This is a genomic window from Dehalococcoidales bacterium, from assembly GCA_028716225.1.
Taxonomy (GTDB): domain Bacteria; phylum Chloroflexota; class Dehalococcoidia; order Dehalococcoidales; family UBA5760; genus UBA5760.
In genome coordinates this window covers 1-45,502 of sequence record JAQUQE010000013.1, presented here as the reverse complement: position 1 = coordinate 45,502, position 45,502 = coordinate 1, and the positions used below count along the sequence as shown (strand labels likewise).

At 47.6% G+C, this 45,502-nt stretch carries 87 protein-coding genes; 56 read left to right on the top strand and 31 right to left on the bottom strand.

Going from position 1 to position 45,502, the window contains the following annotated elements; genetic code table 11:
* Positions 1-69: 69 nt before the first annotated feature.
* The 16 genes from PHI12_08590 to PHI12_08515 form a co-directional block, all read right to left on the bottom strand.
* Positions 70-309, bottom strand: coding sequence for a hypothetical protein (locus tag PHI12_08590; GenBank protein MDD5510854.1), 240 nt, complete (start codon positions 307-309; stop codon positions 70-72).
* Positions 309-1,313 (bottom strand): hypothetical protein, encoded by a 1,005-nt coding sequence (locus tag PHI12_08585; GenBank protein MDD5510853.1) that lies wholly within the window; start codon positions 1,311-1,313, stop codon positions 309-311. Before PHI12_08585 ends, PHI12_08590 begins: the two co-directional genes overlap by 1 nt.
* Positions 1,314-1,325: 12 nt before the next feature.
* Positions 1,326-1,874, bottom strand: coding sequence for a hypothetical protein (locus PHI12_08580; protein ID MDD5510852.1), 549 nt, complete (start codon positions 1,872-1,874; stop codon positions 1,326-1,328).
* A gap of 13 nt (positions 1,875-1,887) precedes the next feature.
* A complete protein-coding gene (locus PHI12_08575; GenBank protein ID MDD5510851.1) occupies positions 1,888-2,271 on the bottom strand; it encodes a hypothetical protein in 384 nt (127 codons plus the stop codon).
* 32 nt (positions 2,272-2,303) lie between these two features.
* Entirely contained in the window at positions 2,304-2,927 is a 624-nt protein-coding gene (locus PHI12_08570; GenBank protein MDD5510850.1) for a hypothetical protein, read from the bottom strand.
* A 119-nt stretch (positions 2,928-3,046) separates the two neighbouring features.
* The gene (locus tag PHI12_08565) at positions 3,047-3,505 is read right to left on the bottom strand and encodes a hypothetical protein (GenBank protein MDD5510849.1); all 459 of its coding nucleotides are present in this window, start codon (positions 3,503-3,505) and stop codon (positions 3,047-3,049) included.
* A gap of 104 nt (positions 3,506-3,609) precedes the next feature.
* Positions 3,610-4,263 carry a hypothetical protein gene (locus PHI12_08560; protein MDD5510848.1) on the bottom strand — a complete coding sequence of 218 codons (654 nt, stop codon included), beginning with the start codon at positions 4,261-4,263 and terminating at the stop codon, positions 3,610-3,612.
* A 43-nt stretch (positions 4,264-4,306) separates the two neighbouring features.
* Positions 4,307-4,687 carry a hypothetical protein gene (locus PHI12_08555; GenBank protein MDD5510847.1) on the bottom strand — a complete coding sequence of 127 codons (381 nt, stop codon included), beginning with the start codon at positions 4,685-4,687 and terminating at the stop codon, positions 4,307-4,309.
* Positions 4,688-4,840: 153 nt separating this feature from the next.
* Positions 4,841-5,536: a hypothetical protein gene (locus PHI12_08550; protein ID MDD5510846.1), complete on the bottom strand. Its 696-nt coding sequence runs from the start codon at positions 5,534-5,536 to the stop codon at positions 4,841-4,843.
* A gap of 11 nt (positions 5,537-5,547) precedes the next feature.
* Entirely contained in the window at positions 5,548-6,054 is a 507-nt protein-coding gene (locus tag PHI12_08545; protein ID MDD5510845.1) for a hypothetical protein, read from the bottom strand.
* On the bottom strand, positions 6,054-6,467 hold the full coding sequence (locus PHI12_08540) for a hypothetical protein (GenBank protein MDD5510844.1): 414 nt from the start codon (positions 6,465-6,467) through the stop codon (positions 6,054-6,056). Before PHI12_08540 ends, PHI12_08545 begins: the two co-directional genes overlap by 1 nt.
* 8 nt (positions 6,468-6,475) lie before the next feature.
* Positions 6,476-6,817: a hypothetical protein gene (locus tag PHI12_08535; protein ID MDD5510843.1), complete on the bottom strand. Its 342-nt coding sequence runs from the start codon at positions 6,815-6,817 to the stop codon at positions 6,476-6,478.
* Positions 6,802-7,473 carry a transglutaminase family protein gene (locus PHI12_08530; GenBank protein ID MDD5510842.1) on the bottom strand — a complete coding sequence of 224 codons (672 nt, stop codon included), beginning with the start codon at positions 7,471-7,473 and terminating at the stop codon, positions 6,802-6,804. The genes PHI12_08535 and PHI12_08530 overlap by 16 nt, the downstream gene beginning before the upstream one ends.
* The gene (locus PHI12_08525) at positions 7,446-7,802 is read right to left on the bottom strand and encodes a hypothetical protein (GenBank protein ID MDD5510841.1); all 357 of its coding nucleotides are present in this window, start codon (positions 7,800-7,802) and stop codon (positions 7,446-7,448) included. The genes PHI12_08530 and PHI12_08525 overlap by 28 nt, the downstream gene beginning before the upstream one ends.
* 231 nt (positions 7,803-8,033) lie before the next feature.
* Complete coding sequence (locus PHI12_08520; GenBank protein MDD5510840.1) at positions 8,034-8,894, bottom strand: hypothetical protein; 861 nt, start codon at positions 8,892-8,894, stop codon at positions 8,034-8,036.
* A 13-nt stretch (positions 8,895-8,907) separates the two neighbouring features.
* Positions 8,908-9,630 (bottom strand): hypothetical protein, encoded by a 723-nt coding sequence (locus PHI12_08515; protein ID MDD5510839.1) that lies wholly within the window; start codon positions 9,628-9,630, stop codon positions 8,908-8,910.
* Between the two features lie 70 nt (positions 9,631-9,700).
* Here PHI12_08515 and PHI12_08510 point away from each other — a divergent pair, with 70 nt between their 5' ends.
* The 56 genes from PHI12_08510 (at position 9,701) to PHI12_08235 (ending at position 37,795) form a co-directional block, all read left to right on the top strand.
* Positions 9,701-11,395 (top strand): LAGLIDADG family homing endonuclease, encoded by a 1,695-nt coding sequence (locus PHI12_08510; GenBank protein MDD5510838.1) that lies wholly within the window; start codon positions 9,701-9,703, stop codon positions 11,393-11,395.
* A 92-nt stretch (positions 11,396-11,487) separates the two neighbouring features.
* The gene (locus PHI12_08505) at positions 11,488-11,814 is read left to right on the top strand and encodes a hypothetical protein (GenBank protein ID MDD5510837.1); all 327 of its coding nucleotides are present in this window, start codon (positions 11,488-11,490) and stop codon (positions 11,812-11,814) included.
* Entirely contained in the window at positions 11,804-12,157 is a 354-nt protein-coding gene (locus PHI12_08500; GenBank protein MDD5510836.1) for a hypothetical protein, read from the top strand. Before PHI12_08505 ends, PHI12_08500 begins: the two co-directional genes overlap by 11 nt.
* Positions 12,158-12,164: 7 nt before the next feature.
* On the top strand, positions 12,165-12,356 hold the full coding sequence (locus PHI12_08495) for a hypothetical protein (protein MDD5510835.1): 192 nt from the start codon (positions 12,165-12,167) through the stop codon (positions 12,354-12,356).
* Positions 12,357-12,466: 110 nt separating this feature from the next.
* Positions 12,467-12,709 (top strand): hypothetical protein, encoded by a 243-nt coding sequence (locus tag PHI12_08490; protein MDD5510834.1) that lies wholly within the window; start codon positions 12,467-12,469, stop codon positions 12,707-12,709.
* A gap of 114 nt (positions 12,710-12,823) precedes the next feature.
* Positions 12,824-13,024 (top strand): hypothetical protein, encoded by a 201-nt coding sequence (locus PHI12_08485; protein MDD5510833.1) that lies wholly within the window; start codon positions 12,824-12,826, stop codon positions 13,022-13,024.
* Positions 13,021-13,284: a hypothetical protein gene (locus tag PHI12_08480; protein MDD5510832.1), complete on the top strand. Its 264-nt coding sequence runs from the start codon at positions 13,021-13,023 to the stop codon at positions 13,282-13,284. The genes PHI12_08485 and PHI12_08480 overlap by 4 nt, the downstream gene beginning before the upstream one ends.
* A 276-nt stretch (positions 13,285-13,560) precedes the next feature.
* The gene (locus tag PHI12_08475; GenBank protein MDD5510831.1) at positions 13,561-13,758 is read left to right on the top strand and encodes a hypothetical protein; all 198 of its coding nucleotides are present in this window, start codon (positions 13,561-13,563) and stop codon (positions 13,756-13,758) included.
* Entirely contained in the window at positions 13,751-14,260 is a 510-nt protein-coding gene (locus tag PHI12_08470; protein MDD5510830.1) for a hypothetical protein, read from the top strand. Before PHI12_08475 ends, PHI12_08470 begins: the two co-directional genes overlap by 8 nt.
* Positions 14,244-15,110 carry a tyrosine-type recombinase/integrase gene (locus PHI12_08465; GenBank protein ID MDD5510829.1) on the top strand — a complete coding sequence of 289 codons (867 nt, stop codon included), beginning with the start codon at positions 14,244-14,246 and terminating at the stop codon, positions 15,108-15,110. The genes PHI12_08470 and PHI12_08465 overlap by 17 nt, the downstream gene beginning before the upstream one ends.
* 184 nt (positions 15,111-15,294) lie before the next feature.
* Entirely contained in the window at positions 15,295-15,885 is a 591-nt protein-coding gene (locus tag PHI12_08460; protein MDD5510828.1) for a hypothetical protein, read from the top strand.
* Between the two features lie 30 nt (positions 15,886-15,915).
* Complete coding sequence (locus PHI12_08455) at positions 15,916-16,260, top strand: hypothetical protein (GenBank protein ID MDD5510827.1); 345 nt, start codon at positions 15,916-15,918, stop codon at positions 16,258-16,260.
* Positions 16,257-16,451 (top strand): hypothetical protein, encoded by a 195-nt coding sequence (locus tag PHI12_08450; protein ID MDD5510826.1) that lies wholly within the window; start codon positions 16,257-16,259, stop codon positions 16,449-16,451. The genes PHI12_08455 and PHI12_08450 overlap by 4 nt, the downstream gene beginning before the upstream one ends.
* On the top strand, positions 16,451-17,083 hold the full coding sequence (locus PHI12_08445) for a hypothetical protein (protein ID MDD5510825.1): 633 nt from the start codon (positions 16,451-16,453) through the stop codon (positions 17,081-17,083). The genes PHI12_08450 and PHI12_08445 overlap by 1 nt, the downstream gene beginning before the upstream one ends.
* A complete protein-coding gene (locus PHI12_08440; GenBank protein MDD5510824.1) occupies positions 17,070-17,267 on the top strand; it encodes a hypothetical protein in 198 nt (65 codons plus the stop codon). The genes PHI12_08445 and PHI12_08440 overlap by 14 nt, the downstream gene beginning before the upstream one ends.
* 286 nt (positions 17,268-17,553) lie before the next feature.
* Positions 17,554-18,168 (top strand): hypothetical protein, encoded by a 615-nt coding sequence (locus PHI12_08435; GenBank protein MDD5510823.1) that lies wholly within the window; start codon positions 17,554-17,556, stop codon positions 18,166-18,168.
* Between the two features lie 1,472 nt (positions 18,169-19,640).
* Positions 19,641-20,054 carry a hypothetical protein gene (locus PHI12_08430; protein ID MDD5510822.1) on the top strand — a complete coding sequence of 138 codons (414 nt, stop codon included), beginning with the start codon at positions 19,641-19,643 and terminating at the stop codon, positions 20,052-20,054.
* Positions 20,029-20,226, top strand: a complete 198-nt coding sequence (locus PHI12_08425; protein MDD5510821.1) for a hypothetical protein — start codon at positions 20,029-20,031, stop codon at positions 20,224-20,226. The genes PHI12_08430 and PHI12_08425 overlap by 26 nt, the downstream gene beginning before the upstream one ends.
* Before the next feature lie 251 nt (positions 20,227-20,477).
* The gene (locus tag PHI12_08420) at positions 20,478-20,774 is read left to right on the top strand and encodes a hypothetical protein (GenBank protein MDD5510820.1); all 297 of its coding nucleotides are present in this window, start codon (positions 20,478-20,480) and stop codon (positions 20,772-20,774) included.
* A gap of 12 nt (positions 20,775-20,786) precedes the next feature.
* The gene (locus PHI12_08415) at positions 20,787-20,927 is read left to right on the top strand and encodes a hypothetical protein (protein MDD5510819.1); all 141 of its coding nucleotides are present in this window, start codon (positions 20,787-20,789) and stop codon (positions 20,925-20,927) included.
* Positions 20,893-21,180: a hypothetical protein gene (locus PHI12_08410; GenBank protein ID MDD5510818.1), complete on the top strand. Its 288-nt coding sequence runs from the start codon at positions 20,893-20,895 to the stop codon at positions 21,178-21,180. Before PHI12_08415 ends, PHI12_08410 begins: the two co-directional genes overlap by 35 nt.
* A complete protein-coding gene (locus tag PHI12_08405) occupies positions 21,165-21,482 on the top strand; it encodes a hypothetical protein (GenBank protein ID MDD5510817.1) in 318 nt (105 codons plus the stop codon). The genes PHI12_08410 and PHI12_08405 overlap by 16 nt, the downstream gene beginning before the upstream one ends.
* A complete protein-coding gene (locus PHI12_08400) occupies positions 21,439-21,759 on the top strand; it encodes a hypothetical protein (GenBank protein MDD5510816.1) in 321 nt (106 codons plus the stop codon). The genes PHI12_08405 and PHI12_08400 overlap by 44 nt, the downstream gene beginning before the upstream one ends.
* Positions 21,756-21,974, top strand: coding sequence for a hypothetical protein (locus PHI12_08395; GenBank protein MDD5510815.1), 219 nt, complete (start codon positions 21,756-21,758; stop codon positions 21,972-21,974). Before PHI12_08400 ends, PHI12_08395 begins: the two co-directional genes overlap by 4 nt.
* The gene (locus PHI12_08390) at positions 21,971-22,201 is read left to right on the top strand and encodes a hypothetical protein (protein MDD5510814.1); all 231 of its coding nucleotides are present in this window, start codon (positions 21,971-21,973) and stop codon (positions 22,199-22,201) included. The genes PHI12_08395 and PHI12_08390 overlap by 4 nt, the downstream gene beginning before the upstream one ends.
* The gene (locus PHI12_08385) at positions 22,189-22,449 is read left to right on the top strand and encodes a hypothetical protein (protein ID MDD5510813.1); all 261 of its coding nucleotides are present in this window, start codon (positions 22,189-22,191) and stop codon (positions 22,447-22,449) included. The genes PHI12_08390 and PHI12_08385 overlap by 13 nt, the downstream gene beginning before the upstream one ends.
* A complete protein-coding gene (locus PHI12_08380) occupies positions 22,436-22,660 on the top strand; it encodes a hypothetical protein (GenBank protein ID MDD5510812.1) in 225 nt (74 codons plus the stop codon). Before PHI12_08385 ends, PHI12_08380 begins: the two co-directional genes overlap by 14 nt.
* Positions 22,661-22,671: 11 nt before the next feature.
* A complete protein-coding gene (locus tag PHI12_08375; protein MDD5510811.1) occupies positions 22,672-22,959 on the top strand; it encodes a hypothetical protein in 288 nt (95 codons plus the stop codon).
* Positions 22,937-23,155: a hypothetical protein gene (locus PHI12_08370; protein ID MDD5510810.1), complete on the top strand. Its 219-nt coding sequence runs from the start codon at positions 22,937-22,939 to the stop codon at positions 23,153-23,155. Before PHI12_08375 ends, PHI12_08370 begins: the two co-directional genes overlap by 23 nt.
* Before the next feature lie 105 nt (positions 23,156-23,260).
* On the top strand, positions 23,261-23,593 hold the full coding sequence (locus PHI12_08365; GenBank protein ID MDD5510809.1) for a molybdenum ABC transporter ATP-binding protein: 333 nt from the start codon (positions 23,261-23,263) through the stop codon (positions 23,591-23,593).
* Between the two features lie 51 nt (positions 23,594-23,644).
* Positions 23,645-23,776 carry a hypothetical protein gene (locus tag PHI12_08360; protein MDD5510808.1) on the top strand — a complete coding sequence of 44 codons (132 nt, stop codon included), beginning with the start codon at positions 23,645-23,647 and terminating at the stop codon, positions 23,774-23,776.
* A 14-nt stretch (positions 23,777-23,790) separates the two neighbouring features.
* A complete protein-coding gene (locus tag PHI12_08355) occupies positions 23,791-24,462 on the top strand; it encodes an AAA family ATPase (protein ID MDD5510807.1) in 672 nt (223 codons plus the stop codon).
* Positions 24,463-24,631: 169 nt separating this feature from the next.
* Positions 24,632-24,832 (top strand): hypothetical protein, encoded by a 201-nt coding sequence (locus tag PHI12_08350; GenBank protein MDD5510806.1) that lies wholly within the window; start codon positions 24,632-24,634, stop codon positions 24,830-24,832.
* Positions 24,833-24,834: 2 nt separating this feature from the next.
* Positions 24,835-25,140, top strand: coding sequence for a hypothetical protein (locus tag PHI12_08345; GenBank protein ID MDD5510805.1), 306 nt, complete (start codon positions 24,835-24,837; stop codon positions 25,138-25,140).
* A gap of 57 nt (positions 25,141-25,197) precedes the next feature.
* Positions 25,198-25,542, top strand: coding sequence for a hypothetical protein (locus tag PHI12_08340; GenBank protein MDD5510804.1), 345 nt, complete (start codon positions 25,198-25,200; stop codon positions 25,540-25,542).
* Between the two features lie 256 nt (positions 25,543-25,798).
* Positions 25,799-26,110, top strand: a complete 312-nt coding sequence (locus PHI12_08335; GenBank protein MDD5510803.1) for a hypothetical protein — start codon at positions 25,799-25,801, stop codon at positions 26,108-26,110.
* A complete protein-coding gene (locus PHI12_08330; GenBank protein MDD5510802.1) occupies positions 26,110-26,376 on the top strand; it encodes a hypothetical protein in 267 nt (88 codons plus the stop codon). Before PHI12_08335 ends, PHI12_08330 begins: the two co-directional genes overlap by 1 nt.
* 9 nt (positions 26,377-26,385) lie before the next feature.
* Positions 26,386-28,008 (top strand): ATP-binding protein, encoded by a 1,623-nt coding sequence (locus PHI12_08325; protein ID MDD5510801.1) that lies wholly within the window; start codon positions 26,386-26,388, stop codon positions 28,006-28,008.
* The gene (locus PHI12_08320; GenBank protein MDD5510800.1) at positions 28,001-28,264 is read left to right on the top strand and encodes a hypothetical protein; all 264 of its coding nucleotides are present in this window, start codon (positions 28,001-28,003) and stop codon (positions 28,262-28,264) included. The genes PHI12_08325 and PHI12_08320 overlap by 8 nt, the downstream gene beginning before the upstream one ends.
* Positions 28,265-28,266: 2 nt before the next feature.
* A complete protein-coding gene (locus tag PHI12_08315; GenBank protein ID MDD5510799.1) occupies positions 28,267-29,508 on the top strand; it encodes a hypothetical protein in 1,242 nt (413 codons plus the stop codon).
* 197 nt (positions 29,509-29,705) lie between these two features.
* Positions 29,706-29,984: a DUF5658 family protein gene (locus PHI12_08310; protein ID MDD5510798.1), complete on the top strand. Its 279-nt coding sequence runs from the start codon at positions 29,706-29,708 to the stop codon at positions 29,982-29,984.
* Between the two features lie 12 nt (positions 29,985-29,996).
* The gene (locus PHI12_08305) at positions 29,997-30,338 is read left to right on the top strand and encodes a hypothetical protein (protein ID MDD5510797.1); all 342 of its coding nucleotides are present in this window, start codon (positions 29,997-29,999) and stop codon (positions 30,336-30,338) included.
* Between the two features lie 50 nt (positions 30,339-30,388).
* Positions 30,389-30,601, top strand: a complete 213-nt coding sequence (locus PHI12_08300) for a helix-turn-helix domain-containing protein (protein ID MDD5510796.1) — start codon at positions 30,389-30,391, stop codon at positions 30,599-30,601.
* A gap of 225 nt (positions 30,602-30,826) precedes the next feature.
* A complete protein-coding gene (locus PHI12_08295; GenBank protein MDD5510795.1) occupies positions 30,827-31,078 on the top strand; it encodes a hypothetical protein in 252 nt (83 codons plus the stop codon).
* A 13-nt stretch (positions 31,079-31,091) separates the two neighbouring features.
* Complete coding sequence (locus tag PHI12_08290; protein MDD5510794.1) at positions 31,092-31,361, top strand: hypothetical protein; 270 nt, start codon at positions 31,092-31,094, stop codon at positions 31,359-31,361.
* 16 nt (positions 31,362-31,377) lie between these two features.
* A complete protein-coding gene (locus PHI12_08285; GenBank protein MDD5510793.1) occupies positions 31,378-31,746 on the top strand; it encodes a hypothetical protein in 369 nt (122 codons plus the stop codon).
* A 20-nt stretch (positions 31,747-31,766) separates the two neighbouring features.
* Entirely contained in the window at positions 31,767-32,549 is a 783-nt protein-coding gene (locus tag PHI12_08280) for a hypothetical protein (GenBank protein MDD5510792.1), read from the top strand.
* A 162-nt stretch (positions 32,550-32,711) separates the two neighbouring features.
* Positions 32,712-33,692, top strand: a complete 981-nt coding sequence (locus PHI12_08275) for a hypothetical protein (protein ID MDD5510791.1) — start codon at positions 32,712-32,714, stop codon at positions 33,690-33,692.
* Complete coding sequence (locus PHI12_08270) at positions 33,664-34,392, top strand: DnaA/Hda family protein (protein MDD5510790.1); 729 nt, start codon at positions 33,664-33,666, stop codon at positions 34,390-34,392. The genes PHI12_08275 and PHI12_08270 overlap by 29 nt, the downstream gene beginning before the upstream one ends.
* 1 nt (position 34,393) lies before the next feature.
* Positions 34,394-35,005: a hypothetical protein gene (locus tag PHI12_08265; GenBank protein MDD5510789.1), complete on the top strand. Its 612-nt coding sequence runs from the start codon at positions 34,394-34,396 to the stop codon at positions 35,003-35,005.
* 78 nt (positions 35,006-35,083) lie between these two features.
* A complete protein-coding gene (locus PHI12_08260) occupies positions 35,084-35,515 on the top strand; it encodes a hypothetical protein (GenBank protein ID MDD5510788.1) in 432 nt (143 codons plus the stop codon).
* A complete protein-coding gene (locus PHI12_08255; protein MDD5510787.1) occupies positions 35,512-35,829 on the top strand; it encodes a hypothetical protein in 318 nt (105 codons plus the stop codon). Before PHI12_08260 ends, PHI12_08255 begins: the two co-directional genes overlap by 4 nt.
* A complete protein-coding gene (locus PHI12_08250; GenBank protein MDD5510786.1) occupies positions 35,830-35,985 on the top strand; it encodes a hypothetical protein in 156 nt (51 codons plus the stop codon). It abuts the gene before it with no gap.
* Between the two features lie 153 nt (positions 35,986-36,138).
* On the top strand, positions 36,139-36,693 hold the full coding sequence (locus PHI12_08245; protein MDD5510785.1) for a hypothetical protein: 555 nt from the start codon (positions 36,139-36,141) through the stop codon (positions 36,691-36,693).
* The gene (locus tag PHI12_08240) at positions 36,690-37,433 is read left to right on the top strand and encodes a DUF5131 family protein (protein ID MDD5510784.1); all 744 of its coding nucleotides are present in this window, start codon (positions 36,690-36,692) and stop codon (positions 37,431-37,433) included. The genes PHI12_08245 and PHI12_08240 overlap by 4 nt, the downstream gene beginning before the upstream one ends.
* Positions 37,421-37,795, top strand: coding sequence for a hypothetical protein (locus PHI12_08235; protein MDD5510783.1), 375 nt, complete (start codon positions 37,421-37,423; stop codon positions 37,793-37,795). Before PHI12_08240 ends, PHI12_08235 begins: the two co-directional genes overlap by 13 nt.
* Here the strand turns inward: PHI12_08235 and PHI12_08230 are convergent, their stop codons facing one another.
* The 15 genes from PHI12_08230 to PHI12_08160 all read right to left on the bottom strand — a co-directional run bounded on the left by PHI12_08230 (position 37,796) and on the right by PHI12_08160 (position 45,448).
* On the bottom strand, positions 37,796-38,017 hold the full coding sequence (locus PHI12_08230; GenBank protein MDD5510782.1) for a hypothetical protein: 222 nt from the start codon (positions 38,015-38,017) through the stop codon (positions 37,796-37,798).
* A complete protein-coding gene (locus PHI12_08225) occupies positions 37,995-38,183 on the bottom strand; it encodes a hypothetical protein (protein ID MDD5510781.1) in 189 nt (62 codons plus the stop codon). The genes PHI12_08230 and PHI12_08225 overlap by 23 nt, the downstream gene beginning before the upstream one ends.
* Positions 38,184-38,208: 25 nt before the next feature.
* Positions 38,209-38,748, bottom strand: coding sequence for a hypothetical protein (locus PHI12_08220; protein MDD5510780.1), 540 nt, complete (start codon positions 38,746-38,748; stop codon positions 38,209-38,211).
* Positions 38,749-38,880: 132 nt separating this feature from the next.
* Positions 38,881-39,336, bottom strand: coding sequence for a carboxypeptidase regulatory-like domain-containing protein (locus PHI12_08215; GenBank protein ID MDD5510779.1), 456 nt, complete (start codon positions 39,334-39,336; stop codon positions 38,881-38,883).
* Positions 39,337-39,345: 9 nt separating this feature from the next.
* Positions 39,346-40,152: an endo alpha-1,4 polygalactosaminidase gene (locus PHI12_08210; protein MDD5510778.1), complete on the bottom strand. Its 807-nt coding sequence runs from the start codon at positions 40,150-40,152 to the stop codon at positions 39,346-39,348.
* Between the two features lie 12 nt (positions 40,153-40,164).
* Entirely contained in the window at positions 40,165-40,452 is a 288-nt protein-coding gene (locus PHI12_08205; protein ID MDD5510777.1) for a carboxypeptidase regulatory-like domain-containing protein, read from the bottom strand.
* Positions 40,453-40,462: 10 nt separating this feature from the next.
* Positions 40,463-40,870: a hypothetical protein gene (locus PHI12_08200; protein MDD5510776.1), complete on the bottom strand. Its 408-nt coding sequence runs from the start codon at positions 40,868-40,870 to the stop codon at positions 40,463-40,465.
* Between the two features lies 1 nt (position 40,871).
* Complete coding sequence (locus PHI12_08195; protein MDD5510775.1) at positions 40,872-41,411, bottom strand: hypothetical protein; 540 nt, start codon at positions 41,409-41,411, stop codon at positions 40,872-40,874.
* Positions 41,404-41,826, bottom strand: a complete 423-nt coding sequence (locus PHI12_08190; GenBank protein ID MDD5510774.1) for a hypothetical protein — start codon at positions 41,824-41,826, stop codon at positions 41,404-41,406. Before PHI12_08190 ends, PHI12_08195 begins: the two co-directional genes overlap by 8 nt.
* An 8-nt stretch (positions 41,827-41,834) precedes the next feature.
* Complete coding sequence (locus PHI12_08185; protein MDD5510773.1) at positions 41,835-42,011, bottom strand: hypothetical protein; 177 nt, start codon at positions 42,009-42,011, stop codon at positions 41,835-41,837.
* Complete coding sequence (locus PHI12_08180; protein MDD5510772.1) at positions 42,008-42,379, bottom strand: hypothetical protein; 372 nt, start codon at positions 42,377-42,379, stop codon at positions 42,008-42,010. Before PHI12_08180 ends, PHI12_08185 begins: the two co-directional genes overlap by 4 nt.
* Positions 42,380-42,385: 6 nt before the next feature.
* Entirely contained in the window at positions 42,386-42,577 is a 192-nt protein-coding gene (locus PHI12_08175; protein MDD5510771.1) for a hypothetical protein, read from the bottom strand.
* A gap of 19 nt (positions 42,578-42,596) precedes the next feature.
* Positions 42,597-43,823, bottom strand: coding sequence for a hypothetical protein (locus PHI12_08170; protein MDD5510770.1), 1,227 nt, complete (start codon positions 43,821-43,823; stop codon positions 42,597-42,599).
* Positions 43,824-43,840: 17 nt separating this feature from the next.
* Positions 43,841-44,512 (bottom strand): hypothetical protein, encoded by a 672-nt coding sequence (locus PHI12_08165; GenBank protein MDD5510769.1) that lies wholly within the window; start codon positions 44,510-44,512, stop codon positions 43,841-43,843.
* Between the two features lie 9 nt (positions 44,513-44,521).
* Entirely contained in the window at positions 44,522-45,448 is a 927-nt protein-coding gene (locus tag PHI12_08160; protein ID MDD5510768.1) for a hypothetical protein, read from the bottom strand.
* Positions 45,449-45,502 lie beyond the last annotated feature (54 nt).

Genomic DNA, 45,502 nt, shown 5'->3' with positions numbered 1-45,502 from the left:
CCCAATCCTTGTCGGCATCGATGGTTAGCGCAGATAGGGTTGTTACTCCGCCGCCCTTCGTTTCTACACTCATGCTACGAACCCCCATATGGGTGGCCAGGTCGGACCTTTCGTTATAAGTTCAGAGTTTATAACGCCAGGAGTTATCTTGACTATTCTTGTGCCGTCATGGTAAATCATGTCACCTTCAGCCATGCCGGCAACTACCTCTTTAATATTAGAGATACCTTTAGCCGCCCAGCCTTTATCGGCGTCTATGGTTAACCCTGATATGGCGGTTACTCCGCCGCTCTTGATTTCAAGACTCATTACATGTGCTCCAACATATAGCTGTAGGCTATGGCTACACCGTTGTCACCAACAAGATTGCTTTGGCAGGTTACCCGGAGAATATCGAATATTCCAACAGGGCCGTTAATTGTCCATCGTCCGGGTCCATCGAGTGCAACAGTAAAAGCCTGGCTGTAGATTTGTCTTTGAACACCGGCTATAGCATGATACATACGGATAGTGAGTGTACCACCGATAGCATTCATGTCAATCATTAAGGTATTGACCTTGTTCCTGGTATTGGCTGCGCCGATGTTAACTAAGGTCTGCTCTGCAGCCTGCCAGTTAGCCACTAGGCTTCCGGTGGCCGGAGGCGTTCCGTACATGTTAAATATTCTGGCCAGCATGGGATGTATAATGAGAATCTCATCGCCAATACCAACTGGGACTGTAAAAGCGCCCGCGCTGAAGTTTCCGGTTAAGGTGGCATAACCTGTGATTGGCTGGAGCTCTCCCTCCGGAGGGGCACCAGTGCCGGCAGCGATTGTTTTAACAAAAGCGTAGTAGGGATTTATTCCACTGAGGTCTATAAATGAGTTACCCCCTTGACCGGCTAGGGTTGCAATGGTGAATTGGCCAGCTCCAGGAACCCCAGTAACTATGCCACGGTAGCAAAGACCTACACCGGCTGCTACGCCTCCGATAGCTGCCAGGACTGCGGCGATGCCGGCTGCCAATACTGTTGAGATATCCGGGTGCAGCATCAGTATCTCATCGCCTGGAGCGAGAACTGCGGTGAAGGCCGGGCATGTAACCAGGCCACTGTTACTGACAAAGGCAGTGGCTATTTGCTGCTCGCCCTGGGGGGCGGCACCGGTACCGGTGCCTTTACGCAGCACGTATACCATCCAGTTATTAAAAAAAGTATCCCCTCTGCCTACCAGCAATGGTACTGTAAACTGGGTGGCAGAGATTACATTAGAAACAATACCGTAAAAAGTAAGGCCGGGGGATACCGGGGTAACAGTAGTACCGCCTGCCATATTACACCTCCATTATGATTGCTCCGCTGTCACTGTAACATATTCTCCGACAACGGCCAGAGCTGTGCTCGTCACATATAGAATATTGGTATTCTGTATGTTGTAAAAAGTGGCTTCATTAGCCAGAAGCGTCTCGGCCTGGTTAGGGTCGATAGCTCCAGTTTTGCCTGGTCCGACGCGCACTATGCCGGCATTAGTTGGATATGCCTTGATTTTAACAGCGAAACCATCCGGTATGACAATATCTGGAAGCTGTACCGCTGTATTAACAGCCAGTATTTGCACCCTTGTTGTACTAAGTCTCGGTAGATTTGCGGGGTAACCTTTTAAGCCCCCAACTGCAGGATTCAATTCAGGATTCAATTGTTGAATGGCTACCAGAATGTCGGCAAGTTTAACCCTGTCAGCATCATTCAGGTCACTGGCCATTGCAGTCAAAAGCTGCATAAGCTCCGGCGGAAACTGGCTTGAGGCGGCTGCCGGACTTTTAGACCAGGCCAGAGCAGCCATAACGGCGGCCCCAGTTGCGGCTATAGCCGTATAATCTTGGCGGTCAGCCATAGTGGAGCCTCCTTTAGCCTATTTCTTCAACTTCTATTTGCACATCGAGTGTACCACCAGCGGCCAGGGCAGTAGGCCAAGCCGTCGCACTAGCGAAAAATTCCGCATTTCCCAGCTCTTCCGGACCAAACTCTTGATCCATGTTGTTTAAGGTCATTAGAGCGGGGATAGCAGCGACAAAAAGGCCCCCAACACCGGTGCCGATGTTTAAGAAGGTAGCGCCCGCCGCATTGTTACGGCAGATGACCTTTTTAATTCTGAAGCTCTTTGTGCCTATCTGCCCGGCAAAGTTGGAGCGGATAAATACCACTGCTGCTGTTCCAACTCCAGCCACCGCCAAATTTACTACTGGACCAGTAACCTTATATCCTCTATCAAGCTCAGTTAAAGCTGGCATAGAATTCCTCCTTTATTTAATAAACCTCGATTTTACGTTCTTGAAGGCTGCCCAATGAAGCCCTTGCAGATTACCGGTGTGCATGGAGTGTTGCCGTTCAACAGGTTTGTGTACAGTGGGTTGCCCACCTTGATCTGTGAAATATGATATCGATAGCCAAAGGCGACAATCCGAGCGGCATTCTGAACATATCCAGAGAAGTTGGTAGGCTGCATTGCCGGCCGCTGGTCTTCCCATGAGTAAAACTCTGTTGATACCAGTAGCGGATCGCGATAGACGATTGCCCTGTCAAGAGCGCCTTGAATATTCTTCAGCGACCATTTGGCAACACCGGAGGGCAGATATAATCCTACCTGGATATTATCGAGCGGGAACCAGCGCCACTGACCAAACTCGTCGTCGTCCAGGTCAAGATTGGTTACATTATATTTGCCTGGGCTGGTGGCTGCCGGCATGGGAGTGGCTACTGCCAGCGGTCCCCATGGAGGAACAGCGCAAAAGTCGATACACTGAAATGGGGGGATAGCTTCAAAGAAATCTACCTTGCCGAAATATTCCTGGCCGTTGGTAATGACCCGGACAAAATCATCGAGCAGGGCAACGGGTTCCATCGCGTCCGATGCTTTGTAGGCTCGGCGCATAAAATCTTGTGACATACTTCACACTCCTTTTTTCTCTCTTTTCTCAAAGAGTGATTAGATAGCCTTATTCAATATTCAATTACTTTAGTAAGGTACCATGCACCCGGATTATCCGGGTGCATGGTACGACTGAGCTATAAGTTGATTGCGTAGGCCAAACTGACGGCCATGCTTCTGGCGGCAGCACCGCCGGCGCAGTAGCAAACGCGAGTACCAGCTGGCTTATACACCGGGTAAGGCAACGGGAAGAAGCCATAGTCCAGTGTTACCAGGCTGGGGTCTACCCTGAATTGGAAGATAAAGGGGGTAGTTACAGGACCGGGGTTACCAGCGGCAGGACCAGTGCTGGCAACAATGAATTCCATTGCCTGAATAGCACCACCGCCTAGTGTCTGGATGAACAACCCAACACACCAGAACTCAGTAGCTATAGCACCAGCAGCCACGATATCCGCTACGTTACCCCAGGCACCGGCACCGGAAACTACCGCAACACCAGTCGCGGGGACACCGGTCGGAGCTGGCCATATTTGATAACTAGCACCTTGCTGACCCAAAAGTAACTGTTGTACTCTACGAGAATATTGACCCATCTGATTACCTCCAGTTTGAATAAAGTAAGAGGATTACGGCCTCTCCAGCACGCCCCATAAGTAGGGAAGGGGGGAATTACGCATCCCCCCGGTGCGTTATTCAACTAGACGTTAGTCTGTCCGGCAGGTTCAACAACGAAATTGCCAAGAACGACTTTGCACGCTGCATTAGTGAGAAGCATGCACATAGCGTTGATGGCGTAGGGGGTAGTCTTGTCCCATACCTGGGGCTCAGAGAAGTAACCATCGACTCTCTCACCACCGGAAACCTGCTCCAGGTCAAACTCTGCCTGGAGTAAACCAGTCGCCGTATTGCGGCGGAAGAGAAGCCGGTTCACCGGTAATGGGGTCGTGATTATCTGAATTTTGTACCAGACAACTATCTTATTGGTACGGCTGGCAGCGGGGGCAACACCAACAGCGCCAAGACAGCTGTATTCGGTGCCGACTGCAGCCAGGACAGGGGTATTCCAGAAGTCCGCAGCAGCACCAGCACCAGCATCAAGCGTGGGCTGGAATTCGCGGGCGTCCAGATTCTTGGGCCATCCACCCCTGGCTATGTAGTCAATAAGTTCACTCAGGTCAGGGGTATCGGCAAATTTGGAATCGTTTTTCAGGGGAAGGTCCTCTTTGTCCCAGGGTGCGATACCCTGGTTATATGCTCGCTGAACAGCGCCAGCGAGTGCAGCGGTTCTTAGCCGTTGCTGGTCGCTATAGGTCATGGAATCGGTTTCGATAAGAAATGCTTTAGAGCTCATCCGTGTATTCCTCCTTCAGAGCTAAATTTACTATTTATGCTTTTTACATTGCGTAGGCTTTTTTCAGTTCCGGCTCATAGGTGCGTCCTGCAGGTACCGGATTGGCAACCCTTCGCTGTACGTACTCACGCACTACAGGGGCTACCGAGGGCTTCTGCATGGCATTATAAATCGAGTGAATCAAGAGAGGAGTTGTTGACAGGGCTGCCGCCTCGCCAATAACTGCCACTTTCCCTTTGCCCAAGGCCCATGCAGCGTATCCGCCGATGGTGATTGCCAGTCGTGAGATATCAACAGCCCCTTTGAAGGGAGCGCCTCTGGTTGAGGCTGCATTAGCCGCGATGGCTTTCTCATCCCATTTGACCATGCCGATATCGACTGCGCCCTCTACTACCGAGGTAATGGTTTTGGTTACATCAATCATTTTTCTACCTCCTTTAGATAGTGGCAACCTCTCGACCTGAAGGTTGCAGAGGGGAAGCATCTTCAGATAAATCTGATCCCCTCTTTTAGAAAACCTTATTTTATTTAAGACATGCAGTAATTCTTTACCAGCAATAACATGGTTGTCAATAGGTTACTTGCGCTTGATTTTAGATACTACGCTCTTTATTTGCCCTTTGTGAGTGGCAGCAACAGCCGCAAGGGTAACTACGACACCGCCGGCTATGGCCACTGCCGGCCAGTTTATACCACCCTCACCATCCGGAGGGGGCGGCTCTACTCCCTTTCGAGCGATTGAAAATTGAGCTAAGGCTGAGTTGTACCAGCCAGATGAGGCTGCGCCGCGACTCACATTCAAGATGGCCACAGCGCTGTTATACCAGCCGCTAGAGGCTGCCATTCGAGTAACTGATAACTGGGCATAAGCTGAGTTGTACCAACCTAAGACGCCGACTATTCGAGCGATCGAAAACTGGGCATAGGCTGAGTTGTACCAGCCACTATAAGTTGCCGGGCGTCCTACAGAAAGTTGGGCTACCACTACATTCCACCAGCCGACTGCCTCTATATAAAAGGGGGCAGTAGCTTGAGCTATTAGTGAGCCGTATTCGTCTTCTTGCCAAGCCCTTAAAGTGTATGGACCTCCAGGAGCCTCTCCGATAGGTCCCATAACTGCATTAGATAAGTTACCAGTCGGAGCGTAGAAGGTGGCATAGCCGCCGCCTACCACTCCAACATAAATAGCATATCCTCCATAAAAGCCAGTGAGGCTAAAGGTAATGTTCCCGCCTTGGTTTATAATACTATCGGCAATCGTTAAAGTTGCCATGACACTCCTTATTAGGCTGTAAACGGGCCATTAGTGTTTGGAGGAGGCGATTGACCGGATATCCCATTGAGCCACAGATTTTGCGGCGGAGCTGAAGGGCTAACGTTGAAATCATCGTTAAGCCACAACCTGAGTGTTACCACCAGTGCTCCGGTGCCGGCAGGCATTATGGGTGAGCTGGGCTTATTTAACAATCGAGTGTCGGTTACATAGCTCTTTTGTATGGGGAAACCAACACTCTCATCCCAAAAACAAGCTACAGCGCCAGTGGGGTCAATTCCCGTTATGGCCAGATGCCAGGTATTGCCATTGATATTCTCGGCCTCAAATTGAACCCCGATATTGAAAGTACCGCCCACCACTACTTGATTTACGCGAGCGCTGTTCACTTCCACCCACGCATCGAGAATATGATTACGTGGGCCTGGGATTAGAGCCCCAGCCTCATAACTCGCCTCCATTGGCCTGAACGCTACCGGCCTCATATTGAGTCTACTGATTCTTGCATTTTCATTCATCAGGGTGCCCTCCCACTTTTTACTGCTTTATATACGACCACGCCGACAACGGCTAGAGCTGCTATTACTATGCCAATAAGTGCAAACGATTGTACCGGCGCTGGCACATCCTTGAACATTCGCCAGATAATGATAAGTGCTATAACTACTAGAGCTGCAATAATGACCGCAGCCCAGGCAAACCCCTTCCTCCAGGTTACATTTACTTGAGAACCGCTGCTCGAAACCTGTAAATCCTCCACCCCCGCAAATGTCAGAGTGTCACGTAAATTATCTATCTGCCAGGTCGGTACCGGCAGGGCAAATTCACACTGAAGCATTGCCCTCTGACCCTCAGCGACCTGATTATTCTCATAACTGACAACATCCATTATGTCAGTATTGCCACCTTCACCTATTTGTTCCCAAGCCATAATTCCTCCTAACGGAGATTACCTCCCAGCCTGGCATTAACAGCATTTACATTTATCAGTATCCAGCCTAAAGGTTTACTGGTTAGGCTATCCAGCGGCAGTGGGCCTATACCTTTCTCAAACTGTATGCGTAAAGTATTGGGCCATTTGCCATTACCTATATCAAGAGGGGAGGTAAGTTTCACTCCGCCTTTTAGCAAACTTTGCTGGATATCAGCAAGTATCTCGGCAGTCATGTCTCTCTGAACGCCCAGGTAAAGGTGCATCTTGGCACCGGGCTTGTACCAGGCTTCTAGCTGGTGCTGCAGCTCATTAAGAGTATTACCGGTTACAACTAAAGGCCGCGCCATCTTTCACTCCGTTGCTCACAGGGGCACCCCATGGCGACCTGGCACATTTCATGGCTATAGCACTCAAACTTGGCATCGTTAAACTTGGCTAAAGTTTCATAGTTGTTAGCAGCGTTCCTCGACTGCCATCCCCAGGGAGCCGAAGTTGATTCTAATAGGTACCAGTTACCATCGTTCCTTTTGGCTTCCACCCAGGCATGACCAAAATCACCTTTGCCGGTATCGAGATACCCTACCGCTTCATATACCCGGTCAGGGGATAATTTGGCTCTGAGAAGAGATGTCAGCAATGAGGCCGAAGCTACACAGTTACCGCTGCCGCTTTGAAGCACTGATATCGGATGATAGCAGCGGGTACATTCTACGCCGGAATTGATGAGAAAAATATCAGTGTTATAGCTGGAATAGCGCACTTTATTGTGGACATAATCCCATGCCGATAGAATGAAGTCATCCTCATCATTGGGCAGCTGTGTCGCTATTTCAGATACGGAGTCCGGGTCTACCAGATAATTAGTGGGGTATTTAACTGAAGCGCCTGATGGTTTTGAAGAAATCTGACTCAGGAATATGCCAACCCCAACTGCTACAGCTGCGGTGATAAGCAGTTTTTTACCTGTTTTGGGGTCTATTCGCCAAGAAATCCCTTCAGCCATTTTATTTGCCTACCCGCCCATTCTGTACCCTGATTACCACGGTTGTCAACAGTTTGAATAAACCAGGGCGGCAGTATCGAAATAAAGTCATCGTCGGTTAATTTCTCCAGTAAGAACGACCACTTCTTCCCTTCAGGGGCATATTTGGCTACCAGCTCCGGAGGTATAACATCACCGAAGTCCTTGTTAGCTAATATCATAGCATCGCATCGTTCAGGTCCCCACTTTTCCAGGAAGGGGTCGATCTTGCGTTTTATCTGTTTAAGTATAAGAGACTTGGCAAAAGTCACTCCATCGAATTTGTCTAAAATATCTTGTAGTTTACCCACTACTTTATGACCTCCAAATGTAACGGAAATGTAACGGAATGTAACGACTTGGCCCCGTTACATGACACTTTTTCTAGGCACGACCTTGTAACGACCTTTTCCGTTACAGCCTCAAACTCAGGCGTGGATGTAACGCCGTTACATAATCTTTATCTAACTCTAACTCTATATATATATCTTTAATCTTATGGGGGGTGTGGGGGGTTAAAGATTCTGCCGGATGTTTTCCCATTATTTTGGTCCAAAGTTGTATTTTTCGCCACAGGCACATACTACAGGCTGACTAGGATTATGGTCTTCGGGAACAACTATCTCTTTCTTGCATTCTTCGCAGATAATACTCTTGGGGAGCTTGTATTGTACCGGTGGTGTAGCCTGCGCCCCTGCCGCTACTCCTCGACGCCCGGCATCGAAAGCCTCAATTGCTGAACCAATCAAGTCTTGAGCCATGGTAGCAGCGCCTTCTCTCCCTTTGCTATCGCTGGAGAGTTTGTTTACTGCCATGTTATAATCGGCAGTCCATTTCTTGTCCTCTATCTCCCAGCGATGGTGGATATCGTCTCTCTCTGCCTGCCAGCGTCGAGCTGATTCCTCTCTGTCACCCTTTAGTTTCTCAATCTCCAGCATAAGATTTATGTTGTCGCCGGTACCGGCCACTGGAGCACCGATACCAAGATGCTGTTTCATCTGGTCAGTAAGGCTTTTCATTACCGCCATGTTATTAGCTATAGCCGCCAGTGGGTCGTTGCCACTCAGTTGTTCTTTCATGTCCCTGAGTTCACCCTTCATGTACTCAAAGAACGGGTCAACGTTATCTTTCTTTGCAGTGATAAGGGTCACCAGGTTAGTCATAAGGCTGTTAATCTGTTCAGACTGGGCCTTAATGACACCGGAGATATCGAGGGTAGTTTTATCAGCTTGTTTCTCTACAACGCCTTTAGTGCCGCCAATTCCCTCAACAATGCGTAGTTTGGCGGCATCATTCGCCAAGTCTAATGTTTCCTGGAATTTGTCCTTGTCAGTCTTACCTTCCCCACTTTGAGTTTTGGTATCACCGTACTTCTTGCCAAGCAATTCACCTATACTAGACATGATTCCTCCTTGTTCAAGCAATTCTTACTCTGGTTATTTGTTCCTGGGAAACTTCATGGTGTCCATTACCGTTATGCCGCGGCTCCATTGCTGGTAGCTCGGCTGCCAGCATCCGCCATGCCATGCCAAATGAATCAACCATGGCCTCCGAGAACGTACTGGTCAGTCCACAGCGGGTAACCATGTCTTTGTAGAGTTGGTAGCACTCTACCAGGCTTAATGGATCGACCTCTATCAAAAGAGCACCAAGCTGGAATTGAATGGCACCGGGCTTGGGAGCGGTAGCAGTAGCGATAATCCCCGGACCTGCTCTTAATTTCCGCTCGGTTTCTACTTTTAGTCTCTTTAGTCTCTCCACCTCTGCCTTTTCTTCCTCGGTCTTTCTTGGTGGAGGAGCCACTGCTTCAGTGTCCTTTTGAGTAACTGGCTCTTCTTCTATGGAGGTGACAGGAGGCTCTGTATTGGACTCTGGCTCTATGGCTTTTTCGATAGTGGTCTGTAAGGGTTTGTTTTTCTTTTCCTTTTTGGCCATACTTTTAATCTTTCGTGTTTCTGCTGATTTCTGTCGGGCAGCGTCAAGTTGCGTATTCATTTCCCTGGCATGGGCAGCCCACTTGTGCGCTGTCAGGGCAGCTCCTACGTTTTTATACTCACCAAGTAATATGGCTTTGTCGCAAAAAGGGCATTTACTAACAGGTTCATTTTCCGTTGTCGTCTGTGGCTTTTTGTCAGTCATTGCCTTTTATCATGTATCTCTTTCATCATGGTTGTCAAGAGGGGGTTGACTACCATGGTAAAGTGGTTATATGATAGCGAAACGGGAGGTGGTAGCTATGGACCTTGGTAATTTACCCATTGTCGGTCTTAAACTGCTGGTGAGCGTCATCGTTAAAGGGTTAAATACGCCGCCAGAAGTGAAATTTCCACCATACCCGGGCGAAGAAGTATTTCATATCCAACCCTCATCTACTCAAGTCATATCCGGCACTACTCCAGCCATAGTGACCAAGCCTAAACTGGCCAATACCCAGGAAACAATCGAAGAGCTCCGGCGCCGGCTGGGCAAAGAGCTCTACAAGATGGAGCTGGACCTTGCCGGGGGCGGGCGGATCGCCGGCAAACCCTGTGACTGTCAACCTGGTGACTCTTTAGTTTACGTAAATGGAGATATGCACCCTGTTATTACACTAGCTGAAGTTTACAAAAATCGAGCCAGGAGAATCTTCAGCCATAGAGGACAGGTGCAACGCATTACCGACCATATGGTGCGAAACCATACTGGCATAATGCGAAATATCGACCTAGTATATTTTGGCTCCCCGTTCCGGGCTACACCAGAACATCCAGTATTGGTAGCAAAAGATGGATGGCGCTGGAATTGGCGCACTCATGGAGGATTAAATGAATCCCAACTAGCTTGGGTACATGCTAGAGACATAACCGATGGGGACTTCATGGTTTTTCCTAGAATATTAGAAACCCGCGATATGGATATCATTACACCTGACCTCGCGGAGATACTTGGGTGGTATCTCGCAGAAGGTTGTAAGGTTGAAAATCGTATTACTATCAGCTTAGGATATCATGAGCTTAACCACATAGACAGAGTGATTCAATTATTTGTCAAAACCTTTGGAGTCGAGCCGAAAACATATCATAGAAGAACATGCTTACATCTCGCTTATACCCACAAAGAATTCTGCTTATTTTTTGAAGCCTTCGGCAGCAATGCCCTAGAAAAGCACTTGCCCCCATGGTTTATGTATCTTCCCTCAGAAAAACAAGGAAGGCTGCTAAAAGGTCTCTTCTCGGGAGATGGATGCATTACGAGTAATGAAATGCATTACGCTACCGTTTCAAAGGACCTTGCTTATCAAATTCATATGATGCTTTTTCGCTTGGGTATTCTGCATGGTTTCAGATGTAGTAAGACTCCAGATGGCATAATTGAGGGTAGATTAATAAAGACGGAAAGTAATACATATACCATTTCTATTGCGGGTGATGCGATGTCCCGTTTAAATGCTATTTGCGATTTTGGCTGGCGAGTGGTTCAATCACGGACACTCCGTAACAAAGGGTGGGCTGGTGAAGGTTATATGTTCCTGCCGGTACGCTGCGTAAAAGATGAAGAGTACAATGGACCAGTTTATAACGTCTGCGTAGCCGAGGATGAAAGTTATCTAACTCCACACGGTATTGCCCATAACTGTCTTGCTGATAAACACCACTTCGGCGTTGAGGCTACGGCTGAGGAAATCATGTCCTATGAGCACAAGCCGGTCTATGGCCAGATTATCGGCTGGTATAAATCCCATGTACCTGATTTTCAGCCCACAGAGATTATGAAACACGACCCTGAGTATTACCGGGGTCTTATCCCCCAGGTAAGAGCTTACAGGAAGGATGTTATGGGTACCGAAAAGGTGACATCACTTCTTACCCTGGAGCAACAGAAACAGTTACAAGGAGCCGGTAAACTAAGTGGACAGACCGGATAAGTGCAAAACTTGTCCGGGAAAAGATATGGGAGTCTGTGAGAAATGTACTTTGTTAAAATACTGGGAGACTGTGAAGAGTAAGGAGCAGCCCCATGGCTGATAAATACGTTTACCCCAAGATTATTCAATACCTCAAGAAGAGCGTCGATGAGGAAATAATGGCGCGGAAAGCGTACATCGATAGAGCTTTAGTAGCAAGGAGTGTGGGAGACTTGGATACAGCTAATTTATTTGAGCACATTGCCGGCGAGGAAGAACAGCATGCCATAGAGTTTAGCCAGAGGGTATTAGACCTGAAGCCGGAAGAATCTAAGCTGGCCGAGACAGCGGAGTGTCTCATATCTAAGAAGCCTGTTACCAAAGATGACTTCATAGCTGCTATAAAAGAGTGCACGAAGGGAAAAGAAGATGCCCCTTAAACTTGACGAGTATCGAAAATGCATGGTCCCGTTTATAACGGGTACAGGTAAGACTAAAGAGCAGCGCAAGTTGGACTTCTGTAGTGGTAGTAAATTATGTTCAGGGAAAGCTGGGACCCGAGAAGAGGCAGAAAAGATATGCCGGTCGCAGCCACCCAAGCCTCCTAAAGAGAGAAAGTCTCGCAGGGTTAAGGGTGTAGTGCCTTGTGAGCAGGAGGCTGCAGAGCTGGCCGGCTGCATGGTTAATATCGTCGATTACCCCCTGCCCAAAAACAGGCAGGAACTTCAGCAAAATATATTCAACGCTATTCACGAATGCCGGTGCCAGGGAAAAGGAGTATAAGATGGTTGTGAAAGAAACAACGGAAGTCATCCAGGATGTTTCAGGTAAAGTCCTTCTCAATAAAATGTGCGAGACACAACCTATGTACTGCTCTTCTTGCGGCCGCTTCTTGGGCAACCAGGCTATAATGCTGGGAGCTGTCGAGTTCCTCTGCCCTAAATGTAAGAAGTGGACCATCATCGAGGTCCTACCCGAATAACCCCCCCTTGACAACCGTGGTAACCAGGGTACACAATCAAAATGTCGATAAAGCCATGAAGGCCATTATTAGGCTACTAAAGGCTGGAACACTCGAAAGGGAGAACTTAAATGAGACTTAGTGGTGGTTCTACCTATATGAAGGGTGCACCGAAGCGCTACAAGGCGAAGGATGCCCCCTATGCTGTGGGTGGGAATGGCGGCATCATCGTTTCGATGAAACCGAAACCATATCCCAAGACTTCACAGCAAAAGAAAGTTGCTGCAGCTGCCAAGGACTGTGGCATCAAATCTGGCATCAGCAAATCAGAGCTGATGACCAAGATGAAGGACTGCATCCCCGGCAAATTCTAATCCATCGACAACTTTTAAAAAGGCCCTCGGGTTAGTGAGCATACAACACTTGCAGTCCGGGGGCCTGCTGTTTTTCTATTGACAACCATCCTCATTCCAAGTTATAACTAAGTCATGACAAAAAGCGGTGGGCATGGCGGTCTAATCGTACATCAAGCCCCTCGGGAGTATGAGCAGACACCCCAGCAAAAGCTATTCAAAGAAGCCGCTGAGCACTGTGGGATCAAGAAGGGTATCACTAAAGCTGAGTTACTGGATAAAATGAAGAACTGCATCCCTGAATTTTACCGGCAGCACAAGGATGTTACTAAATGATTAAGGTCTATGTATCCGAGCATTGCGGACCATGTAAGGAAATCAGAGAGAGAGTAGCGAAGCTCGGTAATGATGTGCAGATAGTGGACATTGAGACCGATGAGGGCTTCGCTGACTTTACCGCTGCAGTCCTTGCTAAGGGCGATGGTGCCGTTCCCTCAGCCTATAAAGAGGGCCAGAAATGTAAGATAATGGTTGAGGAAGGTACCCAGGATATCCAGATAGTTTGCCCCGGCGATGAGCCTGAGATATCCCAATAGTGGCATAATTTCAGTAAATAATATTTGTTGCCCCCCCTTGACTACCGTGGCAACAATGGTGTATATATAAGTTGCCCGCTTATATTCTTCATATATCCTCCTTAGTCAAGCCCCAGGCTTACTCCTCCTGGGGCTTTCTTTATTTGTGGACTTCTTGTTGTTGTTAAACGTCAAAAGCTAGTCCACTTAGCCTCAAAATCGCCTATTTTTTATAAGCATTGACTTTTGTGTATCTTTATGCGATAGTACATCTGTATCATCCATTAGGGAGGCCGAATGTTTAAATGGTACGATTCAGTCTGGTTAACCAACGGAGAGGTAGCCTGGGAGATTCCAGCGGATCGTGATATAGCCTCACGCTACGTGAAGAGGATATATTTACCCTATGATGGCTGGTCTATTATCATAGGCGGCCTGGGCAGAAATTGGAAGCAAGGTAAATTTGGAGAAATGAGACGAATCAAACATGAATAATAATGTAAAATCGCCCTGTGGGGCAGCAGACTTGTTAGCAGCAGTTTTCGGCGAGGACCCTGACATCATACGAGCCAAATACAACCTTCCCTTAAAATATCCAAAACTGCCAACGTGTCCTATCTGCGGTAAAAATATGACAAAGGCAGGCTGCAGGCATCGCCACTTAATCCCCGTTGCTTGTGATGAGTGCGGTAAGATAACTGAATGGAGTGAAAGAAAGGTTATTAACAAATTAACCCATGGCCAGAAAATTTTTTTCTGTAACAACACTTGCTTTGGTAGATGGGCTGGGAAACATTATGGTTTTGCAGTTCATCCAGAGAATACTAACGGCAGTTCCCGCCGTAAGCATGACTACAAGGCAATATGGGAGAAACATCTTGAAACCGGTTTCGGTCCGAGCCGTTTAAGTAGGATGTTAGGGATAGACATCGGGGTTATATCTTATATTCTCATAAAGATGAGAAAGGAGACGGTGAACATTGTCAAAGCAAAATAAACTACTAACAGTTTACGAGCTGTCACTGCCGGATAAGAGCCGCGCCGGGCAAACGGCGAGAGCCAGGGCTTTCCTCGATTGGCTTGGAGACAGAGAAATGTCCGCAGAGAATGTCCGTAAATGGATGGACCTGCTAAAACACAAGGGCTACGCCGATGGTAGCCTGGCTAAAGATTTCCGCATACTCCGGAGTCTTTTTATCCGGAATAAAATGGACTGGCCGTTCCGGAGAAATGATGCTCCGGTAATCAGAGAGAGACACGTATGGGCTCCCACACTGGCACCAACGTCGATTCATACCATGGTCGATGTCATGCGTAATGCAAGGGTAGCTACTCCTTATCAGAAGGCCCTCCTGGCGCTGTCAACAGTGTACGGACTACGGCAGGGGGAGCTGCAGAGTATCACAGCGGAGTCCCTTGATTTTACCCATAAACTTATATTCATCGAGACAGAGAAACATGGCAGGGAGCGGTATCACATGATTCCTGAATCTATATTACCCTACCTGAAAGAATGGGGCTTCGACAGACGCTTCAGTTCTTCGATGATTAACCTTATCTTCCACCAGATATTAGAGATGGCCGAGGTAAAGGTGGGGGGAGATGTTGGCTGGCACGCGATTAGAAGAGCATGTATTATGGTGGCCCGCCAGGCTCATATCGCGGACAACACTATTGAGGCTTTCTACAGGTGGAAGCGGTCCGGCAGCAACATGACTTCTCGCTACAGCACAGCCTTCCAGATTGTGGGCGGCGACGAAGACTCGTATGCTGTCATGGAGGGTGCTGACGAGATAGTTGACCAGGAGATATTCAAGAATCATCCTTTTTTGAGGTTTTGGGAATGAAGACTGCAAAAACGAGAAAAGGTAGGCGGTGCCCCCGGTGCAAGGGAGACGGCAAGATTTATCATCCTGGCATTCCGACGTGGTGGAACATATCAAAGACTGACCCATGGACCAGTAGATGTGACCTGTGTGGCGGTACTGGTCGGATAGAAAGGTAAAATAGAAAGATAAAGGAGTAAATAAATTGTCTACGAGTTATTTGATACCCAAGCATTTAATGATGAATGGTCAAGCGAATCAGTATCGCTTAGACACCATTAAGCAAATAGTTGACGAGGCAAAACGGTTACGTATAGTAGATGACCCTAAACATCTTGATATTACTGGTTTGACATATGAGGACTTAGGATTATCTTCATGGAGAACACCGAATCTCAGCTATGAGACAACGGCGTGGTTTACTAAAGAAATACCCCCCGGGTATATCTATGCCATCACGGAGGTAATGCTTTTATCCATAGAGCCTATAACTTCCATAATCCAATTCCGTAGCGGTTGTAGCTTTGGGCCTATGCGTGGTTTTTACAGCCTTGATGGATTGAAAGTTATTCTGCCCGTAATAAGAAGGGCAAAGGGAGATAGGCCGTTTCAAAACTTACTTCTAAAGAATGCCCGGAGGCTCTGTCTGGTAGGCTTGCTCTCCGAGCCGATAATTTACAGATATGGTCAGATTATGTCAGTTACACTTAAAGCTGATGGTGGAATTCTCCTCGGGAGCGACCAAATAGCAATTGGCGGTTTCGTAGCTAGCCCCGCAGGGGCATATATCGCTTAATATAGAAAACTACAAGGGAAGGATAACTAAATGCCAAAAGAACCGCGTAGCCAACGACTCAAACAAAAGACCACTGAAGCAACCAGGCCCGTTGTCACTAAGGCCCCGAGTAAATACTGGTCGGAGATAAGAGAGGTTGTGTGCCCTTGTTGTGGAATATCGCATGGCTCCAAATATTGGGAGCGCGCCGCTGCTTACCCGCCCCAGCAACGATTTGGTACTATCAAGGAGGCCAGCGGCAGGGGGAGTCTCGCAGTTATTGGCGAGCTCACCCCTGACACCGAGCCAGAAGTGGCAGAGATAGTCAAACAGCGTCTACTCACTGCTATACAGACCTTTATCGATAAAGGATGGATGAAAAAGGAGGAGTTATGAACAAATTTCAAGTAGGAGTCATGGGGGATAAGATTACCTTTTCCTGCCCGTTGCCGCCAACAATATCGAAGGATGATGCCTTCAACCTGGCAACCTGGCTAATAGTTACGGCCTGTGTAATAGGACCAGGTATTTATACCGACCCCAAGAAAAAAATTGAGCAGCTTTTAGACGAGGCGCTTGAATCATAATGAACAGCGACGAGATAAAGGCCAATATTGCCCAGTATTACCGCTATAACAAACAGTGCCCGGTCATAGCCTTCGAGGCTTCCAGCCGGTTAGGGTATGGGGATGAGCTGGCCGATGTCCTGGTCATTACTGAGGAAAGGCTGCTCATCGAGGTCGAAGTTAAACTAAGCCTTGCCGACCTAAAGAGAGACGCAGAAAAGATGAAACATCAGTCCTTCCGGAAGATGGCCGGCCTGGAATATAAGAAGCGCGAGGAGCATTACTTCGGCAATACCCGGATTATCGAGCCGGGACCTTATCCGACCCACTTCTTCTACTTCGCGGTACCCATTAACCTGGGCAATGATGCCAAGCTAATCTGTGACGATATCTACCCCTATGCCGGCATCTGGGCGACCGATGGCTACCTGGCCGACCTGAAATCCTACCGGCGCCCGAAGCCACTGTCCTGTGAGGGAATATCGTTCAAGTATATACTACGGATGTCCTATCAGCAAAGCGGTACTTTATGCCGACTGGCCCGGGACCTGGCGCAAAACCAAAGGACCGTAGCCCAGCAGCAGGAAGAGTTAAAGGAGCTGAGACAGGAGCTAATCCTGTATCGAAAGGAGGAAAGCCATGCCAGTATTTAAAGTAGGCGGCGCCGGTGAAGAAGCCACATGGGCGGAGAGGGCCAAGCGAGCTGAGGTCTGCGGAGTCCTCTCCTGCCAGGGGAGCCCCCGGCAGTATTGCGGAAGGTGTAGAGTCTGGTACTGCGAGGAGCACTCAAAGACACATACCCACTTCCAGGAAGATATCCGGCCAGCCAGCAAGTAGCCATCCGAGGGGAGAGGCTCCCTCTCCCCTCTCCCCGCCTCTGTTAGCATCACTTAGAATCAATTAGCACCATATAGGCTCATTTTATTATTGTTTCGAAGCTATTCAAAGCTAAAATATTTTACCCCTAAAATGTGACATAATTTTACCCACACAGCCATTTTAGCCTCATATTCCGTATACGGATAGATAGTATTAGAGTACTATTGACAAGTGCTCTAATCGGTGATATTGTTTTTATGGCGCTGGAATTCCAGCGACTAAAAAACTAAAGGATGGTCACAAAATGAAAACGGAACAGATTCAAGCCAATGGAAAAATCAAGGTCAGTTTACGGGACATAGCTTTAATGTTTGCCAGACATATACCAGAATCATGCAAGGTTGATATGGCGGAAACAACGGAATCATACTTACACCAAATTAAATACCTGTCAGCTAATCAGCGTATAGCAATTCGGAGCGCATATATTTTTGCTAGTAAAGCTCCATCAGAAGAACGTCAAGACTTATTCCAAGAGTTAGTCTCAACACTGCTAACAAAAACGACACCCGACGAAAGACTAAGTTATGCGATGGCAAAATGCGATTGGGTAGACTGGTGGAGAAAATATACAACACGCTCTCACATGGCAAGGCTTGATGCACCAGTAAAGCAGGCTGATAATGAGCCTGAATCAGCCAGCGCTGAATTATCAGAATTGCTAGTCGGAGAGATGGAATTCGAGTCTAAAATTTGCGCTAAACTTGACGCACAACGCATACTCGACATAATACCCAAAAACATTAAATCAATAGGCGTCAAGCGTATGTTAGGCCAAGCTCTAAACGCTAATGACAGGCAAGTATTATGTCGCTGGATTAAAAATAATCCTATGGTGCTAGAGTCAATGCAGGCATAATAGTCACATTATCACGCTGTCACTCGATTAGCTGGTTAGTAGGGCAATTTACTAACCAGCTTTTTTATGCCTGTTATTGAGCTTGTCACAAAGTTTAACGCTCATACGATTAGCTTAGTATACAGCGAATTTGAATAGCGGCTTGTCATTCTATCAAGCGAATTGAGCTTGTCACATTTTTGAAGGCTCGTTCGATTAGCTTGATAGAGTGACAAAAATCACTCTTAGCAATAGGCTCGATAACGGGAATAGAGGAAAACGAGCTTATGCCCATGCCTGTTAGCTCTTGGGGCTGACTAAACGTGGGAGTCGTAAGCACTCATGCTAACTCAACGCTCGGAGTCTGGCACAGCGCCCTGGTCACAGGGGACATCTTGCACTTCGTCCTCCTACGTGGGAACTGTGGCGGGGAGACTAGCTCCATGTTGCAAGGATGGCCGTAACCACCTAAAACCATACGGGGAAGTGCTGAGTCCTAAATCTTGGCAAGCTATCCACAGCTTTGAAGGGACGCCTACGCCTGCGGCGTTAAATAAGGCAAAGATGGCGGTAATCCGCCTACGAGGCTCAAGCCTGAGTACGGCTGTGATGGCATCTCCCATCATCAAGAGGTTGAGAGCGCGGTCTATCAGGTCAAGCCATGCTCTGCTCATATCCTTTGTAAGAGGCTCTATGGGAAATATCGGAGTATGACTAATGGCAGGTAGACAGTGACAGGTAGCAAGTCACCACGGCTCTAACCGGCTCAGGGGTCTTTCCGCAAAAGTCACGGAAAGAGCTTCCGACAATTTCACTTTCCTGTGACATCATGTATATCATCTAACTTTCAAGACAGACTCCCTCTTGACTGAAGGGAGTATTAGGTTTTTCTTAACTTCTAGCCTGATAGACTGAGGCTGAGTTTCGGCTTGGCCTCAGTAATGAGTCTATAAGTGGAAGGGGGTGCGCTATGTACTATGGGCAAAAACTGTGTCAAGCCTGCGGTACTAAGCGGGCGGAAACTAAGGACTATGAGCGCCTCCAAAATAGGCGTGTCAAGCTCTTAGTGTGTAGTGACTGCCTGAATAAAATTAAGGGGGGTGTCATTGATGGCGTAAGTTATGAATTCGACCATCAAGCCTCATGTGGCATCGGCGGCATACCCATTCGAGGTTATCAGCCACATTGTTAAATTCGTCACTATCTTTATGGTGGTGCTCTGTTTTTAGACTACCACAATATCTACAAGGCTGTAATTCGATAAATTGTCGCCTTGCCCTTGCACGTCCAGAGTCATGCTTAATATGGTCGCCTTTCCAGTTAGGGTTAGCTTCACCAACACGCTCCTGACTGAACTTATCGAACACTCCACGCTGGCGACACGTCTGTAATCTTTGCTGTATTACCGTTGTTCTTTTATCAGACTTTGACCAATGTGTCATTTAATTCCTCACACTGATAATCACTTATATTATAACATAAGGGGGTGAACCGTGGTAACGAAAACAAGAACATATCATTGTATTATCTGCGACAAGCGGCCAGCTATACCTGAGACTGGTTACTGCCATAATTGCACTGGCAAAATTGACGCTATCAGGCGTGAAGGCTCTCATCGAGAGCCACAGCCTGAGAAGTTCTTCACGTACAGGGGAATAGTTGTCGCCTGTTACAATCGTGGGGACACATTCACAACTAAGCTCTCCCAAAAGTCAGCGGAGAAGCTCCCTAAAGGCAGGACACTCGACCTCAATACGTGGCTCGACGGCTATACGAGGGAGCAAGTCAAGCGCTTCAAGGGTATATGTCTCCATCTCGGTGGGCATCTACTGGTTAAAGAGCCAGTCAAGATAGTAAAAAACGATAAAGGGGGAAAGTCTAATGGTCACAAAGTCAAAGGTAACTGAGGTCAAGGGCGATAAGCCCAAAGCGGCGAAGTATGATGTTACCCAGCTCGTTATTACCGCTGCTTACGCCAAAACATTCTCTTCAGGGAAGGGTGGCTTCTTCGGCAAGGCTATCAATCCCGCCACTGGCAAAAAGTACCAGATAGTCGGCGCTGTCGAGATAGCAGGCTAAAAGCTCGATAACCTGCGGGTAAGGATACCCCTTGCCCGTAGACGTGGAGCTGTTAGCTCTGAGGGGGGAATATGAATATATTCCGCAAGAAAAAGACGGTGGAAGTCCGTCAAGTAAGATGCCCGTATGTTGGCAACGGTGTGGATTATTGCACCCATCGCCTCGGTGGTAAATGTTCCGAGATAAGCTATACACGATGTACGGGTAAGCCCGTGAATCATCATAGAGTAATTTTATAAAGGGGGTGGACTATGGTACTTCGGGAAAAAGACTCCAAGGGGAATATCATCTTCGTCAATGAGGGCGGCGAACAGGCTCAGGAATTCACGCTGGCTCAAAAAGAAGGGAGACAGCCAAAGTGTGTCTACTGTGGGAAACCTCTCAATGAGGTCAAGGAGAACCAACGTACATTTATTACATGGCGCTGGAGTCCTACGCTCAAAGGATATATTAAAGACGACAATTGCGGGGACTCAGAGAAGCCCTACTGCGGATGGTGCGAAGTTCACGACTGGGAATTCGTTAATAACGATTTCATATTCTACTAGAAGGGGGGAGATATGGCTAAAAGAATAAAGTGTGCAATCGGTTACTCGGAGTACCTCAAGCTCTGTGAATGGGCGGATAGAATCGGAGCCAAGCTGGAGCTGGGAAAGGGGGTGAAAGTTGAAGTTAGTAAAATTACAGCGAATAGCCATTAAAGGCTACGCTCATGGTGAGAGCATGGGTGAAGGCGACTATTTCAATCCAACGACAGGATTGCCTGTCGAATGGCACACAGGGGACACGCTGGAGTGGTTTCTGGCCATAGAGATAGCGGAAACCTATGACGCTGATGCCCTTGACTATGCACAGCTAGCTGAAGCTATGCGGGCAATTCAGAGAGCAATCGACGACTTACAGGGCGCATGGAACGCACTATCCGAGGAGGTATATCTATGCCAACAAAAGTAGACCTGCATGGTAAGACCAAGGCCGATTATATCTACTGCGAGGATTGCAAACAATTCGAGGATTTCTGGAAGTATGACCACGACATCTATGAAGCTGGGCATCTCGGTCATAAGTGGCGCTATGTCACGGAGCTGGAGCTGGAAGACTGCGTAAAGTCCTGTGAAGAGCTTATCTCACGTTGTCCTGAGTGTGGCTCAAACATCTCCACTGAAATAGCTTACTGTAATGATGCTTGCCAAAACTGCGGGTGGGTAATAGATGTTAAGGCAATCAAGTATACCAACTGCTTCACCGATGGCTAAACGCTCGGTAACTAGCGGTCAGGAGGAGCTGGCCGCTAGTAGCGGAGTCTTTAGTAAAGGGGGGAATATGGCATTAACTGATGAGCAAAGAGCAAAGTACCTCCAGTCTCCATACGAGTGTCCTTTCTGCGGAGTCCGTGAGATTGACGCACTGGAATGGGACGGAGAGTTAGCCGCACAGAAAATCACTTGCCGAAAGTGTTGTAGGAGCTGGTGGGATTACTACAAACTCGTTGATGTAGAGGAAGTATTACCAGAAGAAGAGGGGGAGATATGAAAAAACAAACATGGGCTGACTATTTCAAGGGTAAATCTGACCAAGACTTGATTCAGGAAGCGACTGGCCTCGACCAGATGATAAACGTGGTTGAGTGCTTTGGCACACACGACCTCCTCCGCTTTGATGCTGTGCGTGGTGAGCTGGAGCGCAGGGGATACGAGGCCGTTCAGTCAATCAGTTTCAGGAAACGTGACGAGGAGGAAGAAGAATGAGTGGATGTGGGTATAATGGCACTTGCCCAAACTGCGGAGCTGACATGGACTGTTACTCCGACTGGAAGCCGTTTGATACCAATAGCGGAGAGTGCCTCGAATGTGGCTTCCACTACTGGACATCTGAGGATTATCTGACTCTCGAAGAGGTCAACGAGAGGCGGGCTGAATTAGACAGGGAGCCTCTAACCGAATTAAAGAAGGGGGTAGAATCATGCCAAGCGTAAAAGAGCTAAAAGAACATCTCAAGGGATATAACGATGAGGACATAATCGCCTATGACATCTGGCAGGTGGAAGATATTCTCCAGAAGGCCGATGAAGATGGCTATATCTGCACCAAAGAACAGGCAGAGGCGATTCTGGAAGACGTAGACCGACACAGGGATGCCAATTACGGCATCTGCTGGGATACTTTGCTCTGCTACATTCAGGACGTATGTAAACGGAAGGAGGAGCCGGATGAAGGAGATTAAATTCAAGGGAGAATCAGGCGAGGCTAGAGGCCGTAATGGGGTATTTACTCCACGTACCGCCGACTGCTTTAAGACTACCAGCGGAAAGCTAATGTTGTCTATCTGGAGTAGACGGACGGATGGAGAGCCGGCAATATACATAGACCTTGAGTTTACTGAAATGGCTAAACTTGCCAAGCTACTATCTGAATGCGTGACAGAACTCAAATAAGGGGGCGAATAATGAAATACCTTGTCCGTATCTACGCCGTATGTCGGCGCACAGTTCTAATCGAGGACGCCGAGAGCCAAGCGGAAGCTGTAAAGAGGGCTAACGCTATGGATATGAACCAGCTCTTTAGCTACGCACAAGTGGAATTTGCCGATGAGGTACAGGACTTCTACGTTGATGAGGTCGGAGATACTGACTACGGCAAGAGCTGTTTGTGGGTAATAAACGATAAGGATGAGCCAGAGCTAGAGCGAGGTTTAGAACATTTGGGGGTGAATGATGAAGTACGTAGTTCATAAGTATTACTCGACATTCGAGACAATGGAGATTGAGGCTGATACTGAGCAAGAGGCTCTATCTCAGGCCAACGAGCAAGAGGATATTTCGACCGAAGATATAATGATGAATCTGGAGCGCTGGGAAGACGGAGACATAGCGCATGAAGAAGAGGTCACCGGCCTGTGTTGCATCAACCACAGGAAGTGCAAGACATGAGCAAGCGTGAATTCTATCTGGTTGTCAGCCTACTGGTCATAATAGCTCTGGAATTTATTTACATAGGGGTAACAGTTGCCAATATTTTAAGTTAAGGGGTGAGTTATGGATAATGCTTGGAAGTTTGTGCAATGGGATGTCCAAGAGTTGGATACTCTAAAGGACTCTTTCCCTTACCGGATGCGCCTCAAGCTCAACAATGGAGAAGCGCTTACTCAGGAAGAGAAGGACAACATATTTGCCGACATAAGCCGGAATATATTCAGCAGGTCAGGAATCCCCCTGGGCGGGTGGATGTTCGACTTTAGTGACTACTGCCGGCAGTATTATGTCGAATTCACCTATGGGCATATTCAAAAGTATTGGGCACCAAATAAGACTGCTATAAGGCACGACAGATATACTCGACCTCTCCGCCGAATCGTGGAGGTAAAGTGAGCCTGTCACACTTTTTGCCTCTCAAACGATTAGCTATATAGGGGGTGAAATATGCCCAAAAAAGAATTTGTCTCCGATACCATTGTTGAGAGGGATTGTCTCAAGGAAATGCAATATTACGAGGATTATTTTACAAGTGACATTATCTACTGGACTGAATGGGTGTCCTATAACGTAAATTAAAAGGGGTGAGCGTTGTGAGCTATTATCAGAAGTACAGGCCAGTGCATTTCAAGGATGTAGTCGGTCAGGATTCAATAACCTATATTCTGGCTAACCAGGTCAAACGCCGGAAAGTGGCTAACTCATATCTGTTTGCCGGTCCCTCCGGTACTGGTAAGACCACTTGCGCCAGAATCATGGCCAATGCCCTGGCCGGAAGTAACTGGGATATTACCGAGATTGATTCAGCCAGGCTATTGCGGGGGATAGAGGAAGTAAAAGAGTTGGTCTATAAAGCCAACTTCGGCCCCCTGGGCGGCGCCCATAAAGTCTGGATTCTTGATGAAGTGCATGAGTTATCGAGTGCCGCATGGAACGGGTTACTCAAGACTCTCGAAGAGCCACCGCCATACTTGATAATAATCCTATGCACTACTAAACTAAGTGCCATACCTGAGACAGTGCGGAGCCGGTGTCAGCTCTTCGAGTTTCAGGCCATCAATGAAAAGGCTACCCTGGCTAAATTACAGATAATAGTTAAACGGGAGCGGCTGGGCGTCACTAATGAGGCTGTGCGCTTCATTGCCGGCATGGCTTCCGGTAACCTGAGAATTGCCGAGGGAATGTTGGAACAGGTAGTAAACTTGGACCACGGTTCTCCAAGGACAAAGGATATCAAGAAATTCTTACAAGCCAAAATAATTTAAAAAGGGGGGGCCATGATAGATACAACTGAGGAATATTGGGACTGCGAATGTGAGTATAATTACATTCACCCAAAGACGCAAAAGAGTTGTCCGATATGTGGCGCTATGGCAGATGAGCAACCTGACTCAATCGTGGATGAAGTAGAAAGGTATAAGGAGGATATATAGAATGATGACTCGTAAAGAATATGAGAGAAGGATAAATGCCGAGTTAACTAATCTTTATTGGGCTGGCCGTAATCTAAAATGGGGCAAACATCAAGGAACGCTTTATCGGCAAAATGAGCCAGAACAATTTGAAAGAGATTATCAACAGTACAACAAGGGCAAGGCCAACATAGTCTATCTTGAGCTAGTCAACGGGAATTAGCTATGAAAAAGATAGCCGAATGCAGTGAGAAAGAAATGCTCGAGGCAGTGAAAACCTTTGCCACTAAGTTAGGGGTGACAATAAATCCGGAGAAGCACCTGGCTAATTTTCTCAAGCGCCAGAGAACAGTCAAACACTGCGCCTGTAAGGCTGAGCGCGAGTATTGCCCATGCCCGGAAGCCCAGGGGGAAATACAAAAGGATGGGCATTGCTGCTGCTGGCTGTTTGTGGACCATCGCGGGCTTGAAATAGCCATGAGACGGCTGGCAAAGAAAAAGGCTAAGAATCCAGGTTACAAACCGAGTTAAAAAGTTTAGCTTGTAAGACCTGACCGTAAGGCAGGCACAGCAAAACGGAGGGCCAAAGTGAAACATATTTTGATGACTCCCGAGGAGAAAAAGGTTGCTATCGACGTGAATACGGATGTGTGTCTGTTCGGTGCACCGCGCAACCCACCTAATACAGGGACATCCTACACAAGCGGCACTGACATCTACGCCCATAAGGCGCGGTCCGGGAAAGCCTACTTCTACACCTATACCTGGTCGATGTGGGAGGGCGTGATGTCTAGTTACAACCTGATTACAGACGATGAGGCAAAACAAATGTTGCTACGGAAATCTGGCAAGTCTGGCTACGATGGGCTTGGCCACGAAGAAATGGAGTTAGCAGAGGAATATTTCCCGGGTATATTCGACGAAGACGCCTAAATGTATGTGTGCCCGGTCTGCGGCCGTAGTTTCGACTTAGGTGACTTGCCAGTGGTGGCCCGATACGGACTTCACTTATACCTGATTCACCACTGGCGGCTGGAGCTAATAATAGCAGAGACAATGAGACTTAATGGGAAGATTGGATAGTGATGGGCAGAGGTAATGAAGTGCCTAACTTTTAGACACCTTTATATACTTTTAAGCCTGTCACATTTTGAGAGAGTTAAACGATTAGCTATATAGGAGGGAAAACATGTCATGCAATTCGCGGGTAGTAATGCGTACTACTTTATCAGCGCAAAACATTGCTGATATAAAAAAGATAGCCAAAGAAATGGGATGGAAAGTAGTCGGGGATAAAATAATCATGTCACCCATGGTCAATGCCACACTGGAGGGTAATACCCTAACACTGCGGTCGCAAGCCGAGTGGGACTTAGGAGTTACCCAGCTAAAATCAATCATAGTGCTATTATCAGTCAAGGGAGTGAAGTTTGAGAAGGTGGACCAACCTGAGACACATATTCATCAGCCAACAGCGCCACAGCAGAGAGTAGGACACTGATGGAACAAAGGGAGCCACTGTCTGATGAAGAAAAGATTCTCTTGACCGCTATAGCCGATCGGGAGAGCGTTCCTGACAAAGAGCTTTATACTGCGCTTTGCAAGGCTTATAAGGACTTACCTAAAGTATGGGAAGTCACCCCCAAGATTCGCATGGCGCTGTTTGAGTGGGCGACTGAGCGCTTCGGTGAAGAAGGGAAAGTCGCCTTTATTGCCGCAGCGGTCGGCTACCTGGCTGCCCGGAGACTGAATAAAGATATCTTTTAAGGAGGAAACATGCCAGCATGGTTTGATGAATGGAAGCAAAAATATGTAAGCGGGGTAGCGATTGGTTTTCTACTTCATCTAAATATTTCCGACTATGTGGAGCCGGGGGTTAATCTTATCAGCTACCTGTCACAAGCCCTTTCCGCTTACAAGGTTATAGCTATCTATAACAGGGCAAAGGGAATAACCTTCCCCCTCGAGACAATGAGAAAGACATTCATTGAGTATACCGGCTTACAGCCAGACCCTATCACCGGTGACCTTGTTATACCAAAGTCACCTAAAGAGGCGCTACCGGTGCTGGAGAAACTTCTAAGGAAACAAATAGAGGGAGGCAAAGCCTCGGTGGTAATTATAGAATACGCCGAGTCTTTAGTGCCGGCTGCCGATATGGCAATGATGATACCAGAGGACAGGGATGCTTTAGTGACCATCGAGAGCTGGGCCAGGGACCCGGGTATAGTCGCTGCCGGCAATCCTATCTTTCTTATCACCAATAACGTCTCAGATATCCACCAGGCAGTAAGGGCTGCCAGTTCTAAGTATGAGGCTATAAGAATACCCATACCCAACATCGAGGAGCGAAAATCCTTTGTGGATAAGCAGCCACAGTTCATGGTAGGTACCACTGAATTATCAAATAGTGATATTGCCAGGGCTACTGCAGGTCTGTCTCTGGTGCACATCGAGGATATCTTTCTTCGAGCCAAACAGGAAGGTAGATTAACTTGGGAGTTAATCAGAGAGCGTAAGCGCGATATTATGAAGAGTGAGTTTGGGGACGTGCTGGAAATGATGGAGCCACGGTACGGCTTCGATGCTGTGGGTGGACTTGATAACGTCAAGGAATTCTTCTACCGCAATGTAATTAACCCGGTCAAGATAGGCAATTATGGCCGTGTACCAATGGGCGTTTTAATGACTGGACCTGCGGGTACCGGTAAGACTATTATGGCCGAGGCGGTTGCCAAGGAAAGCGGCTTAAACATGGCTGTCTTAAACCCGGCCAAGATATTCAGTAAGTGGGTAGGCGAGAGCGAGAGAAACTTAGACAAGGCACTAGAGGCCGTTAAGTCACTGGCTCCCATAATTATCCTGATTGACGAAATAGACCAGCAGCTTCAGAGGGGTGAGGCAGGTGACTCGGGGGTATCGAATCGCGTCTTCAAACGCCTTATGGAGTTTATGAGCGATACCGGGCATCGAGGACAAGTCGTGTTTCTGGCCGCTACTAACCGGCCTGACTTGATGGACGCCGCGCTTAAAAGACCTGGGCGCTTCGATGCCAAGATTCCCTTCCTGGTGCCGGACCAGAAAGCCAGACTGGATATCTTTAGAGTCATGTGTGCCAAGTATAAGGTTCCCTTTAAGCTGACCGGTAAGAGTTACTCCGCTTCCACTGAGGGCTGGACCGGAGCTGAGATTGAAAAGGTAGTTATCAAGGCTAAAGGGTTGATGGAAGATAGGGGGCTGAAGTCTGATAAAGCAATCACTGAAGCCCTTAAGCTCACAAGAGCTCGCACTCAGAATATTGAAATGATGACCAGGGTAGCTATCGAGGACTGTGACGACCTCGAATTCATACCGGAAAAGTACCGAAATTTAACAAAGGAGAGTAATAAAAGTGAGTAAGAAAAAGACTGAATCGGTAGTTCGGAGTCTGTATCAATGCAGTAATGCCAAGGTTAATGGGAAGGAAATATATTGTGCCAAGGGTAAAGCGATTGGCACTGGTAAGGGAGGGAAGTTAAATATCGAACAACTAATGAGTGGGAAGCCTTTGGAACGCAGGATTTGCCAAACCTGTGCTGATTACAACGAGATGGGGCCCCCCATACCGCCTGAAGAAAGAGGCTGGATGCAAATGCTAAAGCATAAGGGAGGATAAAAGTGGTAACTGAATCTACACTGGACCAAAAGAGAGCGGAAATAGCCCGCATCTTGGGCGAGGATAATGTAGGGGTAGGCAATCCCAAGTGGCTGACAATGATGGAGCAGGGAGTAATTGTAGAGCTTCACATCCGGCGCTGGAGAGGTCGAGCGAGGCTTGACTTATCAGACCTTGGGCTCCCTAAAAACATAGAGGATGACACTTATGCCCACTTGATGCGATTGGGTGACAAAAAGCTACTGCCGGCAAAGGAAATCAACGGCAGAAAAGTAAGTTATGTTGACCTCCTGGATAATCTCGACTCCTCGACTCGGGACTGGCTTGACAGGAATAGCTTTGAAACACACTGGGGGCGCTTTGTTCCCTTCACCAAGTATGAGGAGTGGAAGAAGGGCAATAAAGAATTCGAGCGGAAGTATTACGAGCTTCGCGACGAGATTTACTCGAAGTATGACAATATCAAAATCCAGTTAAGACAAGAGTACGGCGCCATGGCGATTGTAGCCTACCGTCGAGTAAAGGCACTGGGTAAGACCTCGGCGACCGAGGAGAATTTCATAGAGAAGTTTGTCGGCCACGTCCTCAGCCTGGTACCCTCCGCTGACATCATTAAGGCATCATTCGACTACGAAACCACTGCTACCTATATTCCGCTGCCCTCAGAAGTTGAGAGGGACATGGCTAAAGCCAAGTCAATACGTCTCGAGCAAGAGGTTAAAGACGAGGCAGCCATGAACAAGCTGCAGCTCCTTCGCAGAATGAACGACGATGTGGTACGCCAGGCTAAAGAGAAGAAAGAGCAGCTCATTGACTCTTTCATCTCCGACGTAGCACGACAAGTACGAAGCCAGATTTACGATGCGGTGACCGACGTGCTGGACAGCATCAAGAGAAACGACGGTAAACTGGTGGGCAAGAGCGCTTCACAGCTCGCCGCATTGATGGATAAAGTTGCGTCTCTTAATTTCTATGGGGATAGAGATATAGACGCAATGATGGCAAAAGTAAAAGCCACGCTGGGAGAGGTCAAAGACCGCAACATTGACCAGGTAACAGGAGTCCTGAAAGATATTGGCATTCTTACCCGGGCTTCTTTAATCGCGCTGGGTGATAACCCCCGGAGCGCCAGAGACGTGGGCATACCCGTAGCGCCGGCTAATGGCATCGTGAGACAAGCGAGAGCTGCCCTGGGGATAGTTGAAGTTAAGGCTGTGGAGTTAACAAGGGCTGGACGTAAGTAGTATAATTAAGGTTGCTGGGCGTGGCTGGGAGCCTCTACGGTGAGATAAAACTGCTCTGCTGGCTAAAAGCACCCGTTTTTCTTGGTAGCTAGCAGCAGGAAGCCCACCGAGCCCTACCCCCCTGGGTAGTTGAGTTTTACGGAGTGACCACCGTGTTTCTCGACTCCCGGGGGTTATTTTTGTAGGAGGGATAAAATATGATAGAGGTCATTTTATTCGCCGGTCTGAACGTACTTGATGCCTTTATTACTAAGCTCGGTCTGGCCTCTGGACAATTCATTGAGGGAAATCCATCGCCCATAGCGCAGCATTTTGGTAGCAATATGTTATGGCGCGGGATAGTGGCAGCTATAATAATGGCGGTCGTTGTTCACTTCGACCAGAGGGGTTGGGTAAAGTGGGGATTGCTCATTGGTATGCTGTGTGTCGTTATCTACACAGGGTCAATGTATTTCTTCGGCATGTGGGCTAGATAAGGAGATAGGACAATGAGAAAAACAACCAGGCGCAAGTATTGGGGTCGTAGCGCGATCGCTGGCTCGTTGCGAACAGCGCTCAATGAACTAAATGAGGCCATCGCTATAGCTAGCAAGCCGCCAGCAGAAAGCCCACTGGCTACATCCATTCAGAAGGTACTGGAAGACGTAAGTAGGGCACTCGAGGCAGAGAAACTATATATCCTGGGCAGGAAGAAAATCAGTGACCGGCTGGTAGAAGAGAAACGGTCACTCGAGGAGCTGCTGCAGGAAGTAATTGATGTACCCGTATTGCCAGACGAGAAGGTAGTAGCCAAGCAAGAAAGGAAGAAAAAGAAGGCCATTGCAAAGTAGGAAATTTAATGATAGACTCTCTATCGTACTGGTAAAAGGAGTTGATAGAAATGCCGGAAGTTATCGTTAACCTCGATGATGTTTATAGTGTGGATGAAGCCGCCGCCGCCATCGGTATCAGCATCCCAACGGCGTGGCGCTGGGTGAGGTCCGGCAAGATGATTGTGATAAGAATGGTCGGCAGAACACTGGTGCCTAAAACAGAGGTAGGTCGGTTGCGAAGGGAGTTAGCCCCGCAAGAAGAGATAAAAGGCCAGGGCTAACGTCTGGTGACCATCTACAAGGGAGCAAGTAACTATCTGAGGGGGCAATTATGTATAAAAATCCGAGATGTCCTAAATGTGGCGGTCGTCTTGTCTGCATAGGATTCGGTACTCGTATGGAGATAGAGTATAAGTGCCAAACCAAAGGCTGTCGAGCTACCAGTATATTAAATGAAAAAAGTATGCGTACTATAAAAGTCGATAGATATGGAAAGGAGATAAGTTATGGGTAAAAGAAGCAGGGAGCATCGGCTGGCGGTCGCTGCCGGCATTGATAAGCCCTTCAGGCAGCTCGAATTACCTTCTGAGCTAGAAATGTGCTGTGGTAAGTGTCATACGGTAATGCCGGAATCTCGAGTGACCGAGCATCTATTAAAGTGTCAACCTGCCGGCGTCATCTGCCAGAACTGTAAGCAATTATTTACGCCAGAAAAGTTTATGGAACATTATAAGAGCTGCATGAAAGTAAAATTTTAGGAAGGAGGATGCGATGACAAAAGGAGTAAGGACAGGGTTGATATGGGCTGGGGTAGTGTTAAGCTATATCGGAAATCTTTTCAATAGCGATGCCAGAATTTTATTCGCGGTAGTGGGCATGGCTTTGGTGTTGTGGGGATGCTATATCTGGTGTAAGTTGAAAAACCGGAATATCGCTTGGGGATTATTTGGCTTACTGGCTCCCATCGGGTTGATTGTTTTATGTAAACTGCGGGATAAAACACCGCTTCCCCAGGTTAAAATTGACAAATCGGTACTTTAAAATAAAAAAGGAGTGAATGGTGGAAAATAACACTGAAAATCAATACATGGTTTTTCCCATTAAGGGAGCTGAGGAGTGTCCTACATGTAAATGCAAGGAAGGTATCGGCCGCCAGTATATTGACGAACTCAAGAGCGATGGAAGAATAGGCCCCAAGGCATACCCTGATGGCTTGCAAGTTCAAATAGCCATGACAGAGGTACTACAGACTAAACTAATCACCATCAAGCCTGTTATGCCTATTCTCTGTATGTCTTTCGAGATATGCGCTGAATGCTTCACTTGGTATTGTACTAAGGTTAATCTGATGCAACAGCCAGTAAAGATACAGGTTCAACCCGGGCAAGGACAGCCACCAGTAAGTCCCTTCTTCGGTAAAGGTTAAATAAATAAGGAGGATTATTTATGGATGAAATAACCAGTGCATTGCTTTCTCAAATACGCGACATAGAGCAGCGAGATGAGCGACAAATCATGCAGGAACTTGCCGGCGAAACAATAGACGAGTATTACTACGTTACCAAAGTACGCGACCCCAAAACCAAGCGCATGGTAGACAAGATGAAACTATCATGGATAGGGACGAAGGAGACAGCGCGATCCTATGGCAACCTGGTTGTAGACCCACAGCCTGTAATATCCGATATCGAGGGGGAGGATGCAGTCAGGATAGTGGTAAGAGTTACCGACCTCAAGAGGAATTTCAGTGTATTCGGCGGGTGCCACCAGTCTAAGAAACAGAAAATCAATGTCACCGGCGAAGGCGGTGAAATCATCGGGGAGCGCTATGAGCCAGACCCGTTCTACTTTCAAAAAGGGCTCAGTAAGGCGCAGCGAAACGCCTTTGGGCTCTGTATACCTTCCAGCTACGTGGCAAATATGCTGAACCGCTTTCTCAGGTCCGGCGGTAGACCAGCTGTAGCCGGTCCTGCCCCTAAAAGAGCCATTAGTAAGGCGCAAGTAAAGCCGAGAGAGGAATGGGAAAAATTCAAGGAATCTGATATCCCCGACTACCCCAACCTGGAGAAGAAGTTTTGGGAACTAACCCATAAGCAACCGGCTGATATGTATAAAGAGCTAGGGGTTGGGGGGAGAAGTGATATAGCTGACACTCCCGCTTGGCAGAGCTTCCTTACCTTAATGGAAACCTATGCTCCTAAAGAATTACCTCCAGAGACTAATAATTGATGGATAAACCCACCAGGCCATGTTGGTGTTGTGAGAGTAATAATTGGTGGTGGAGAGAGCCCAGCTATTGGGGCGGGTCTGGAGAGTTTGTGTGTGGTTGCTGCCACCCCAAACCAAATGAATCAGTCATGCTAAACGTGACGTATCTATAAAGGAGCTCCTATGGCAAGAGCAAAACCCTGGCTCAAGTTGTGGACTGAATGGGCCAGTGACACAAAGATAATACGCCTTTCACTGGCAGAGCGAGGAGCGTGGTGTGGGCTACTAACCCTCGGACGCATCTGCAGCACCGAGGGAAGGATTATCAGCGGCAACACCCCTCTATCAATTGACGAAATGTGCGATACGCTCCATATCAGTAAGCCCGAGGAAGTAAGCCAATTTAAGTCCATGCTGACAAAGATGGAGGGGCAAGGGAGTCTTTCCTGGAATGAGAATGGCAATGGCAAATGTTTAACCATAGTCAACTTTGTAGCACGACAGGATAAGGCTCCATCTGATAGCGCTGAAGCGGTAAAGGAAAGGGTAAGGGAATACCGCCGCCGTCATAGTGTAACGGGAAAAGTCGTTACAGAAGAAGTAAAGAAAAGAGAACCAGAAAAGAATATTAAAGATATATATATAGAGTTAGATAAAGATTGCGTAACGGCGTTACATCCACACTCAGAGGTTGAGGCTGTAACGGAAAAGGTCGTTACAAGGTCGTGCCTGAAAAAGGTGTCATGTAACGGGGCCAAGTCGTTACATTCCGTTACATTTGGAGGTCATAAAGTCGCTACCAAAAAGGAGTTACCAAATTGGTTAAATAAAGAAACCTGGGACGCTTATTTAGAAATGAGAAAGTTTAAGAGGGCTCCCCCAACATCAAAGGCGGTAGACCTCATTATCAAAAAGCTGGATACACTACGGGCATCCGGCCAGGACGTTACGGAAATTCTCAACCAGAGCATTGTGAATAACTGGACCGGGATATTTCCTCTAAGGAAGGATGGTAAATTTGGAGAATCAAAACAATCAGGAAGGTCCTTTGGAACTCAATACACAAGTCCAGAGGAAGGAAGACGACAATATAAGCAGAGATATGCCGCAAGCAACCCTTGTGACCAGGACTTGCTTGGAGACTGCACAAAGGTGGAAAAGTAAGCATGGCTACGGACCCAATCCCTACTGTGAGGTATGCCACGGCGTTGGCTGGCTACATCCCCGCGACCCGGTTACGGGAATGACTTGTTATGATAACGTTATCCACTGCCCAGGGAAGGGGTGTGTTGAGGAATCACGCAAGGGATTCATTAAAACCCCTGACAGCTTGAGAGAAAAGGGGCTGGGCAGAAAATTCCCTAGCTTCGATACCTTTAAGCAGATGAAGGGTAACAAAGAAGCATTTCACGCTTTTAAAGCCCTGGCTAAGGGTGAGTCGGATAAGCCCTTCCTCTTTTGCTATGGAGTAGTAGGCAACGGTAAGACGTTTTTATGTGAGGCGCTTGTGACGGAAATGAACGGTAGGGATATCGATGCTCGCATTTTCACTGTAGCCAATCTGGTGAGCCAGCTTAAAGAGAGTATCGGGGATAACACCACTGAGGTTAAGGTTCGAGCCATGGTGTCTATACCTGCGCTTGTACTCGATGATTTTGGCGTAGAGTATGGTACAGAGTGGGAGCTGTCAAAGATTGAGCAGATTATCGATGAGCGGTACCGTGAGCGGCGTATAACTGTAATGACTTCTAATCGGGACTATGCGGAGCTTGAGAAAAAGAGCGAGCGCATTCTATCTCGCTTTTCTGATCCCGATATCTCTGTATTAGTATGCAATTCCTCCCCTGATTACCGCAGGAGGTAATATGTACCATACATACAAATTTACTTTCTTTGAGAGAGGCATCGCCAAGGGAACATGCGCCTGTGGCGCTATCCAGTATCTAGCAAGTATCATTTCAAAAGAACATATTGAGAGAGCTAAGGAGCTTAGCGAAAAGGAGGGAATCATAGTGGACCATATTGAACAGGAAAAAAATAACAATTCTATCCCGCCGAAGCCGGTATATAAGAAGGGCGGAGCTCGCATACTAATGAATTACTACGATAGCAACCGGAAAGCCATTGAGGCTGATATCGAATCAATGGGCGATAAGGCGACTATTGAGAAGTGGGGAATATCACATTCCGGGTGGGTGGGAATAAAGAATCGCTGGAATTTCAATCCTATGATTAGGGTAGTCTTAGGGGAAAGCTCCCCTCTTTCCAGCGACATAGAAAAGATACTCGCGGATATCCAGACTAAATTGGGACAGCTTGACCAGGCTGCGATGGAGCTTTTAAACAGGGGCGTAGGCATGGATAATGAAATGGAGGTTGAGATTATTGAGGCATATCTTTTAGCTTACCCGGGTGCGAATCAGAAAGAGCTTGCCAAAATCATATTAAAAGTAATACAGACGATTGAAAACTATTAAGTGGCTAACAAGTAGGAGACATGAACAAGAAATTATAGTCATAAGCCCTTTTACTAAAGGGGGGCAAAAAAAGAGTTTATGAGCTACCACGTAATTAACCCCCATGCTAAAGGCGGTTTCCGGAAGGATATCGGTATTTATGTAAGGTCGCTTTGGGAAGCCAATTACTGTCGATATCTGAACTGGGTAATTGCACAGGGTGGTGATATCGTTAAGTGGGAGTATGAGGTCCAGACTTTCGAGTTTCCCGTTAAGCGCGGTACTCGCTTTTACTGCCCAGATTTCAAGCTCTGGATTCAAACCGGGCTGAATCAAGCGCCGGCAGTAGAGTTTGTGGAGATTAAAGGTTATATGGACCCAAAGAGTGCCACTAAGCTCAAACGCATGGCCAAATACTACCCTGACGTAAAAATCACTGTTATCGGAGAGGAGTGGTTTCAGGCAGTCAAGAGACAAGGAGTTGATGCCCTGATCCCCGGCTGGGAATACAATTTTAAGGAGGAGCAATGAAAATACTGGATTTCAAGACAATATCGCCTTTCTTTGAGCAATGCAGGGACGGTTTGAAACCCTTCGATATCCGGCTTATCGATAATAGTGATAGCCGCTTCCAGGCATTGGCTAATGTAACATATGAGTATTTGGGACCGCCAATAAGTTATGATTATTGGATAAGGTTTACTAACCCAGCGACCGGAGAGCAGTTCACTAGGCAGCTGCTCTATTGTAAAGATATCTCGCAGTACAATGGCATAGGTATTATAGAGCCCCCCTGGCTGATAATGTATCTGGGAGATTTGATATTAGGAGGAGTAGAGGAGTAAATGGAAATACTGGTCATAGTCCTAACCATTATCTGTGCTATATGTGTATTAGCCTGCATTCTTATCACGGCCCTGGTATTTAAGCTCTACACTGAATACTGGAAGGATATTACTATCAAGCGCCGCTATGAGAATAAAAACGACAAAACCCCATAATGTGGGGTACTGTAAAATCGTTTGTTAAAAACTGCTTATATTATTAGTGCCAAAATGACAAAATCTGAGGCTAAATCGAGTAATTAGTTGCCGGTCGCCAACTAATTGCGTGACGCCTTTGTAAAATCACTGCAAAGATATTAGGAGGAGTAAATGAGTTTCAATTTTCTGATTGATTGGGAGCTGGAAGAAGACGAGTTCAAGAAAGAGCTCAGCGAGCTTATGAAGGGAGCTCAGGAAACAAATAGCGTTATTCCGCTGCCGTTGAACGTACAGTCCGGTGAGATTGGCTTTAGTATGATTACAGCTCTTATCTCACAGGTAAAGTGTGACGCCTGCGATGCCAACTGTTGTAAGAGAGGCCCAAATAACTGCGTCAGCCTCTCTGTTAAAGAGCACATGGTATTGTTTAAGAAGTATCATACACAGGTCATTAAATCGGTTTACAAACCCGGAGAGAGGTCGGATTTTATAGATATGCAATACCCATGTACTCTTTTGGATAATTTGAATCATTGTCTGGCTCAAGATGAAAAGCCCTTTGCCTGCCTTATATACCCGTTGCAGTTTGGGGCCAAGGCCGAGGGGAAAGACCTCTTCGCCCTGGCTTCTTCCTGTCCGGAGGGCCGGAGAATTGCCCGGCAGATATTCCTTTACCGCTGGCAACTGCGGCGGTCGGTAATGAGATTAGGGGTGGGTAATCTATGAAAACTAAAATTGAATGGCTAAAAGACCCAACAACAGGTAAGTCTGGCTATACCATAAACCCTGTACGTGGTTTATGCCCCGTAGATTGTAAGGATGCCCAAGGTAAATCTTACTGCTACGCCCGCCGGCTGTATAAACGTTTTAAGTGGAATCCGGCCATTACCTACGACAATACAGTGTGGCACAAGCTACCGGGAAAGCCGGGGGATAAGTATTTTGTCGGCTCGACTATGGAGCTCTTCGGTGACTGGATTGACCCCTGGGGTATGAAAGAGATATTCGAGGGTGTAAAGTCATACCCGCAGCGCACGTTTATATTTCTTACCAAACAACCACAGAGATTGAAGAGGTGGGAGTTTGACGATAATTGTTGGGTGGGAGTGAGTTGTACTGATGCTTCCATGTTCACTAACGCATGGGAAGGCTTAAAAGACACTCAGGCAAGGGTCAAGTTTATTTCCTTTGAGCCTTTGCTTTCCTGGGATATGAATGTCGCTGATACTGAATGGACTCTGCGTACTGCTGGTATCTCCTGGATAATACTGGGGCAATGTACGCCGGTCAGCGCCAAGACAACACCGAAAATAAGCTGGATACAAGATATATTAGTAGCCGCCCACAATGCTGGCGACATTCCGGTTTTCATTAAGGATAACTTAAAACCACTCATAGAAAAGGAATGGCCAGTCTGGAAAATATTGCAGGAGTTTCCTGGAGGAGAAGTAAAGTGTCAAAAATAGAAGGATTCCATAACTTTGATACAGCTAAAGACCCTGACGAATCGAAGAGAAAAATGGAGGACATGGAGCGTAGTAACGGGCTTAACGATTTTCATGTTATTCTTCATCTGAGTGAAGAGGAGCAAATTACCTGCCGGCGTTTTATAATGACCGGTGTAGACGAGAAGAATGGCGGGATAATATTCTTAGCCAGGGGTGCCTGCAGCCCCGAAGAAGTGCTGGCCATGGCCTTTAAGAATGTTAATGGTACTCTAAAAATACTTGCTGCAGTGCTGGAAATGACTATAAGCCAGGTAGTCAGTCTAATAGAGAAAGACGAATTGATGGAAGAAATACTGAAACGCCAGAGAAGGCAAGGGTAATTACTCGTCTGGTTTTTTGTCTTCCAGTTTAGCTCTTACCTCTCCCGCTATGGCTTCCACCAGACAGGCCACATCGAGAATCTTGTCCTTGACATTGCTTACCTGGGGAGGTAGGTCGTCCACACTCATTACCCCTCGAAACTTGGCTATATTCACCTTTACTATAGCCCTATTACCCTCGATATCGAATTCAAATGACTTATCTCCTGACGTTATCTTCAATTAACGCCTCCTTGTGCATCTTGTAGTAGATGCTCTCCGTCTGTCCCTTTGACAACCTTACCTGTGCGGCAATTAACTTAAAGGGAAGCTGCTGCTTATCCCTCAAAGCTACGATTACGTTGTCCCGTTTCTGCTGTAATTCCGGTGACAGATGCCTGCCTGACATACTCTCCCTTCTAGTGAAGTTTCTATTACCCGGTTCTCGTTAAGGTGATTATCGGGGATTCATTCCCCAGGTCATCTACCAGCTTGAACTGGTGAGATGATGATGGCCCAAATGCAGGGGGATTCCACAGGCTACCGTATAAGTAAGGATCGACCCCCGGAATAATGAACTCTCCTGGCTGTGTTACTGTAAGACTTCCACTCGCCGGTATAGTTACCTCCACGATTTTGGGACTCAGTGCTAGTGACCAGATATTATTAACATCCTTGACGTACTCCCAAACCCGATCATCCCGCCAGCCGGATTGATCGTACACTACTTTGATTTGGCGGGTTATAGATGATGAGCTGGGATTCGTTAGTGTGCATGATATTTCAGCCAGGTGCCAACCATAGCCTACTCCTGTAGCGGGCTGGAGCGTTCCTACAGGCGTTGAAAAGGTAAGCGCTCCGCCTCCGCCGCCACCACCACCACCTTCGGCCTTTTTATGCGCTGCCATGTAAATAGCACCACTTATAATTGTGGCTATCCCTGCACCCAGTACTAATTTATTTTTTCTGTTCATTTCTCCTCCAGCTCCAAGTAAATTGCACACTCGGAACAGTACCCTTCCTGACAGAGTATCTCAGGTTTATATATGCAAGACGAACCTTTGTGGGTTCTTATCGCCTGCTCATCCACCTTAACCCCTTTTAATCTACTTGGTTACTGTTGTGTAGCCGCTCTTGGTGAAGGTAATGGTGTATGTGCCGGGAGTAATGTTGGTAAACCCGTAGCTGCCATCGGCCGCTGTGGTAACAGTTGTCCCAGCCATAGTGACACTCACACCCTGTAGCGGAGCTCCGGTAGCGGAGTCGGTTACAACACCGGTTAAGGTCCCGGTCGGCGGTACCACTGCCGTCATCTGAATATTGAGGGTATTGGGTCCTGAATTGATTACGATTGACATACTTACCTCCTGATAATTTTCTTGACTAAATATAATATTATGCGAGCCTGCGTTTATATGAGTAATCTCATAATTACCATTACGGCCGGTGCTTTGATGATAGTGCATTCGCCGGGCGTCAATACCCTCCGCGAGCATTATATTAACTTCCTGCATGCCCCTGTTATTTTTTTGGTCTGTCACCTTTCCACTAATACTTGCCATAATCGTCTCCTACCAGGTGTTTTGCGTATCCGGGATACACGGCACCCTCTTGGATGCACCGGCCGTCAGGTCCATGTCTCTCTTCATTGAGTTGAAATGGGCAGAATTCATAGCCGAGCAATAGCCACTACCACTGTACTCACATTGGAAGACGGCCTTGCCTGCCTGGACGAACAAAGAAAGGTTGCCGCATTCCGAGTACTGATTGCATTCCTCATTCAGTACCCAGTCGAATTGCGATACTAGCTGGGATATTTGGTCCACGTCGTTCTTCAACCCGACCGATAGACCTCGAGCATGGCATTGCTGCGCGATCCAGGTATTGAAGTTAATCTGGTCTGCTGCAGTAAGAGGGAAGCCGGTATTATTTGAGTAACCATCGATATTATCCGGCTCAAGGGCATCGAAACCCTTTGACACTGCTATGTCCATGCGAGCCGCCATGATGTTTCTCACGTTAGCGCTTCTAATATCGATCCAGATTTCCCCAGGCCAACCATTACTTTTGCCTTTATCGGCGGCAGTGAACTTAGAGGCGTCTGGCCGCCAGTTCTCATAAGTACCGAAACTGAAGTAGGCAATGACCTTGCAGCCCAAAGCGTGGAGGGAGGCTACGGTCGCTGCTGAGGTGCTGAATCCATCAATATCATAGACGGTGACATTAGGTAGAACGTGTGACGGATAGCTGAAGTCTGTGCCTATCTGCCACTGCCAGTGAATAGGAGCCGCCGGCGTGGGCTTCCACCATCCTGAAGGCGGTGCTGTTTGTTGCATCGCTACATTGAGAGTGTTTTGCCCTGCTACTATAGCTACCATAAATACTCCTCCTCACAGAGTTAAAGTTTCATACCCTGGCTTGGTGAACGTTATCGGATAGGTTCCCGGTGGAATATTACTGAAAATAAAGAGCCCATTAGAGTCTGTGCTTGATTGATACCCATTTAAGGTTATTACAACACTTGATAAGGGCTGATGTTGCTCATCGGTGACCTGACCGTACAGGTCTGCTGTTTCCCCTGGTGGTGGAGCCGCCTCAACCCTCCTGGATGCCACCACAGCGATGCCTATGGCAGTCAAGATCGCTCCTATACCTATGGCCACCTTCTTATCTCCCACAACCCCCTCCTTAACCAGCGAACCGTTCCATTATGGTACCCCGCAATGGACCCACGCTAACTGAAATGTTATGTTGCCCCAAGGTACCTGTTGGCGTCATTGTGTAACTCCACGATAGAGTTTGTATCCCGCTTGGCCCCAATATAACTGTTTGCGCTAGTACCGTGTCTCCTACCTGGCAAACTATTTCTGCCTGTGTCAAGTCCTGGCTTGTGTTTTGAGCATCTGCGGTAATAGTGACTTCTTCGCCGGCATAGGCGGAAGCCGAAACGCCGGCGCCATTAAAAACAGGGCCAGGGGTACTGATCTGCAGGTTGGAAAGAACAATGCCAGCGTTCCTTTGCCGATGCAGTATCCAGCCGAGTATAAAAGAGCCTACTACGGCAAAGGCGACTCCTGCTTTTTCTTTATCTTTCATTTTAGACCTCACTCTCTATACCCAGGATGCCTTCCCATGTAATTGTTAGCCCTGGTGCTATTATGAAGTCTGCTGGCATGGGGACCAAATCCTGAGGAAGTACCTCTAATCCCGCTCTCCAGTAAACTTCAGCGCATGCCTCACTGCATATCATAAACTTGTCTCGATGGTACTTTAGTGGTATTGGTAGATTGAGCTTGGTTAAAATTATCTTTGGTAATACGAACCATGCGATGTCTCCCCATGCGTAATAAGCGTCGTAGTTGCCGGCAATGGCTCTGGCATTGGCCAGGATATGTTCCGCCTTATCTCCAATAAAATCAGCGTCGGGCCTCATAACCACGCATTTCCTGCCGAATTGATTTTGTATAGGAGTGAGGAGTACTCCTCTGGCAGCCGCTTCATAAAATTCAGTCCACTGCCCGCCCAGGTACATACCCACATGACCGTATGGATTGCCCAGCGCCCATTTCTCTATCTTGTCCCATGGAGAGCTGGTTAATTCAAAGACTAAAATATCGAGGGGCTGTAGTTTAACCACGGCTTCTCTCTTTTTCCTTAATGGCGGCACCAACCATAGCTCCAGCTGCTCCTGCTACCACTAGCCACCACCAGGGAAAAGGTTTTTCAGTGGCCGGAGTTATCGGATATGGGACGGCGTAAGCAAAAATGCCTTGTTGTAAAGGCGCGTCCGGGTCTTGTAATCCAGTAAATGTATAAGTGGAATTGACAAGATACCCAAACCCTGAAGAGTAGTATCCTGGAATAATCCCAGTTACCATAATATCTCCGATGACGTACCCATCATCAGGAGTAATAACAAATGTCATCTCGTTGACGCCATTCACAGGAATGGCAAAGTTCGGTCCATAAGGATCGAAATGCCCTCCCGGGGTAATAGTGTAATAACCTCGTTCAGCGTCGCCAATGCCAACTATGATGGTATCAGTAGCCATGTTTCTTCCTATGCTGCCAAAACAGTAACTAGCTGCGTGGTCGATTTAACACCCAGTACCCATTCCAAAATCGTAATTTCATGTTCGTACATTACGATAGCTGTGGCCTCTTTATTAGCGCTTGCCAGCTCCAGCTTGGCCTTGCAATATCCGATTCTCTCAGCGACTTCCACTATATCTTTCATGCGGCGCTTCCTCCTGGTGGTGTGTAGCTTCCTGTATCAGTTGGAGGAGTTGGAGTGGTTGGAGTGGTTATCTGGTCTTTCGGTTTAGTGGTAGTAAAGGGGAAGGACCCGTTTCCCAACTGGCTGGCTATCTTGTTACCTAGTACATCAAAGCCGGCGCCACCGAGGAAGGCATATAGCAGTATCTTCTCCCGGGGAAGGTCGGACATAGAATATGTAGCTGCCCAGATTACGCCGGCAATCAGTGACCTGATAACAGAGGCTCCGAACTTTCGCCTATCAAAGTGCTCTTTCGAGTCAAAGTACCCCAAAAGTGCTACAACTATACCGCCACCGAAAGCTGCTAAGGCTACGATCCAAACGTTCATCTTCTATTAGTCCTTTTTAGCTGCCAATTGACCCTCGACATTCCCTAGCTTTTCGGTTATCCCGGCATGAAACTTACACTGATAACCGTTGTTAAGTTTCTTATCCAAGCTATCAACTTTCTGCATTATCTTACCTACAGTGATTCCAACCCCTAAAATTGCAATTATCGTTGCTATCTGTGCCCACAAGTTAAACATGTCTATGGGTCTCCTTTATTTATACTGTTATCTGAGGAGTGTAGGTTACTAATAGGATTTCGGTATCGGCAACTGCTACGCCTGGACCTACTACGTCCCTGGCAATGAGAATGGGTTGACTTTGGTTGCCATTGCCACCATTACCAGCCTGCCAGCTAAAACTTTGAATCCCGACTTCATTAACGGTTATGGCACCACCGCTATTATTTACAAAGAACTTGGTTATATCCATACTCGCGTTGGGGTCGGCTATCACCAAATTACCTACTAACGTTCCGCCATGCTCAAACTCTCCCTGGCTTCTACCTACAGCTGTAAACATCATCATATCCTGGGTAGTTTGTCCCCAGGTAGCTCCTGAGTTAGCACTATTCTGTCGCCGGGCTAAAAGAGTCGAGGCGGGCTGCCAGGCTCTTTCATAAGTTGCACCACCGCTCTGGTATCTCCAGTTATAGCGGTTACCAGCTGCCCCTCCAATTTGATGGCATACTATGAAATACCTGTGTCCTGCATATAAATCAACAGGCGTGGCAAAAGTAGCTACTTCAATGTCGCCTGGGGTAACAGCGCTTATATCCGCTACTGCTATGGTTGTTGTGGCTAATACGGTATCGCCAGGTTGCCAGATAGGAGCAACGGCGTCTGTATCAGCCCCAGCTCCTCGTATTTCAACAGTTAAATCTGCCGGGGGAGCTCCGCTTTTCCAGACTCTCAAGGTAATAGAGCTGCACCGGAAATCAACTCGAGGCACAAACTCCTGGGCACCCCATTGAGTATCATAAACCTGGAGGTCGGCATTATCACCGGCTATATAGGTTTCAAATGTAACGTCTCCACCGTCCGCTGCCCTTCTCCCATGGCCTATTCTATGGCCTAACCTTCTATCAGTAGGCGTAACAGCCGTATTGTCGTTACCGACTTGGATGCCAATATCACAACCCACTAACCCAGCAGCCTCAGCTACTTTTCCTGGCCATTCAATGGGGCTAAATCCCGCAGGGCCACATATCCGGTTATGGGTCGTGTAGTAACCTTCGCCGGCTATCCCTAACAAATCTATATTGGCCGTTTGTCTATCTACGGTTGTCGCAGCATAAGAAGGCACAGGCCCACCATTAACTATTTGATAATGGGAGCAGTAGAGCATTTGTAACAACCCGAGGGTCCAGGAGCGGGACAACTGCTGCCTCGTCTCTAACAACTTCCAGTTCTTGTCAAAGCGTCTTACAGTTAGAAGCATTTTCATAGTATTTTCTCTCCTTATTACACGACTGCCTGCGGGCGGTAATTTACTGTTAAGGTTTGACCATTGGGGACAGCGATCCCCCCGGCAATAACATCGCGTATGGTCATAAAGTAATAGCTGGTAGTGTACACATTGTGTTTTACATATAGCCCGATTTCATTAACAGTTATGGCACCACCGCTGGCATTGGCAAAGTTCCTGGTCAAAGTGAACTGGCTAGTAGTAGCATCGCTGGACGGAGCGCCAAAGGTCATCGCTGAATACTGCATCCTGTTGGCAGTGGGCGGAGCAGCATCATGCAAGATTATTGTTTCCAGGTGATAATCGGTAATATCGGGAGCAGTATTGCCGGTGCCCACAACTATACCGTATAAAATACTGGCTAGGCCAGCTTCAGCGGCAAACAACGTTTGGACTGAGTGTAAATAATGGGTGGCATTTGACGTGTCTATAACCGGGTAATTTGCAGTATGGGGGATGGCTCCAAACTGAAGATATAGCAGTTGCATAAACGCCTGGGTGAAGCTCTCCGACCGCTTTATCTTGTGCTCCAGGGTTTTATTAGTCTTGGGGTCGAATACCCGCCATTCCAGAACGGCATTCATCTCGCCCTCTTCGAGTATATGCGGTATTTTTTGAGGGTCGATTACGTCAAGAATGGGTGCCTTTGCTTTAATTAGAGTATTCATCATAGCCTCCTAAACAAATAATTCCCACCATGCTTGAGTGCCCAGAGGTTGTGTAACCAGGTTAACGAATCCTACTACTTCTATGCGGACCCAGTACAAGTTCATACCAGATACGACATGTAGTGCCCAGTCTAGCTGTGGGGTATGCTGCCAATATTTGAGCCCAGCAGCCATAAACTGTGCGCTTGTCTCTAACTCATCAACACAGGCTGCCCAAGCAGCTCCGTTCCAGTAGAACATTTGTAGAGTCCAGTTCCCGGCTCCCGCTGTCCCAATATTGATAGGAAAGCGTTGAGCTAGATAAGGGGAGCCCAGCATATAAGCATCGCCAACAGCCGGAGCCGCTGGTAGTAAGTGCATATCATTAGCTGCACCACTCTGAGCTGCAGCGGTTTCATCGGTAAGCGCTCCTCCATCATCCGCCACAGCACCGGCTACGACTACTTGCACACTGTATTGGCGGGTAAAAGGACCATTTTTGTTAACTACCTGGTCCGGAGCTGCAAGAACAGTTTCTGCATCTACTAGTGAAACTGCCGGGGTAAGCCGCTTTAACATACTTGCCGGTAAATCATCGTAAGTATCAACGTAGACTGAAGATAGCGGCCCATTTTTATTTATTGCGTGGTCGAGGGGGTGGACGGCAACTGTTCTTGATAGTCCAATATTTGCAGGGAAGAAGCGATTAAAATATGTGCCGCCCGGTGCCCAAGTGGGTATTACACCGGGTCCGCCGGATGTCAGTACCATATTGGCTACTCCGGCAGGAAGACGGACCAGGATACCGCCGCCGCCTCTAACAATCAGGTCACCCTGAATCATGCCAAGGGCCAGCTCTTTCAGGTTTGAGATACCCTTTACCGCCCAATCCTTGTCGGCATCGATGGTTAGCGCAGATAGGGTTGTTACTCCGCCGCCCTTCGTTTCTACACTCATGCTACGAACCCCCATATGGGTGGCCAGGTCGGACCTTTCGTTATAAGTTCAGAG

Coding starts and splice junctions, on each gene's coding strand:
- PHI12_08255 (MDD5510787.1), top strand. CDS start 35,512: ATGAAAATACTGGATTTCAAGACAATATCGCCTTTCTTTGAGCAATGC.
- PHI12_08280 (MDD5510792.1), top strand. CDS start 31,767: ATGGATGAAATAACCAGTGCATTGCTTTCTCAAATACGCGACATAGAG.
- PHI12_08190 (MDD5510774.1), bottom strand. CDS start 41,826: ATGGCTACTGATACCATCATAGTTGGCATTGGCGACGCTGAACGAGGT.
- PHI12_08510 (MDD5510838.1), top strand. CDS start 9,701: ATGATAGCGAAACGGGAGGTGGTAGCTATGGACCTTGGTAATTTACCC.
- PHI12_08545 (MDD5510845.1), bottom strand. CDS start 6,054: ATGAATGAAAATGCAAGAATCAGTAGACTCAATATGAGGCCGGTAGCG.
- PHI12_08170 (MDD5510770.1), bottom strand. CDS start 43,823: ATGAAAATGCTTCTAACTGTAAGACGCTTTGACAAGAACTGGAAGTTG.
- PHI12_08390 (MDD5510814.1), top strand. CDS start 21,971: ATGAGTGGATGTGGGTATAATGGCACTTGCCCAAACTGCGGAGCTGAC.
- PHI12_08400 (MDD5510816.1), top strand. CDS start 21,439: ATGTTAAGGCAATCAAGTATACCAACTGCTTCACCGATGGCTAAACGC.
- PHI12_08265 (MDD5510789.1), top strand. CDS start 34,394: ATGTACCATACATACAAATTTACTTTCTTTGAGAGAGGCATCGCCAAG.
- PHI12_08580 (MDD5510852.1), bottom strand. CDS start 1,874: ATGGCTGACCGCCAAGATTATACGGCTATAGCCGCAACTGGGGCCGCC.
- PHI12_08160 (MDD5510768.1), bottom strand. CDS start 45,448: ATGAGTGTAGAAACGAAGGGCGGCGGAGTAACAACCCTATCTGCGCTA.
- PHI12_08385 (MDD5510813.1), top strand. CDS start 22,189: ATGCCAAGCGTAAAAGAGCTAAAAGAACATCTCAAGGGATATAACGAT.
- PHI12_08350 (MDD5510806.1), top strand. CDS start 24,632: ATGATGACTCGTAAAGAATATGAGAGAAGGATAAATGCCGAGTTAACT.
- PHI12_08180 (MDD5510772.1), bottom strand. CDS start 42,379: ATGAACGTTTGGATCGTAGCCTTAGCAGCTTTCGGTGGCGGTATAGTT.
- PHI12_08380 (MDD5510812.1), top strand. CDS start 22,436: ATGAAGGAGATTAAATTCAAGGGAGAATCAGGCGAGGCTAGAGGCCGT.
- PHI12_08570 (MDD5510850.1), bottom strand. CDS start 2,927: ATGTCACAAGATTTTATGCGCCGAGCCTACAAAGCATCGGACGCGATG.
- PHI12_08490 (MDD5510834.1), top strand. CDS start 12,467: ATGAGACTTAGTGGTGGTTCTACCTATATGAAGGGTGCACCGAAGCGC.
- PHI12_08415 (MDD5510819.1), top strand. CDS start 20,787: ATGGCTAAAAGAATAAAGTGTGCAATCGGTTACTCGGAGTACCTCAAG.
- PHI12_08285 (MDD5510793.1), top strand. CDS start 31,378: ATGGTGGAAAATAACACTGAAAATCAATACATGGTTTTTCCCATTAAG.
- PHI12_08290 (MDD5510794.1), top strand. CDS start 31,092: ATGACAAAAGGAGTAAGGACAGGGTTGATATGGGCTGGGGTAGTGTTA.
- PHI12_08540 (MDD5510844.1), bottom strand. CDS start 6,467: ATGGCTTGGGAACAAATAGGTGAAGGTGGCAATACTGACATAATGGAT.
- PHI12_08240 (MDD5510784.1), top strand. CDS start 36,690: ATGAAAACTAAAATTGAATGGCTAAAAGACCCAACAACAGGTAAGTCT.
- PHI12_08395 (MDD5510815.1), top strand. CDS start 21,756: ATGAAAAAACAAACATGGGCTGACTATTTCAAGGGTAAATCTGACCAA.
- PHI12_08305 (MDD5510797.1), top strand. CDS start 29,997: ATGAGAAAAACAACCAGGCGCAAGTATTGGGGTCGTAGCGCGATCGCT.
- PHI12_08535 (MDD5510843.1), bottom strand. CDS start 6,817: ATGGCGCGGCCTTTAGTTGTAACCGGTAATACTCTTAATGAGCTGCAG.
- PHI12_08555 (MDD5510847.1), bottom strand. CDS start 4,687: ATGATTGATGTAACCAAAACCATTACCTCGGTAGTAGAGGGCGCAGTC.
- PHI12_08575 (MDD5510851.1), bottom strand. CDS start 2,271: ATGCCAGCTTTAACTGAGCTTGATAGAGGATATAAGGTTACTGGTCCA.
- PHI12_08295 (MDD5510795.1), top strand. CDS start 30,827: ATGGGTAAAAGAAGCAGGGAGCATCGGCTGGCGGTCGCTGCCGGCATT.
- PHI12_08375 (MDD5510811.1), top strand. CDS start 22,672: ATGAAATACCTTGTCCGTATCTACGCCGTATGTCGGCGCACAGTTCTA.
- PHI12_08485 (MDD5510833.1), top strand. CDS start 12,824: ATGACAAAAAGCGGTGGGCATGGCGGTCTAATCGTACATCAAGCCCCT.
- PHI12_08470 (MDD5510830.1), top strand. CDS start 13,751: ATGAATAATAATGTAAAATCGCCCTGTGGGGCAGCAGACTTGTTAGCA.
- PHI12_08405 (MDD5510817.1), top strand. CDS start 21,165: ATGCCAACAAAAGTAGACCTGCATGGTAAGACCAAGGCCGATTATATC.
- PHI12_08515 (MDD5510839.1), bottom strand. CDS start 9,630: ATGACTGACAAAAAGCCACAGACGACAACGGAAAATGAACCTGTTAGT.
- PHI12_08475 (MDD5510831.1), top strand. CDS start 13,561: ATGTTTAAATGGTACGATTCAGTCTGGTTAACCAACGGAGAGGTAGCC.
- PHI12_08220 (MDD5510780.1), bottom strand. CDS start 38,748: ATGAACAGAAAAAATAAATTAGTACTGGGTGCAGGGATAGCCACAATT.
- PHI12_08455 (MDD5510827.1), top strand. CDS start 15,916: ATGCCAAAAGAACCGCGTAGCCAACGACTCAAACAAAAGACCACTGAA.
- PHI12_08245 (MDD5510785.1), top strand. CDS start 36,139: ATGAGTTTCAATTTTCTGATTGATTGGGAGCTGGAAGAAGACGAGTTC.
- PHI12_08210 (MDD5510778.1), bottom strand. CDS start 40,152: ATGGTAGCTATAGTAGCAGGGCAAAACACTCTCAATGTAGCGATGCAA.
- PHI12_08215 (MDD5510779.1), bottom strand. CDS start 39,336: ATGGCAAGTATTAGTGGAAAGGTGACAGACCAAAAAAATAACAGGGGC.
- PHI12_08435 (MDD5510823.1), top strand. CDS start 17,554: ATGAAAACGGAACAGATTCAAGCCAATGGAAAAATCAAGGTCAGTTTA.
- PHI12_08425 (MDD5510821.1), top strand. CDS start 20,029: ATGGTCACAAAGTCAAAGGTAACTGAGGTCAAGGGCGATAAGCCCAAA.
- PHI12_08335 (MDD5510803.1), top strand. CDS start 25,799: ATGTCATGCAATTCGCGGGTAGTAATGCGTACTACTTTATCAGCGCAA.
- PHI12_08565 (MDD5510849.1), bottom strand. CDS start 3,505: ATGGGTCAATATTCTCGTAGAGTACAACAGTTACTTTTGGGTCAGCAA.
- PHI12_08480 (MDD5510832.1), top strand. CDS start 13,021: ATGATTAAGGTCTATGTATCCGAGCATTGCGGACCATGTAAGGAAATC.
- PHI12_08200 (MDD5510776.1), bottom strand. CDS start 40,870: ATGAAAGATAAAGAAAAAGCAGGAGTCGCCTTTGCCGTAGTAGGCTCT.
- PHI12_08275 (MDD5510791.1), top strand. CDS start 32,712: ATGGCAAGAGCAAAACCCTGGCTCAAGTTGTGGACTGAATGGGCCAGT.
- PHI12_08445 (MDD5510825.1), top strand. CDS start 16,451: ATGAACAGCGACGAGATAAAGGCCAATATTGCCCAGTATTACCGCTAT.
- PHI12_08550 (MDD5510846.1), bottom strand. CDS start 5,536: ATGGCAACTTTAACGATTGCCGATAGTATTATAAACCAAGGCGGGAAC.
- PHI12_08450 (MDD5510826.1), top strand. CDS start 16,257: ATGAACAAATTTCAAGTAGGAGTCATGGGGGATAAGATTACCTTTTCC.
- PHI12_08345 (MDD5510805.1), top strand. CDS start 24,835: ATGAAAAAGATAGCCGAATGCAGTGAGAAAGAAATGCTCGAGGCAGTG.
- PHI12_08260 (MDD5510788.1), top strand. CDS start 35,084: ATGAGCTACCACGTAATTAACCCCCATGCTAAAGGCGGTTTCCGGAAG.
- PHI12_08560 (MDD5510848.1), bottom strand. CDS start 4,263: ATGAGCTCTAAAGCATTTCTTATCGAAACCGATTCCATGACCTATAGC.
- PHI12_08330 (MDD5510802.1), top strand. CDS start 26,110: ATGGAACAAAGGGAGCCACTGTCTGATGAAGAAAAGATTCTCTTGACC.
- PHI12_08360 (MDD5510808.1), top strand. CDS start 23,645: ATGCCCAAAAAAGAATTTGTCTCCGATACCATTGTTGAGAGGGATTGT.
- PHI12_08300 (MDD5510796.1), top strand. CDS start 30,389: ATGCCGGAAGTTATCGTTAACCTCGATGATGTTTATAGTGTGGATGAA.
- PHI12_08505 (MDD5510837.1), top strand. CDS start 11,488: ATGGCTGATAAATACGTTTACCCCAAGATTATTCAATACCTCAAGAAG.
- PHI12_08225 (MDD5510781.1), bottom strand. CDS start 38,183: ATGTCAGGCAGGCATCTGTCACCGGAATTACAGCAGAAACGGGACAAC.
- PHI12_08520 (MDD5510840.1), bottom strand. CDS start 8,894: ATGTCTAGTATAGGTGAATTGCTTGGCAAGAAGTACGGTGATACCAAA.
- PHI12_08530 (MDD5510842.1), bottom strand. CDS start 7,473: ATGGCTGAAGGGATTTCTTGGCGAATAGACCCCAAAACAGGTAAAAAA.
- PHI12_08185 (MDD5510773.1), bottom strand. CDS start 42,011: ATGAAAGATATAGTGGAAGTCGCTGAGAGAATCGGATATTGCAAGGCC.
- PHI12_08500 (MDD5510836.1), top strand. CDS start 11,804: ATGCCCCTTAAACTTGACGAGTATCGAAAATGCATGGTCCCGTTTATA.
- PHI12_08420 (MDD5510820.1), top strand. CDS start 20,478: ATGGTACTTCGGGAAAAAGACTCCAAGGGGAATATCATCTTCGTCAAT.
- PHI12_08175 (MDD5510771.1), bottom strand. CDS start 42,577: ATGTTTAACTTGTGGGCACAGATAGCAACGATAATTGCAATTTTAGGG.
- PHI12_08590 (MDD5510854.1), bottom strand. CDS start 309: ATGAGTCTTGAAATCAAGAGCGGCGGAGTAACCGCCATATCAGGGTTA.
- PHI12_08585 (MDD5510853.1), bottom strand. CDS start 1,313: ATGGCAGGCGGTACTACTGTTACCCCGGTATCCCCCGGCCTTACTTTT.
- PHI12_08165 (MDD5510769.1), bottom strand. CDS start 44,512: ATGAATACTCTAATTAAAGCAAAGGCACCCATTCTTGACGTAATCGAC.
- PHI12_08310 (MDD5510798.1), top strand. CDS start 29,706: ATGATAGAGGTCATTTTATTCGCCGGTCTGAACGTACTTGATGCCTTT.
- PHI12_08250 (MDD5510786.1), top strand. CDS start 35,830: ATGGAAATACTGGTCATAGTCCTAACCATTATCTGTGCTATATGTGTA.
- PHI12_08440 (MDD5510824.1), top strand. CDS start 17,070: ATGCCAGTATTTAAAGTAGGCGGCGCCGGTGAAGAAGCCACATGGGCG.
- PHI12_08325 (MDD5510801.1), top strand. CDS start 26,386: ATGCCAGCATGGTTTGATGAATGGAAGCAAAAATATGTAAGCGGGGTA.
- PHI12_08365 (MDD5510809.1), top strand. CDS start 23,261: ATGGATAATGCTTGGAAGTTTGTGCAATGGGATGTCCAAGAGTTGGAT.
- PHI12_08370 (MDD5510810.1), top strand. CDS start 22,937: ATGATGAAGTACGTAGTTCATAAGTATTACTCGACATTCGAGACAATG.